The sequence below is a fragment of the Bradyrhizobium sp. genome (genome assembly GCF_036735945.1).
Taxonomy (GTDB): Bacteria; Pseudomonadota; Alphaproteobacteria; order Rhizobiales; family Xanthobacteraceae; genus Bradyrhizobium.
In genome coordinates this window covers 1-55645 of record NZ_DAINNI010000002.1, presented here as the reverse complement: position 1 = coordinate 55645, position 55645 = coordinate 1, and the positions used below count along the sequence as shown (strand labels likewise).

At 63.4% G+C, this 55645-nt stretch carries 55 protein-coding genes and 4 pseudogenes (1 of these 59 cut by a window edge); 26 read left to right on the top strand and 33 right to left on the bottom strand.

Annotated elements, in window-relative coordinates; translation table 11 throughout:
• The 3 genes from V7E26_RS01155 to V7E26_RS01145 form a co-directional block, all read right to left on the bottom strand.
• Positions 1–1870, bottom strand: partial view of a carbohydrate porin gene (locus V7E26_RS01155; RefSeq protein ID WP_324412578.1) — the 5' portion only. Its footprint begins 212 nt before the window's first position; only the first 1870 of its 2082 coding nucleotides appear in the window; the start codon lies at positions 1868–1870; the stop codon falls past the left edge of the window.
• 407 nt (positions 1871–2277) lie between these two features.
• A complete protein-coding gene (locus tag V7E26_RS01150) occupies positions 2278–2544 on the bottom strand; it encodes a hypothetical protein (protein WP_324412576.1) in 267 nt (88 codons plus the stop codon).
• A 136-nt stretch (positions 2545–2680) separates the two neighbouring features.
• The gene (locus V7E26_RS01145) at positions 2681–3496 is read right to left on the bottom strand and encodes a creatininase family protein (RefSeq protein WP_324412574.1); all 816 of its coding nucleotides are present in this window, start codon (positions 3494–3496) and stop codon (positions 2681–2683) included.
• Between the two features lie 145 nt (positions 3497–3641).
• On the opposite strand from V7E26_RS01145, the gene V7E26_RS01140 reads away from it, so the two are divergent.
• The 6 genes from V7E26_RS01140 to V7E26_RS01115 all read left to right on the top strand — a co-directional run bounded on the left by V7E26_RS01140 (position 3642) and on the right by V7E26_RS01115 (position 8564).
• Positions 3642–4661 (top strand): ABC transporter substrate-binding protein, encoded by a 1020-nt coding sequence (locus tag V7E26_RS01140; protein ID WP_324412572.1) that lies wholly within the window; start codon positions 3642–3644, stop codon positions 4659–4661.
• A 6-nt stretch (positions 4662–4667) separates the two neighbouring features.
• A complete protein-coding gene (locus V7E26_RS01135) occupies positions 4668–5477 on the top strand; it encodes an ABC transporter ATP-binding protein (protein ID WP_324412570.1) in 810 nt (269 codons plus the stop codon).
• A gap of 23 nt (positions 5478–5500) precedes the next feature.
• Positions 5501–6262, top strand: coding sequence for an ABC transporter permease (locus V7E26_RS01130; RefSeq protein WP_324412790.1), 762 nt, complete (start codon positions 5501–5503; stop codon positions 6260–6262).
• Positions 6262–7251, top strand: coding sequence for a 2-hydroxyacid dehydrogenase (locus V7E26_RS01125; protein WP_324412568.1), 990 nt, complete (start codon positions 6262–6264; stop codon positions 7249–7251). The genes V7E26_RS01130 and V7E26_RS01125 overlap by 1 nt, the downstream gene beginning before the upstream one ends.
• Entirely contained in the window at positions 7251–7949 is a 699-nt protein-coding gene (locus V7E26_RS01120) for a protease inhibitor Inh/omp19 family protein (protein WP_324412566.1), read from the top strand. The genes V7E26_RS01125 and V7E26_RS01120 overlap by 1 nt, the downstream gene beginning before the upstream one ends.
• Before the next feature lie 207 nt (positions 7950–8156).
• Positions 8157–8564, top strand: a complete 408-nt coding sequence (locus V7E26_RS01115; protein ID WP_324412564.1) for a hypothetical protein — start codon at positions 8157–8159, stop codon at positions 8562–8564.
• Between the two features lie 150 nt (positions 8565–8714).
• Here the strand turns inward: V7E26_RS01115 and V7E26_RS01110 are convergent, their stop codons facing one another.
• Positions 8715–9227 (bottom strand): GDSL-type esterase/lipase family protein, encoded by a 513-nt coding sequence (locus V7E26_RS01110; protein ID WP_324412562.1) that lies wholly within the window; start codon positions 9225–9227, stop codon positions 8715–8717.
• 203 nt (positions 9228–9430) lie between these two features.
• Here V7E26_RS01110 and V7E26_RS01105 point away from each other — a divergent pair, with 203 nt between their 5' ends.
• The 5 genes from V7E26_RS01105 to V7E26_RS01085 all read left to right on the top strand — a co-directional run bounded on the left by V7E26_RS01105 (position 9431) and on the right by V7E26_RS01085 (position 14475).
• A complete protein-coding gene (locus tag V7E26_RS01105) occupies positions 9431–9829 on the top strand; it encodes a YciI family protein (protein WP_324412560.1) in 399 nt (132 codons plus the stop codon).
• Positions 9830–9860: 31 nt separating this feature from the next.
• Positions 9861–11144: an RNA polymerase sigma factor gene (locus tag V7E26_RS01100; protein ID WP_324412558.1), complete on the top strand. Its 1284-nt coding sequence runs from the start codon at positions 9861–9863 to the stop codon at positions 11142–11144.
• A gap of 206 nt (positions 11145–11350) precedes the next feature.
• Entirely contained in the window at positions 11351–12436 is a 1086-nt protein-coding gene (locus tag V7E26_RS01095) for a cytochrome-c peroxidase (protein ID WP_324412556.1), read from the top strand.
• Positions 12437–12462: 26 nt separating this feature from the next.
• Positions 12463–12783: a cupredoxin domain-containing protein gene (locus tag V7E26_RS01090; RefSeq protein WP_324412554.1), complete on the top strand. Its 321-nt coding sequence runs from the start codon at positions 12463–12465 to the stop codon at positions 12781–12783.
• Positions 12784–12816: 33 nt separating this feature from the next.
• On the top strand, positions 12817–14475 hold the full coding sequence (locus V7E26_RS01085; RefSeq protein ID WP_324412552.1) for a methyl-accepting chemotaxis protein: 1659 nt from the start codon (positions 12817–12819) through the stop codon (positions 14473–14475).
• A 34-nt stretch (positions 14476–14509) separates the two neighbouring features.
• Here the strand turns inward: V7E26_RS01085 and V7E26_RS01080 are convergent, their stop codons facing one another.
• The 10 genes and pseudogenes from V7E26_RS01080 to V7E26_RS01035 all read right to left on the bottom strand — a co-directional run bounded on the left by V7E26_RS01080 (position 14510) and on the right by V7E26_RS01035 (position 20159).
• Positions 14510–14821 (bottom strand): putative quinol monooxygenase, encoded by a 312-nt coding sequence (locus V7E26_RS01080; RefSeq protein WP_324412550.1) that lies wholly within the window; start codon positions 14819–14821, stop codon positions 14510–14512.
• A 145-nt stretch (positions 14822–14966) separates the two neighbouring features.
• Positions 14967–15185 carry a hypothetical protein gene (locus V7E26_RS01075; protein WP_324412548.1) on the bottom strand — a complete coding sequence of 73 codons (219 nt, stop codon included), beginning with the start codon at positions 15183–15185 and terminating at the stop codon, positions 14967–14969.
• Positions 15186–15240: 55 nt separating this feature from the next.
• The gene (locus tag V7E26_RS01070) at positions 15241–15816 is read right to left on the bottom strand and encodes an HdeD family acid-resistance protein (protein ID WP_324412546.1); all 576 of its coding nucleotides are present in this window, start codon (positions 15814–15816) and stop codon (positions 15241–15243) included.
• Between the two features lie 169 nt (positions 15817–15985).
• Positions 15986–16156, bottom strand: coding sequence for a hypothetical protein (locus V7E26_RS01065; protein ID WP_324412544.1), 171 nt, complete (start codon positions 16154–16156; stop codon positions 15986–15988).
• 79 nt (positions 16157–16235) lie between these two features.
• Positions 16236–16457, bottom strand: a pseudogene (locus V7E26_RS01060) (JAB domain-containing protein); the annotation flags it as partial.
• Complete coding sequence (locus tag V7E26_RS01055; RefSeq protein WP_324412542.1) at positions 16445–16669, bottom strand: DUF4926 domain-containing protein; 225 nt, start codon at positions 16667–16669, stop codon at positions 16445–16447. The gene V7E26_RS01055 and the pseudogene V7E26_RS01060, both read right to left, overlap by 13 nt.
• The gene (locus tag V7E26_RS01050) at positions 16666–17016 is read right to left on the bottom strand and encodes a DUF6883 domain-containing protein (protein WP_324412540.1); all 351 of its coding nucleotides are present in this window, start codon (positions 17014–17016) and stop codon (positions 16666–16668) included. Before V7E26_RS01050 ends, V7E26_RS01055 begins: the two co-directional genes overlap by 4 nt.
• 80 nt (positions 17017–17096) lie before the next feature.
• Positions 17097–17810 carry a RadC family protein gene (gene radC, locus V7E26_RS01045; protein ID WP_324412539.1) on the bottom strand — a complete coding sequence of 238 codons (714 nt, stop codon included), beginning with the start codon at positions 17808–17810 and terminating at the stop codon, positions 17097–17099.
• A 91-nt stretch (positions 17811–17901) separates the two neighbouring features.
• Positions 17902–18726: a type I methionyl aminopeptidase gene (gene map / locus V7E26_RS01040; RefSeq protein WP_324412537.1), complete on the bottom strand. Its 825-nt coding sequence runs from the start codon at positions 18724–18726 to the stop codon at positions 17902–17904.
• A 116-nt stretch (positions 18727–18842) separates the two neighbouring features.
• A complete protein-coding gene (locus V7E26_RS01035; protein ID WP_324412535.1) occupies positions 18843–20159 on the bottom strand; it encodes a mechanosensitive ion channel family protein in 1317 nt (438 codons plus the stop codon).
• Positions 20160–20375: 216 nt separating this feature from the next.
• Between V7E26_RS01035 and V7E26_RS01030 the strand changes: the two genes are divergently transcribed.
• The 3 genes and pseudogenes from V7E26_RS01030 (at position 20376) to V7E26_RS01020 (ending at position 22934) form a co-directional block, all read left to right on the top strand.
• The gene (locus tag V7E26_RS01030) at positions 20376–22169 is read left to right on the top strand and encodes a potassium/proton antiporter (RefSeq protein WP_324412532.1); all 1794 of its coding nucleotides are present in this window, start codon (positions 20376–20378) and stop codon (positions 22167–22169) included.
• A 128-nt stretch (positions 22170–22297) separates the two neighbouring features.
• Positions 22298–22608 (top strand): annotated as a pseudogene (locus V7E26_RS01025) (type II toxin-antitoxin system RelE/ParE family toxin).
• The gene (locus V7E26_RS01020) at positions 22605–22934 is read left to right on the top strand and encodes a helix-turn-helix domain-containing protein (protein WP_324412530.1); all 330 of its coding nucleotides are present in this window, start codon (positions 22605–22607) and stop codon (positions 22932–22934) included. The pseudogene V7E26_RS01025 and the gene V7E26_RS01020 overlap by 4 nt, the downstream one beginning before the upstream one ends.
• 229 nt (positions 22935–23163) lie before the next feature.
• Here V7E26_RS01020 and V7E26_RS01015 read toward each other — a convergent pair whose 3' ends face one another.
• Positions 23164–23388, bottom strand: a complete 225-nt coding sequence (locus V7E26_RS01015) for a dodecin (protein ID WP_442893336.1) — start codon at positions 23386–23388, stop codon at positions 23164–23166.
• A 233-nt stretch (positions 23389–23621) separates the two neighbouring features.
• On the opposite strand from V7E26_RS01015, the gene V7E26_RS01010 reads away from it, so the two are divergent.
• From V7E26_RS01010 to ilvD, 3 genes are all read left to right on the top strand, one after another.
• Positions 23622–24551 (top strand): glycine reductase, encoded by a 930-nt coding sequence (locus V7E26_RS01010; RefSeq protein ID WP_324412528.1) that lies wholly within the window; start codon positions 23622–23624, stop codon positions 24549–24551.
• A 186-nt stretch (positions 24552–24737) separates the two neighbouring features.
• Entirely contained in the window at positions 24738–25931 is a 1194-nt protein-coding gene (locus V7E26_RS01005) for a CaiB/BaiF CoA transferase family protein (RefSeq protein ID WP_324412526.1), read from the top strand.
• Positions 25932–26066: 135 nt separating this feature from the next.
• The gene (gene ilvD, locus V7E26_RS01000) at positions 26067–27911 is read left to right on the top strand and encodes a dihydroxy-acid dehydratase (protein WP_324412524.1); all 1845 of its coding nucleotides are present in this window, start codon (positions 26067–26069) and stop codon (positions 27909–27911) included.
• A 111-nt stretch (positions 27912–28022) separates the two neighbouring features.
• Here the strand turns inward: ilvD and modC are convergent, their stop codons facing one another.
• From modC to mepA, 6 genes and pseudogenes are all read right to left on the bottom strand, one after another.
• Positions 28023–28682 (bottom strand): molybdenum ABC transporter ATP-binding protein, encoded by a 660-nt coding sequence (modC, locus tag V7E26_RS00995; RefSeq protein WP_324412522.1) that lies wholly within the window; start codon positions 28680–28682, stop codon positions 28023–28025.
• A 2-nt stretch (positions 28683–28684) separates the two neighbouring features.
• Complete coding sequence (gene modB / locus V7E26_RS00990) at positions 28685–29380, bottom strand: molybdate ABC transporter permease subunit (protein ID WP_324412520.1); 696 nt, start codon at positions 29378–29380, stop codon at positions 28685–28687.
• Entirely contained in the window at positions 29380–30165 is a 786-nt protein-coding gene (gene modA, locus V7E26_RS00985; protein ID WP_324412518.1) for a molybdate ABC transporter substrate-binding protein, read from the bottom strand. Before modA ends, modB begins: the two co-directional genes overlap by 1 nt.
• 198 nt (positions 30166–30363) lie before the next feature.
• On the bottom strand, positions 30364–30870 hold the full coding sequence (locus V7E26_RS00980; protein WP_324412516.1) for a hypothetical protein: 507 nt from the start codon (positions 30868–30870) through the stop codon (positions 30364–30366).
• Position 30871: 1 nt separating this feature from the next.
• A pseudogene (locus V7E26_RS00975) lies at positions 30872–31079 on the bottom strand (TOBE domain-containing protein).
• Positions 31080–31246: 167 nt separating this feature from the next.
• Positions 31247–32188 carry a penicillin-insensitive murein endopeptidase gene (gene mepA, locus V7E26_RS00970; protein WP_324412514.1) on the bottom strand — a complete coding sequence of 314 codons (942 nt, stop codon included), beginning with the start codon at positions 32186–32188 and terminating at the stop codon, positions 31247–31249.
• Between the two features lie 494 nt (positions 32189–32682).
• Here mepA and V7E26_RS00965 point away from each other — a divergent pair, with 494 nt between their 5' ends.
• A complete protein-coding gene (locus tag V7E26_RS00965; RefSeq protein ID WP_324412513.1) occupies positions 32683–34470 on the top strand; it encodes a putative bifunctional diguanylate cyclase/phosphodiesterase in 1788 nt (595 codons plus the stop codon).
• 101 nt (positions 34471–34571) lie between these two features.
• Here the strand turns inward: V7E26_RS00965 and V7E26_RS00960 are convergent, their stop codons facing one another.
• The 4 genes from V7E26_RS00960 to V7E26_RS00945 all read right to left on the bottom strand — a co-directional run bounded on the left by V7E26_RS00960 (position 34572) and on the right by V7E26_RS00945 (position 39759).
• The gene (locus V7E26_RS00960) at positions 34572–35042 is read right to left on the bottom strand and encodes a DUF1801 domain-containing protein (protein ID WP_324412511.1); all 471 of its coding nucleotides are present in this window, start codon (positions 35040–35042) and stop codon (positions 34572–34574) included.
• A 153-nt stretch (positions 35043–35195) separates the two neighbouring features.
• Positions 35196–37163 (bottom strand): methyl-accepting chemotaxis protein, encoded by a 1968-nt coding sequence (locus tag V7E26_RS00955; RefSeq protein ID WP_324412508.1) that lies wholly within the window; start codon positions 37161–37163, stop codon positions 35196–35198.
• A 97-nt stretch (positions 37164–37260) separates the two neighbouring features.
• A complete protein-coding gene (locus V7E26_RS00950) occupies positions 37261–38433 on the bottom strand; it encodes an acyl-CoA dehydrogenase family protein (protein ID WP_324412506.1) in 1173 nt (390 codons plus the stop codon).
• Positions 38434–38523: 90 nt separating this feature from the next.
• Positions 38524–39759 (bottom strand): MFS transporter, encoded by a 1236-nt coding sequence (locus V7E26_RS00945; protein ID WP_324412504.1) that lies wholly within the window; start codon positions 39757–39759, stop codon positions 38524–38526.
• A 374-nt stretch (positions 39760–40133) separates the two neighbouring features.
• Here V7E26_RS00945 and V7E26_RS00940 point away from each other — a divergent pair, with 374 nt between their 5' ends.
• Entirely contained in the window at positions 40134–40940 is an 807-nt protein-coding gene (locus V7E26_RS00940; protein ID WP_324412503.1) for a TIR domain-containing protein, read from the top strand.
• Positions 40941–40957: 17 nt separating this feature from the next.
• On the opposite strand, the pseudogene V7E26_RS00935 reads toward V7E26_RS00940, so the two are convergent.
• Both V7E26_RS00935 and V7E26_RS00930 read right to left on the bottom strand, forming a co-directional pair.
• Positions 40958–41080 (bottom strand): annotated as a pseudogene (locus V7E26_RS00935) (hypothetical protein); the annotation flags it as partial.
• Between the two features lie 34 nt (positions 41081–41114).
• On the bottom strand, positions 41115–42545 hold the full coding sequence (locus V7E26_RS00930) for a hypothetical protein (RefSeq protein WP_324412502.1): 1431 nt from the start codon (positions 42543–42545) through the stop codon (positions 41115–41117).
• A gap of 155 nt (positions 42546–42700) precedes the next feature.
• Here V7E26_RS00930 and V7E26_RS00925 point away from each other — a divergent pair, with 155 nt between their 5' ends.
• Both V7E26_RS00925 and V7E26_RS00920 read left to right on the top strand, forming a co-directional pair.
• Positions 42701–43186: a Panacea domain-containing protein gene (locus V7E26_RS00925; protein WP_324412500.1), complete on the top strand. Its 486-nt coding sequence runs from the start codon at positions 42701–42703 to the stop codon at positions 43184–43186.
• A gap of 228 nt (positions 43187–43414) precedes the next feature.
• Entirely contained in the window at positions 43415–43999 is a 585-nt protein-coding gene (locus tag V7E26_RS00920; protein ID WP_324412498.1) for a hypothetical protein, read from the top strand.
• 210 nt (positions 44000–44209) lie between these two features.
• Here the strand turns inward: V7E26_RS00920 and lepA are convergent, their stop codons facing one another.
• Positions 44210–46021 (bottom strand): translation elongation factor 4, encoded by a 1812-nt coding sequence (gene lepA, locus V7E26_RS00915; RefSeq protein WP_324412496.1) that lies wholly within the window; start codon positions 46019–46021, stop codon positions 44210–44212.
• Positions 46022–46136: 115 nt separating this feature from the next.
• On the opposite strand from lepA, the gene V7E26_RS00910 reads away from it, so the two are divergent.
• Together V7E26_RS00910 and V7E26_RS00905 are read left to right on the top strand one after the other, a co-directional pair.
• A complete protein-coding gene (locus tag V7E26_RS00910; RefSeq protein ID WP_324412494.1) occupies positions 46137–47747 on the top strand; it encodes a glycosyltransferase family 39 protein in 1611 nt (536 codons plus the stop codon).
• A 30-nt stretch (positions 47748–47777) separates the two neighbouring features.
• Complete coding sequence (locus V7E26_RS00905; protein ID WP_324412492.1) at positions 47778–48575, top strand: SDR family NAD(P)-dependent oxidoreductase; 798 nt, start codon at positions 47778–47780, stop codon at positions 48573–48575.
• 145 nt (positions 48576–48720) lie between these two features.
• On the opposite strand, the gene V7E26_RS00900 is transcribed toward V7E26_RS00905, so the two are convergent.
• From V7E26_RS00900 to V7E26_RS00880, 5 genes are all read right to left on the bottom strand, one after another.
• Positions 48721–49047, bottom strand: coding sequence for an HPr family phosphocarrier protein (locus tag V7E26_RS00900; RefSeq protein WP_324412490.1), 327 nt, complete (start codon positions 49045–49047; stop codon positions 48721–48723).
• The gene (locus V7E26_RS00895) at positions 49044–49445 is read right to left on the bottom strand and encodes a PTS sugar transporter subunit IIA (protein WP_024339151.1); all 402 of its coding nucleotides are present in this window, start codon (positions 49443–49445) and stop codon (positions 49044–49046) included. The genes V7E26_RS00900 and V7E26_RS00895 overlap by 4 nt, the downstream gene beginning before the upstream one ends.
• Before the next feature lie 184 nt (positions 49446–49629).
• Entirely contained in the window at positions 49630–50100 is a 471-nt protein-coding gene (locus tag V7E26_RS00890) for an HPr kinase/phosphorylase (protein WP_324412488.1), read from the bottom strand.
• A complete protein-coding gene (locus V7E26_RS00885) occupies positions 50097–51914 on the bottom strand; it encodes a sensor histidine kinase (protein ID WP_324412486.1) in 1818 nt (605 codons plus the stop codon). The genes V7E26_RS00890 and V7E26_RS00885 overlap by 4 nt, the downstream gene beginning before the upstream one ends.
• A gap of 98 nt (positions 51915–52012) precedes the next feature.
• Positions 52013–52714 carry a response regulator transcription factor gene (locus V7E26_RS00880; protein ID WP_027541437.1) on the bottom strand — a complete coding sequence of 234 codons (702 nt, stop codon included), beginning with the start codon at positions 52712–52714 and terminating at the stop codon, positions 52013–52015.
• A gap of 219 nt (positions 52715–52933) precedes the next feature.
• Here V7E26_RS00880 and V7E26_RS00875 point away from each other — a divergent pair, with 219 nt between their 5' ends.
• The 3 genes from V7E26_RS00875 to V7E26_RS00865 form a co-directional block, all read left to right on the top strand.
• Positions 52934–53668: a HugZ family pyridoxamine 5'-phosphate oxidase gene (locus V7E26_RS00875; protein WP_324412475.1), complete on the top strand. Its 735-nt coding sequence runs from the start codon at positions 52934–52936 to the stop codon at positions 53666–53668.
• 79 nt (positions 53669–53747) lie between these two features.
• Positions 53748–53981 carry a hypothetical protein gene (locus V7E26_RS00870; protein WP_324412473.1) on the top strand — a complete coding sequence of 78 codons (234 nt, stop codon included), beginning with the start codon at positions 53748–53750 and terminating at the stop codon, positions 53979–53981.
• Between the two features lie 155 nt (positions 53982–54136).
• Positions 54137–55645: phosphoenolpyruvate carboxykinase (locus tag V7E26_RS00865; protein WP_324412471.1), on the top strand; the 1509-nt coding region annotated here is incomplete at its 3' end.

Here is a 55645-nt window from a genome sequence, read left to right as displayed (position 1 = left end):
GGTGGTCGCGCGAGATCGAGTTGAGCGCGCCGGCAATGCCGATGGTGTCGTCGGGCCTGCCCCATGCGGCGCCCTTGATCGAGGTGCCGAGCGAGAGCGAGGCGTCGATGTCGGTGAACGCCATGATCTCGGTCTTGCCGTTGTTCCAACTCCAGCGGCCGAACAGGCCGATATCATCGGTGATCGACTGTTCGACGTTGAACACGTATCCGTACTTGGCGCGGCCGGTGCGGGTCAGCGCGATGTCCATGTTGAGCGAGGGATCGTTCAGCGTCTCGCGATAGCTGCCGGAATAGGCGCTGCTCACCCAGCCGATGGTGCGCAACTTGCCTGGACGGGAAAAGATCTGATAGCGCGTCTCCAGTTCGGCGACATACTGGCCGCGGCGGAACACCTGGGTATCGAAATTGTTCGAATTGGAAACCGCGCCCACCAGGAAATAGCCGGCGCGCAACGCCCATTGCTTCTGGTTCAGTTCGGCGGTGAAGCCATAGGTCAGCCCGAGCTTGTCGGCGGCGTAGTCGAAGGCGCCGGGCGCCCAGATCGACCAGTTCATGAAGTCGCGCCGTCCATCCTTGGCGTAGGAATTGCCGTCAAAGACGTCGCCGACGGAAAACTTGCCGGCCTGCAGCGTCAAGCGGTTGACGTCGACCTTGCCCGCCAGCTGCTGCTGCGCGCTGGCCAACTCCTCCTGTTCGCCGCCAAATCCGAAGGTCTGGCGCACATAGAGGCGCGAGGTGTTGTAGTGCGGGTAGGGGAAGTTCGATTTCTGCGCCTCGCCATTGGGAAATCCGGCGACGCCAACGGTGTCGCTGAGACCGAAACCCTGCAGCAGTTCGGGGTTGTAGTAGACCTCGCCGCCTTCCCACAGCCTTGCGTTCAAATAGAGGCTGTTGCTCCAGGTGGCCTGCGCCTGTCGCGCCGGCGTCAGGCTGTTGGTGCCGGTATAGGGCGCGCGGAAGGCCGGGTAGCCCTGTCCCACGTAGGTTGACTGCCCGTGGATTTCCCACCGATCGGATTCCGGGTCGGTCAGGTCGGCCTTCGGAGACCAGTCCTTCGATCCCGGCCAGTCGACCTTGCGGTTGAGGCCAATACGGATCTGCTGGAAATCGAGCGTTGAATTGTAGTGCGCGCCCGACGGAAAGCGGACGTCGGCCTTGGCGAACTGGGCATAGAGATATTCGAGACGCACGCTCCAGTGCGGTGCAAATGCGTATTCCAATCCAGCGCCCGCGGCCCAGCCCGGACGGACGCCGATGTGCTTTTCTTCGACCTCGATACCGGCCGGCGTATTGAGGAAGCGTCCGCCGGAATAGGCGAAGCCGCCGGTGGCGTAGGCCAGCCACGGACCGTTGGTGTAGCCGATGCGGCCGCGCACGGTGCCAAAATAGTCCCAGCGCTCCTCGAGATCGGAGGCGCCCGTCTGGAACTTGGCGACGACATGATTGGACGGCAGATAATTCGGAAAGGTCAGATCGGCTTCGACGCCGAACAAGAGGTCGGAGGAGAGCCGATGATTATATCCGCCCTGCACGCCGCCGATCAGGCCGCTGACGACGCTGTTGGTCGTGGCGATAGCCGGGTCGGCCAGCGTCGCGAACGACGAGCCGCGGCCATAACCGGTATGGCCGCCGATGTAGAAACCGCTCCAGTCGAACGCTGGCCGCAGGTAAGGCGCCTTTAGCGGCAGGTCGGCCGCGACGGCCGGACTGCCGAGCGCCAGCGCACCGAACGCGACGCCGGCCAGCGCATGTTCCAGGGATCGGCGGTTGCGGCTCACAGGGCTGGTCTTCCCGTCGCGACGCATGCCGTCGCCAGCCGCCATCACCGCTGATTCGAACGCCCGCCGCCACCCAACAAATACAGTCATCAACCCGCGCCCCCGAATTCCCGCGTCCTTCCCCGGCCAGCGCCAGGCCGGGAACCGCCCTTTACCTCTCGATCCTTATTGCAAGTAATTCGCAATAGCAAGAAGGAGCAGGCCGCTTCGATTCGTTGGCACCTTTACGTGACGGGACTGCAACAACAGCCCACAGGGCTCCGTTCGGACAGATCGCCGACAGGCGTTCGGGGACACGGTGGACCGGGCCGCAGATGCGAGGGCCGATCGGTGCAAAAAGGTTGACCCGCCCGGGGGGACTAGCGGGCGGGTCGCGTCGGCACGGGGGTGGATGAGGCGCCCGTGCTGGACGCAGATCCACGAGAAGCGCTTTCACGTCTGAAGTGGTTCGCTCGGAGAAAGACGCTTCTCAAACGCAACCAAGTCAGCCGCAGAAATCAGTAACCGCAGGTACGAACGCGGCCGATGTAATTGCCGTAGGCGTCGAACTGGCGGACCCAACCGCAGCGGCGATAGCCGTCATAGTAGTAACCGTCATTGCCGGCGGCGATGGCGCTGCCGACGATCGCGGCGCCGACGAGGCCGGCGCCAACGCCCCAGCCCCAACCGATGGGCTTGGCCTGCGCCTGGGTGGCGGAAGCGACCGTGCCGGTGACGGCAAGGGTAGCGAGAGCGAGAGCGGCGAACTTGGTCTTGAAGGACATTTCAATCTCCATCCTGTGGTGAGCGGCCATTGTGGTCCGCATGCCCAGTTGGACGGAGCGCCATGAAAAACGGTTCGAAACGATACCTGGAAATACGGTTTCGCCGATTATTTCCTAGCAATTACATATAGTTATATCATCGCTTCGGCGCGCGATGAAACATTTCGACGTCGAATGTGTCGACGTCCTCGAGCAATTCGCAGAACGCGCGCGCGCCGTGATCGATTAACCATTCGCCCTTCTCCGCGGTGGCCTGTGTGGCGTCTCCCACCGCGCCGCTTTCGTGGAGGTCCTGCGTCTGCCACGCGAACGGGACCGGCCGGTGCGACGAGAGCCAGCGGAATTTCTGCTCCATCGCAATGCTGGCGGGACGAAAATCGGCGATCGCTTCCTTGCGCACGGTGTGCGGATAGCGCGCCAGCATGATCGATGTCTCGATCGCGCCGCCGTGAATGCCGTGACGCAATTCTTCCGCGGAGAACAATCCATCAGGCGCGCCGAAGCGCGACCAGTTCGTGGTGACGACGAGCAGCTTGCGATGCGCGCGGAGATCCTGCGCGACCAGCGACATCGCCGCGCTGTTGCCGCCATGGCTCGTCACGATCACGAGCTTGCGGATTCCCGCATCCGCGACGCTCTCGCCGATCGCCATCCATTCCTTCAACGCGATTTCGGTCGGCAGCGTCCTGGTGCCGGGATAATCGATATGCTCGGTGGAGATGCCGACCGGTTGCAGCGGCAGAAAGGTGACGGGCAGTGTAGCGGGCAACAGCTCGCGCACCCGCGCCAGATAGGCCTCGCCGATCAGGACGTCGGTTTCCAGCGGCAGATGCGGGCCATGCTGCTCGGTCGCGGCGAGCGGCAGCACCGCGATCCAGCGCGCGGCATCGGCCTTGGCGATATCGGGCCAGTTTATGTCGGTCCAGTCGCGGGGCGGAACGGTTGAAGCCATCGAGCGAAACGTTTCTTTGGATGATTTTGCAGGCTAGTTTGTTAGATAGTCCGGGGATTGGTCCGCCCCCTGGGGCGAACCGCAGGGGACGCAGTCACAGTCCGCACCTCCCATCATGGGCCAGAACGATCGACGGAGTCCAATTATGAACCCGGCCTTTTTGCCGCGAGCGTTAACCGCAGGCCTTCTGGCGCTGGCTGCCGCGCTGGTGCCGGCCCGCGCCGAAACCCTCGACAAGGTATCGTTCGGAACCAACTGGGTCGCGGAGGCCGAGCATGGCGGTTTCTTCCAGGCGGTCGCCGACGGCACCTACAACAAATACGGCCTCGACGTCACCATCGTTCCCGGCGGTCCCAATACCAACAACCGCATCCTGCTGACCGCCGGCAAGCTCGATTTCTTCATGAGCGCGAATACGCTGCAATCGTTCGATGCCGTCGCCAACAACGTGCCGCTGGTCGCGGTATCCGCGATCTTCCAGAAGGACCCGCAGGTCTTGCTGACCCATCCCGAAAGCAAGATCGCCAGGCTCGAGGATCTCAAGCCGCTGACGCTGTTCGTCTCCAAGGAAGGCGTCGCGAGCTATTTCCAGTGGTTGAAATCCGAATACGGATTCAGCGAGAGCAAGGTGAAGCCCTACACCTTCAATCCGCAGCCCTTCATCGTCAACAAGCAGAGCGCCATGCAGGGCTACGTCACCTCCGAGCCCTACGCCGTCGAGAAGGCGGCGGGCTTCAAGCCCGGCGTGATCCTGCTCGCCGATCACGGCTTCAATGCCTATTCGACGCTGATCGAGACGCGCCGCGAGATCGTCGACAAGAAGCCGGACCTCGTGCAGCGCTTCGTCGATGCCTCCGCGATCGGCTGGTACAATTATATCTACGGCGACAATTCGGCCGGCAATGCCTTGATCAAGAAGATGAACCCGGAGATGACCGACGAACTGCTCGGCTATTCCGTCGCCAAGATGAAGGAATACGGCATCGTCGATTCCGGCGACACAATCCGCGACGGCATCGGCGCGATGACCGACGCGCGCGTGGCGAGCTTCTTCGACAAGATGGTGCGGGCCGGCGTGGTTCGCCGCGATATCGATTATCGCCAGGCCTATACGCTGCGCTTCGTCAACAAGGGCGTCGGTCTCGATCTGCGGCCGAAGAACTGACCTGGAATGGCCGAGCCGGCTTTGTCCGAAACGGATATCGACGCAACTGATCTCGCGGTGCGCCTGCGCGCCGTCACCAAGGTCTATGATACCGGCATCACCGCGCTCGGCCCGCTCGATCTCGACGTCGCCAAGGGCGAATTCGTCTCGCTGCTCGGACCATCGGGATGCGGAAAATCGACCGCGCTGCGGCTGATCGCGGGGTTGGCCGCGCCGAGCGGGGGCAGGGTGGAAGTTTCCCACCGCGCCAGCAAGGCGGATGGGCGCCATCCCATCGGCTTCGTGTTTCAGGAACCCACCCTGATGCCGTGGGCAAGCGTGCGCGAAAACGTCCGCCTCCCGCTCAAGCTGGCGCATGTGACTGATGATGACGCCGGCCGGCGGATCGACCAGGCGCTGGCGCAGGTGGGACTGGCCGAATTCGCCGGAGCATATCCCCGGGAACTCTCCGGCGGCATGAAGATGCGGGTCTCGCTGGCGCGCGCGCTCGTCACCGATCCGGATATCCTGCTGCTGGACGAGCCGTTCGCGGCGCTCGACGAGATCACGCGCTTTCGCCTCAACAACGACCTGCTGGATCTCTGGCGCGCGCTGCACAAGACCATCATCTTCGTCACCCATTCGGTGTTCGAGTCGGTCTATCTGTCGCAGCGGGTGATCGTGATGACGGCGCGGCCGGGCCGCATCTTCAGCGAATTCGGCATCATGACATCGGAGCCGCGCGGCGAGGAGTTTCGCACCTCGGCGGAGTACGCCGCCCACTGCCGCGAGGTCTCCGCCGCGCTCGCGCCGTCCTATTCCGGGCAGCGCACGTGAGTTCGTTCCGCAACATCGGCCGCATGCTGCTGCCCATCGCGGTGGCGGCGGCAGGGCTCGCGCTGTGGGAACTCGTGGTGCACGTCAACGACATCCAGCCCTACGTGCTGCCGAGCCCGCATCTCGTGCTGCAGACGCTGGTTGCCGACTGGACCGTGCTGTCGGAATCGCTCGGCGTCACCCTGCTGACCACGCTGGAGGGTTTCATCGCGGCGGCGATCGGCGGCATCGCGCTGGCGCTGTTGTTCAACCAGTCGAAATGGCTGGAATATTCGCTGTTTCCCTATGCCGTGATCCTGCAGGTCACGCCGGTCATCGCGATTGCGCCGCTGTTGCTGATCTATCTGCCGCAGCAGACCGCGGTGATCGTCTGCGCCTGGATCGTCGCCTTCTTTCCGGTGCTCGCCAACACCACGCTTGGGCTGAATTCGGTCGACCGCAATCTGGCCGGGCTGTTTCAGCTCTACGGCGCGTCACGGCTGCAGACGCTGCGGTACCTGAAATTACCGGCGGCGCTGCCCTATATTCTCGGCGGCCTGCGGATCGCGGGCGGGCTGTCGCTGATCGGCGCAGTGGTGGCCGAAATCGCGGCGGGCACGGCGGGCGCCGGCTCCGGCCTTGCCTTCCGGATCGCCGAATCAGGCTATCGCCTCAACATTCCCCGGATGTTCGCCGCCTTATTGTTGCTGTCGGTGGCCGGGATTGTCATTTATGGGCTGCTGGCGCTAGTTTCGCACCTTGTGCTACGGCGCTGGCACGAAAGCGCGCTCGGAAAGGAAAGTTGATGGCTGCCGCAAACACTTCGTCGGAGAAGATCGATCTCCTGGTCTACGGCCCCATCCGGCCGATCCTCGAAAACGGCTTTTCGGATCAGTACGTCCTGCACAGGGCGGAGAGCCGCGCCGACCTCGAGCGGCTGACGCCCGATACCACCGCGAAGATCCGCGGCATCGCGGTGACCTATCACACGGTGCCGGCGGACGCCAAGGCGCTGTCGCAATTCCCGAAGCTCGAAATGGTCGCCAGCTTCGGCGTCGGCTACGACCATGTCGATTCCGCCTACGCGCGCGAGCACAACATCGTCGTCACCAACACGCCCGACGTGCTGACGGAAGAAGTCGCAGATGTCGCGATGGGGCTCTTGATCTCGACCTTGCGCGAATTCGTCAGGGCCGACCGCTATCTGCGCTCCGGCCAATGGCAGACGCAGAACTATCCCCTGAGCGTCGGTTCGCTGCGCGACCGCAAGGTCGGCATCGTCGGCATGGGCCGCATCGGGCAGGCGATCGGACGCCGGCTGGAGGCCTCGCTGGTGCCGGTCTGCTACCACTCGCGCAACAAGTCTTCGGCCGTATCCTACAAGCACTATCCCGACCTGATGGAGATGGCGAAGGACGTCGACACGCTGGTCGTGATCGTGCCGGGCGGCGCCTCCACCGCCAGGATGATCAATGCCGATGTGCTCAAGGCGCTCGGTCCGCGCGGCGTCCTGATCAACGTCGCGCGCGGCTCTGTCGTCGACGAGCCGGCGCTGGTCGCGGCGCTGAAATCCGGCACCATCCTGGCGGCGGGGCTGGACGTCTTCGCCAGCGAGCCGAACGTTCCGGACGAACTGAAGACCATGCAAAATGTCGTGCTACTGCCACATATCGGCTCGGCTTCGGTGGTAACGCGCAACGCCATGGATCAGCTTGTCGTCGACAATCTGAAGAACTGGTTTGCCGGCAAGCCGCCGTTGACGCCGGTGCCGGAAACTCCCGTGAAGGGACGCTGATGTCGCTGGCGCGTTCGGGTATCGCAGTGGCGGCGCTGACGGCGCTGCTCTCTGCGCCGCCATTGGCGGCGCAGGATGCTTCGAACCTGAAGAAGGACATGATCGGGCAGTGGGAGCTTGCCACCACCGAGCGCAGCAAGACCTGTGTCGTCACGTTGAAGAGCGACGCGACGCCGCAAGGGCTCAAGCTGGAGCTTGAGCCCGCCTGCCCGAAGGCGCTGCCGTTCACCAAGGACATCGCGGCCTGGAATATCAAGGGGCTGGATATCGTCCGGCTGCAGGATGCGGCCGGACAGCCGGTGATCGACTTCACCGAGGTCGAAAGCGGCATCTTTGAGGGCCTGCGGACCGGGGAGGGCGTCTACATCCTGCAGAACCTCGCCGCCGCGCGTTCGCTCGCCAAGTCGATGGACCAGATGATCGGCGACTGGTCGATGGTCCGCGGCAACGGCCGGCCGATCTGCGGCCTGACGCTGACCAACACCGAAGCGTCAGGCGATAATTTCCAGGTGTTCCTGAAGCCGAAATGCGATCCCGCGGTCGCGGCCTTCGCGCCGACGGAATGGCGGCTCGATCGCGGGCAAATGGTCCTGACGTCGAAATCCGGCGAGAGCTGGCAATTCGAGGCCGACGACAATGCACAGTGGCGCAAAGTGCCCGATACCGCCGATCCGCTGATCATGCTGCGGGGGCAGTAGGGTTCGATTGTCCGTGAATCGGGCCGCTCTCATAAAGGCGATGTCGGCTTCTGGCGGCCAAGCGGAAAGCTCCTGATCGGTTACGGCATTACTGCTCGTGATCCAAAGCACCATTCTGCGAACGCACATGGTTTCGTAATCGCTCGGTAACTTTCGAGCCGTATTGGTTCTCGCCGCTTGGTATGACGATCCAATCGCGCCCGCAAAATGAGAACGCATCTCGAATTCGTCTCTATATCGTTTCCGCCTGACCCTGGCGAAGATGAGCAGGTCAATCCCGGGCTGCATGGGAAACGACTGGCACAGTTCTTGTGGGAGGAACTGCCACGCCACGGCTTCGTGGTTTCGCGCGTGGGTCCGGAGGATTGGGGGTGGCGGATCGACTTCGAAAATCCTGCTTTTCCCCTCTGGCTCGGATGCGGCAATTACCAGGAGTACGAGAACGGCTTCCTGTGTTTCATCGAACCGTCGCGTCCTTTCGTTCGACAGCTATTGAAGAAGATCCCAACAACCGACACGGTCGAACGTCTTGCCGCAGCTCTGCAGATGATTTTGGAGCAGAGCGGCAAGGCGCAGCAGATGCGTTGGTGGAGCGAAGGCGAGATACCTCGCTGACCGAAACGCCAGTCGAAGCCATCGCAGCCGGCAGTCCAGAGGTCTGCTCTTAGGCCCAACTCGGACCTCTGGTGAGGTCTGCTACCGCACCGCTGTCAGGGTACAGCAGACATCCGCGCCCCAATTTTCCGCGGGGCTATGAGTACGCCTCTACCGCCCGATCGCACCCGCCACCTGCGACGCAACCTGTTCGGCGAGCATGTGGTAGCCCTCCGGGGTGAGATGCTGGCCGTCGGGCTGGTGCGGCAATCCCCTGAAGCTGCTGTTTGGAATCATGATCACCGGGATGCCGCGGGCGCTCAACTGGCTCCGGATTTCCGACGTCCGGTCGGGGGAGCCCTTGCGCCGGTCGTTGCCGCCCGGCTGGAGAATGACGGCGCTGGTGCCTTTCGGCACGGCCTGACCCAGGCGCCGCAGCATGCCGTCCGTGGTGTCGCCGTTGATGCCGGCGTTGACGACACGGATGTTGGTTCCCTTGGCGCGCAATATCGCCTCGAGCTGTGCGGGGTAGGCCTGACCGCGCGCGACCCCTTTGCCATAGGTGTTGCTGGCGCCCAGCGCCACGACGGTGGCGGCGGCGGCCGGCGCGGCCGCAAAAATGAGGATGGCCGCAAGGATGGACAGGAAACCCGGGATGCCAGGTCGGAATGGGCGCGATTTCATGCTTGCTCCTCCTCGCATCGGTGCAGGAACCCTACAGGGCCGATATCGCCGGGCGCAACCCGATAGGGGCGGCGGGTCCGCCGGAAGCCTCGCAAAATTAATCCAGCGACCTGTCGATCCAGCCCCCTCCCGTTCGTCGTATTCCATAGCGAGACAGTTTCGTGGCGATTGCCGCCACGGCTCGCCTCAACGGGAGTTTTTCGATGCGCTTCATGTATATCGTTACCTCGCCGCAGCCCGACCGAGGCCCGACGCCAGCCCTGATGGAAGCAATGGGCAAGCTTGCCGAGCGCGAGATCAAGGCCGGCCGCATGCTCGATACCGGCGGGCTGCTGCCGATTGCCATGTCTGGCGCGCAGGTCCGGATCACGGACGGCAAGCTCGGCGTGACCGACGGCCCGTTCGTCGAGAGCAAGGAACTGATCGGCGGCTACGCGATCTTCGAGCTCCGCGACATGGATGAGGCGGTGGCGGCCGCGAGGGAGTTCATGCAGTTGCACCTCGAGCACATGCCGGGCTGGGAAGGCACCTGCGAGGTTCGCGTGATGGCGACCCCCGGCGTCGACGGCGCCTGCGAGGCCGGCATCCGCGCCCACGCCTGATGTCGATGTTCGTCCGGCGCAATCGGCGGCGATGACGGCCGCCGGCATCCACCGCACCATCCTGGCGGTCTGGCGCATCGAGCAGCCGCGCCTGCTCACCGGCCTGTCCAGGATGGTGCGCGACGTGCCGCTGGCCGAAGACCTGACGCAGGAAGCGCTGCTGGCGGCGTTGGAGCATTGGCCTGGCAGCGGCGTGCCTGACAGGCCCGGCGCCTGGCTGATGGCGACCGCCAAGCGCCGGGCGCTCGACGAGCTGCGCCGGCGCGGCATGCTCGCGCGCAAGCACGAGATGCTGATACGCGACCTCGAGCAGGAACAGCAGGCGATGCCTGACCAGGACACGGCGCTCGACGACGACATCGGCGACGAGCTGCTGCGGCTGATCTTTACCGCCTGCCATCCAGCATTGTCGCGCGAGGCCCGCGCGGCGCTGGCGCTGAAGATGATCTGCGGCCTGACCACGGAAGAGATCGCCCGCGCCTTCCTGCAGCCGGAGCCGACCATTGCCCAGCGCATCGTGCGGGCGAAGCGGACGCTGTCGGCATCCGGGCTTGCCTACGAGACCCCGCATAGGGCGGAGCTTTCGGAACGGCTCGCCTCGGTGCTGGAGGTCGTCTACCTCATCTTCAACGAGGGCTACACGGCGGCCCGTGGCGACGAATGGCTGCGGCCGCAGCTCTGCAACGATGCGCTGCGCATGGGCCGGGTGCTGACGCTGGTCGCGCCGCGGGAAGCCGAAGCGCACGGTCTGCTCGCGCTGATGGAATTGAACGCCTCCCGGACTGCCGCGCGCACCGATGCCGCTGGCGATCCGATCCTGTTGATGGACCAGAACCGCGCGCGCTGGGATCAGCTTCAGATCCGCCGTGGTGTTGCCGCGCTGGCGCGGGCGCGCGAACTTGGCGGCGGGCGCGGCTTCTACACGCTGCAGGCGGCGATCGTCGCCTGTCACGCCAGGGCGGCCACGCCCGATGAGACGGAGTGGCCGCGCATCGCGTCGCTCTATGCCGAACTGGCCGCGCTGGTGCCGTCACCGATCATCGAGCTCAATCGCGCGGTCGCCGTCGGCATGGCCGAAGGGCCGGCCGTTGCGTTTGCGATCGTAGACCGACTGGCAAGCGAGCCGGCGCTCAGGAATTACCACCTCCTGCAAAGCGTTCGCGGCGATCTGCTTTGCAAGCTCGGCCGCCATGCCGAAGCGCGTGCCGCGTTCGAGATCGCAGCGGCACTTGCAGGAAACAGACGCGAGCAGGAGTTGTTGAAGCGGCGCATCGCCGAAGCGGCCGAACCGCAAGCGGCGCCGATTTCCGAATGAGTGACATGTCTCGCGCACCTCAGGATTGCTGAAGCCGCTGCAATGGCGGCGGCTTTGCGATTCGTAGAACTACGGAAGCCGGAGCTTCCGTTCCGAACGTTGTGATAACCATTGACGATTATCGTGACACCGACTCGTACGGAATTCCCATTTGTCCGTCGTGCAGGTCGTGGGCGGCTCAACGGCGCAATCTTCGAGAACGTGGAATGTCACGATTACTTGCTCGCCGATCTTTCCTGTGCACGGCAATCGTTGCTGCCGTCAGTGTCGGCGCCATCGGCTTTGCCGGTATCAGCTTCGGTGCGGCCGTTGTCGGCGAGACGCGCCGCGTCGATCTCGCCCCGAAAGCGGCCACCGGAATGGATGCGATGAAGGCGCTGTACAAGCGGCCGACAACGATCCCGTTCCCGAAGGAAAATCCCTACACGCCCGAAAAGGCGGCGCTCGGCAAGAAGCTCTATTTCGACACACGGCTCTCGGTCTCCATGGCGCAGTCCTGCGCGAGCTGCCACAGCCCCGGCTTTGGCTGGGGAGATGGTCTGGCGGTCGGCGTTGGCCATGGCATGGCCAAGCTCGGCCGGCACTCGCCGACCATCGTCAACGCCGCGTGGGGTGAAATCTTCATGTGGGACGGCCGGCTGGCCACGCTCGAGGAGCAGGCGCTCGGTCCGATCCAGGCCGCCGGCGAAATGAACATGCCGCTCGAGAAATTGATGGCGCGGCTGACATCCATCGCGGAATACAAACCGCTGTTCGCTGCTGCGTTTCCGGGCGACGGCATGAACGTCAAAACGCTGGCCAAGGCCATCGCAACCTACGAGCGGACCGTGGTGTCCGAACGGGCTCCCTTCGATGCGTGGATCGAGGGCGACGAAAAGGCGATCTCGGAGGACGCCAAGCGCGGCTTCGCGGTCTTCAACGGCAAGGCCATGTGCTCCGCCTGCCACGAAGGCTGGAATTTCACCAATGACGGCTTCCAGGATATCGGGCTGCCGAGCACGGATATCGGCCGCGGCGAGTTCGTGCCGGGCGTGGTCAAGATGCGGCACGCGTTCAAGACCCCGGGTCTGCGCGAGATCGCGCGCCGAAGCCCGTATATGCACGACGGCTCGCTCGACACGCTGGAAGCGGTGATCGAACATTACGATCACGGCGGCGTCGACCGTCCCAGCCGTTCGGACCTGATGAAGCCGCTCGGCCTCACCGCCCAGGAGAAATCCGATCTGGTCGCCTTCATGAAGACGCTGACCAGCAATCTCAGTCCGACCGCCGTACCGGTCCTCCCCCGCTGATCTCATCCGCACCGACAAGGAATCCGATGCACAAGACCATCATGTTTTCTCTCGCCATCCTCTCCGGCCTGTCGGTTGGCGCGCTCGCCGCCAACCAGGTGATTCACCAGCAGGGACGCGTGTTCTCTTCCGAGAACGTCACCATCAAGAAGGGCGACGCGCTGACCTTCGTCAACGACGACAGCATTCCCCACAACATCATGTCGGCGACCAAGGGCAGCGAATTCAATCTCGGCTCGCAGGCGCCCGGGATGTCGACCGACGTGACCTTCAAGGAAGCGGGCAACGTTCAGGTGATCTGCGCCATCCATCCGCGGATGAAGATGATGGTGAACGTCACGGACTAATCGCGCGCCAGACGGCCCTGCCGGAGATTTGTGATGTCGATCCGCTACAAGATTTTCGGCGCCTTCAGCGTTGTCGTCCTGCTTGCCTGCGGGCTCGCATTCTATGGCATCAGAGGCATCTCCACCTCCGGCGATCTGGTGGTGCGGCTCTATGACGGCCCGCTGATGGGGATCAACCACGCGCGTTCGGCGCATGCGGCGTTGAACGAGGCGCGTCTCGTGATGCAGCGCAGCCTGACCGACGGCGCGACAAGCGAAGCCGTTACCCGGTTTGAGAAGCTGGTTCGCAACATTTCCGAAGATCTCAACGTGGTCAGGGACAGGGTCCAGAGCGCGGCCGTCAAGACCGCCCGGGAGAAGGCTGAGGCAAGTCTTCGTGGCTGGTCCGACGCCGGACTGAAGATTCTCAAGCCGGCGCCGGGCGGGCTGACCGGCATCCCCACGACCTTCTCGCTGACGCGGCAGGGCGATGAGGCCATCGCAGCGCTCGACGACCTGGTGGAACTGGTAGCTGCCTACGGGTTCGACTACCGGACCGAGGCGGAAGCGTCAGTCGCCGAAGCCCGCACCGCCCTGCTCGGGATCGCCATTGGCACCGCGATCATCGGCTTCATGATCGCAATCGGTTTCGCCTATTCGCTCAGCAAGCCGATCTCCGCTGCGGTACGTGTTGCAGAACGCGTTGCGGCCGGAAATTTCGCCGACGATATCGCGGTCCGGCGGCGTGACGAACTGGGCCGACTCCTGAAGTCGCTCGCCGTCATGCAGGCGAGCCTGAAGGCCCGCGCCGATCAGGATCTCGCTCTGATGTCCTCGAAGGACGTGACCCATGCGCAACAGGTCACCCGGCGGCAGCGCATCGAGGCCGAGATCGAAGCCTTCCGTTCCACCTTCACCGCCGCTCTCGCCAACACAGACCGGATGACGGGCGAGTTGACCAACACCGCGCAAACCCTTTCCTCGATTGCGCACGCTGCCGGCAAGCAATCTGTCGAGACCGCATCCACCGCCGGACAAACCTCGGCCAACGTTCAGACGGTAGCCACCGCAGCGAGCCAGCTTGGCGATTCCGTGCAGGCGATCAAGACGCAGGTCAATGACGCCACGACGATCGTGCAGCGCGCATCAGGCATGGCTGGCGCGGCCAATGACACGATCCGGGCCCTTGCCAGTTCCACGCAGCATATCGATGAGGTCGTGGGCTTTATTCGCAACATTGCCGGTCAGACCAACCTGCTGGCGCTCAACGCCACGATCGAAGCCGCGCGCGCCGGCGAAGCCGGTCGGGGATTTGCCGTGGTCGCGTCGGAAGTCAAGGCGCTCGCCACGCAGACCGCCAAGGCCACCGAGGATATTTCCTCCCAGATCGCCGAGGTGCAATCGGCGACCAGGCAGGCGGTCGACAATGTCGGCGCGATCGCTTCGATCATGGACGAGATCGATCGCTTTACCGCGGCGATTGCCGACGCCGTCGGTCAGCAGAACGCCGCGGCAAGCGAGATATCGAGGAGCATCGGCCACGCCGCCGCCGGAACGGAAAGCGTCGCCCGCAGCATTGCGGGAACGGCCACCGCGACCGAGAACACCAATCGTTCGGCCGACCTCGTCCTGTCCACCGCCCGCAACCTGTCGGATCAGGCGGCCGACCTGCGCGCGTCGGTCGACCGCTTCCTCTCGAACGTGGCAGCGTAACGCCCGGTGCCACCGGTCCGGCGTCCGACCTTGATCAGATGAAGCGAAACTGCGACCGCTCCCGTTTGGCGAGTTTCGGGATCGCCTGGCCGAGGATGATGTTCTTGAAGTGATCGGTCTGCTGGTGCTCGGCAAACGCCGTTTCGCCCTTGAACACTTCGTAGAAAAAGAACTCGCTCGGCTTCGCCATGTTCTGGTGGATCTGGAATTCCTTCACGCCGGGTTCGCGCTGGGCCTGCGGAAGGAAGTCCTTCAGAAGCGTCGCGACTGCGCCTTCCTCTCCGGAATTGACTTCCCAGAACGCGGTGACGATCAGGTGCTGGTTTGCATTGTCGGTGGTTGGCATGATGCTCTCCTCATCAAGAGCCGGACCGGTGCTATTCTCCGGCCGGCGAGTGAGATCATGATGCGTGATTTGATCACATCAATGCTTCGATGTATGTCGAATTGTCGTATTCGTGATGCCGCAAGCCCGCATCTGCTCCTGAGCCCTAGCCTGCTTTTGACCCTTCGTAGGATCGACGCAGCAGGGCGAACAGGCTGCCGCCCGTCGCCGCGCCCAACAGGTAGGCCACGGCGACCAGCAGCGCGAGCGGCACACGGGCATTCGAGCCGAGGAACGACATGGTGACGGCTTCGAGGTTTTGCAGCACGAAGATGATGGTCGCCGCGGCGAACAGAATGATGATGGCGAGGTAGACCCAGCGCATGCGCGTCTCCTTCTCGTCAATAGCGACTACGTCTTTCGCAGTCCACCAACGTCTCTCAGCGAGCGCGGCGCAAGCCGAGGCCCAGTCCGATCCAGCCTGCGCCGGCCAGGATGAGATCGATGCCGAGGAACAGGCCAAGGATATACAGGCTCGACACTGGCCAGCGCAGCAGGATCAATATGCCGAGCAAAAGCGTGATCGCGCCTGACAGCGCCACCCAGATCCAGGGGGTTTCCCGCTTCATGCTGAAGGCCAGGAAGATACGCATGATGCCCGAGGCGACCAGCGATGCGCCGAGAACGAGGGTCAGCAGCACGGCGGCAAGCAGGGGATTTTCGAACGTGACGAAGCCGGCGATGATGTAGAGCACGCCGAGCAGGGCCCAGAGCAGGAATTTGCCCCAGCTCTTGATCTGGAAGGCGCTGATCACCTCGGCGACGCCGGCGATGATCATCATCACGCCGACGATCAGGACGCTGACGACGGTCGCCATCGCGACGCTGCCAAGCGCGATAAAGCCGGCGATCAGATAGATGACGCCGAGCGCGACGATCCAACCCCATTTGGCGCGCAGCGGCGCCGTATCCGAACCCGCCCGAGGGCTATTCACGGTGTCTGAAGTGCTGGTCATGACGGTCCTCCGGTGCGAAAACCTATCCGACGTTTGTCTGACGGCCCCTCGGTGCGACAGCGCGCGGCCCGGGATGCCCCGACTCGTGTATAATAACGCAACCGCGCGTTGCGATCACCTGATTTCAGCAGCGCCGGCTCGACCATGCCATCGCGCCTTGGTCGCCGGATCAATCGAATAGCACCTTGGTTCGCGCCTCGTTGCGGGCCAGACTGTTGATTTCAGCAAGCGCCATCGCGCCCCTTAGTTCATCGAGCCAGTCCAGAAATTTGTCGATCAGGTGCTCCGGGCTCATCGAAAGGACCGCGCCCCTCATCCGCTCTGGCAACTGGTTCATCACCGATCCCCCCTCATTCGAAAATGAGCTAATCCCCGATGGATCACTCTCTCACGCGTTCGCCAAAGCGCGAAGCGGAGAGTTAATAGATGGTAAATGCAGACGATAACCAGATGAGCTTCACCCCCCAACTCGCGTACCCGTTCCTGCCGGCGATGATGTGGTCGTGCACGGAAATGCCGAGCGGCCTCGCGATCTCGACGACCGCCTTGGTCATCTGGATATCGGCCTGCGAGGGCGTCGGATCGCCCGAGGGGTGGTTGTGCACCAGAAGACGATGTCGCGCGTCGGTCAACTCACCGCGCGAGCGTGAACGATCTCTCGCTCCTCGATCGGACGAACGTCGGACGCATCAAGGGTCACAACGGCCACGGTGTCGCCCGATAGCGTCGTAAACTCGACCTCGTAGCCCATGCCTTGCCGATGTATAAGAACAACGGTGCCAACGTCACCGACGGCAAGCCGCGCGTCGGGCAAATCGCGTTTTAGAACGACTAAATCGAGTTCGCCGATCATGAGATAACGATCCTTCTCGGCACCAATGTCACCAGGCGAGGGGCATCTTCCTGCGACTCCACAAACCATACCACGCGTACAATTGGAGCGCGACCGTCAGGAGCCCGCAAAGGTCCATCTATCTCATATCTGGTCCCGAAGCGGGTTTGGTGCAACGCAGTAATGTCGTTTGCTGCTGCGTGAGCAAGGATGGCATCGCGCAAAATCCGCCAATCCTGGGGACGAAAGCTGAAGTTCTCGAGGAAACGGGCCTTCGCGCGCCCACCGGTATGGCGTGCGTTCAACAGGTAATTCACGATCTTGGCTTCGGGGACAACTGCACGATCCAGGTTGGGCAGTCGCGACATGTATTTTGCCAGGGTTGTCCGGTGTGTCCGCGGCTCTTTCAGTTCTTAACGACGGCGCGCGTCGAGTACAAGTCCGCGACCTAGATTAGCTTCATCCCCTTCAAGCTCGCGTGCCCGTTCTTGCCGACGATGATGTGGTCATGCACGGAAATACCGAGCGGCCTGGCGATCTCGACGATCGCCTTGGTCATCTGGATGTCGGCCTGCGAGGGCGTCGGATCGCCGGAGGGGTGGTTGTGCACCAGGATCAGCGCGGTGGCGGACAGCTCGAGCGCGCGCTTGATCACCTCGCGCGGATAGACCGGGGTGTGGTCGACGGTGCCGGTCTGCTGGATCTCGTCCGCGATCAGCTGGTTGCGCTTGTCGAGGAACAGCAGGCGAAACTGCTCCTTGTCGGCAAACGCCATGCCGCTCCGGCAATAATCGATCACGTCGTTCCAGGACGACAGCGCGACCTTGCGCCTGATCTCGCCCTTGGCGACGCGGTGGGCGGCGGCCGCCAGCAGCTTGATCTGGTTGATCGACGCTTCGCCGATGCCGTCGATCTCGCGCAGCCGCGCGACCGGCGCGTGGATGACCTCGGCGAACGAGCCGAACGTCTTCAGCAGGGCCTTCGCCAGCGGCTTGGTGTCGCGGCGGGGCAGGGCCGGGAATAGCGCCATCTCCAGCAGCTCGTAATCACTCAGCGCCTCCGGCCCGGCCGCATGGAAGCGTTCGCGCAGGCGTTCGCGGTGGCCGTGATAATGCGGCGTCTCGGCGGCTTGATCCGGGGGATTGCTGGTCCTGGCGGGCATCGGCCGTAACCATGCCGTGCCGGAAAGCTTTTGCAACTCTAAAGTGCGGGGTGTCAGCGGAAAAGGCGCCGTGCAGGTACGGCCTGCCCAATCAGGTCGTCACAGACGGCTTCTCGCCGTTGCGCGCCGACAGCGTGAAGATCTCGACGCCATCCGCGGTCACGCCGACCGAGTGCTCGAACTGCGCCGACAGCGAGCGGTCACGCGTCACCGCGGTCCAGCCGTCGGACAGGATTTTTACATGCGGCTTGCCGAGATTGATCATCGGCTCGATGGTGAAGAACATGCCGGGCTTCAGCATGACGCCTTCGCCGGGCCGGCCGACATGGATGATGTTCGGCTCGTCGTGGAACATGCGCCCGAGGCCATGGCCGCAGAAATCGCGCACCACGCTCATGCCCTGCGGCTCGACGAAGCTCTGGATGGCGTGGCCGATGTCGCCGGTGGTGGCGCCGGGCTTTACCGCGGCGATACCGCGCATCATCGCTTCATAGGTGACTTCGATCAGCCGCTCGGCCTTGCGCGGAATCGGGCCGATCACATACATGCGGCTGGAATCGCCGTACCAGCCGTCGACGATGAAGGTGACGTCGATATTGACGACGTCGCCTTCCTTCAGCGGACGGTCGCCGGGCATGCCGTGGCAGACCACGTGATTGATCGAGGTGCAGGTCGAATAGCGGTAGCCGCGATACATCAGCGTCGCCGGATAGGCGCCATGGCTGAAGGCGAAGTCGCGGACGAACTCGTCGATCCGCGAGGTCGGGATGCCCGCCGCGACGATGTCGGTGAGCTCATCGAGGCACCTGGCGACCAGCGCGCCCGCCTTGCGCATGCCGGCAAATCCGCTCGGGCCGTGCAGCTTGATCTGGCCGGTCTTTCGCAACGAGGTTTCGGACGCTTCAATATAGCTCATGGGCGGTCATGTTTCGGTAGGAGCGGCAATGGGTTGATTTGAAGGCCTAATTTAATGATTGGAACGGTCAGTGCAAGCCGGCCCCGGGCCGCGGGCTGGGCATAATTGGCTTGAATCTAGCCGGAAACTTCCACCACCTGCTCCACCGGGAGCGCGCCGCCGCGGACGCGGATTTCGCGGACCGGATAGGGAACACGGATGCCCTCGCGCTTGAAGGCGTCCCACAGCGCCAGCATCACCTCGCTCTTCACGTTGTCCATGCCGTCGGGATCGGCGATCCAGAAGGTCAGCGAGAACTTCATGCCGGCCTCGGCGAACTCGGTGATGATGCAGTTCGGCGGCTTGTTCCTGATGGCGCGCGGGGCGGCCGCCGCGACCTCGACCGCCAGCTTGCAGACGAGGCGGGGATCGGCGTCGTAGTTGGTGCTGAACAGCACCTTCACCAGCGTATTCTTGTCGGTATAGGTCCAGTTCACGACCTTCTGCGTCACGAGATCCTCGTTCGGGATCAGGAACTCGCGCCCGTCGCCGGCGGCCACCGAGATATAGCGCGTCTTCATGGCGCTGATCCGTCCCGAACTGTCGCCGATGGTGACGAGGTCGCCGGGTTTCACGGATTTGTCCGCCAGCAGGATGATGCCCGAAATGAAGTTGGCGACGATCTTCTGCAGGCCGAGACCGATGCCGACGCCGGCCGCGCCGGTAAAGACCGCCAGCGCCGACAGGTTGATGCCGACGGCGCCCAGCGCGATGGCGACCGCCACCACCATCAGGCCGATGCGGATGATCTTGACCAGCAGAACCTGGACCGATGGCGTCAGGTCGCTGGCGCGGGTAATCCGGCCTTCGATGAAGTTGGCGGCGATGTTGGTCAGCCACAGCGCGGCGAGCAAGAGCGCGCCGGCCTTGATCAGCAGCAATGGCGTCAGCCGCAGGCCGCCGATCTCGATCGCAAACGAATCCAGCGTTTCGGCGGCCGGTTCGAGCTGGCCGAGGATGCTCAGCGCCGCGACGAACCATGCCGCTATCGATACCAGCTTGACGATGAAGGCGTTGCGGATCACCGATGTGATGAGGCGGATCACCAGCCAGGCCAGCGCCAGCTTGGCGGCGACCATCAGCAAATAGCTGCGGCTCGGCCACGTCAGGTGGTACATCGTGATGCGCGCGGCGATCACCAGGACCGCGAACACCGCGGTCGACGCGCTGCCGACCAGCACGCGGACGAAATGGCGGAGCGGCAGCGGCCAGCGCATCGCCAGCGAGGTCATGTCGACCCGCGCGCGGATCGCCGCGTCAGCCGCATAGGCGATGCCGGCGGCGGTCAGGATCAGCCCGAACTGCAGATAGAACCACGGCGAGGCGACCTCGGCGCCGACGGATCGCGCGGTCGCTTGCAGGAACTCGATGACTTCCTTCGGGGCCATATCCATCGGCAAATCTCGTCAGGCAGAGCGCAGGCAGTTTGATTCGAACGGCGGGCAGATTTCCACAAACCGGGCGGGCGGACCATCGATACATGGACCGGCAAAGTCAGTTCAGGCCCTTAAAAACAGGGCACGTTGCCGCGACCGCAGAAATGGGTTGGCGATCAACTGTGGCAACGATATGGATGCATTTGCAAGTATTTGACATGATTTCGGAGGTTCATGGCTTCTCTCGACTCGGTCAGCATAGCGATCTTCCTGGGCGCCGTTCTGGTGATGGCGGGCATCCTGTCGAGCCTGCTCGCGCTGCGCTTCGGGGCTCCGCTGCTGCTGGTGTTCCTCGCCATCGGCATGCTGGCAGGCGATGCGGGGCCCGGCCGGCTCAGCTTCGATGACGTCCGCACCACCTATCTCGTGGGGTCGGTGGCGCTGGCGCTGATCCTGTTCGACGGCGGCCTGCGGACCAAGTTTCAAAGCATCCGCACGGTGCTGGCGCCCTCGATGGTGCTGGCGACGATCGGCGTCCTGCTCACCGCGGTGGTCACCGCGCCGGCCGCCAGATATGTCCTCGATCTGAACTGGACCGAGTCACTGCTGGTCGGGGCTGTCGTGGCGTCGACCGATGCCGCGGCGGTGTTTCTGCTGGTGCATACGCAGGGCCTGCGTCTGCGGCCCCGGGTCGGGGCAACGCTGGAGGCGGAATCCGGCACCAACGACCCATTCGCGATCTTCCTCACGCTGATGCTGGTCGAATTCATTTCGATCGGCGAAAGCTCGGCCGGACACGTCCTGCTGGAGCTCGCCCGCGAGGGCGTGCTTGGCGCCTTCGTCGGCGTGGTCGGCGGCCGCCTGGTGGTGCTGGCGTTGAACCGCATGGCGCTGCCGCAGGGCCTGCACGCGCCCTTTGTCACGACCGCTGCGCTGGTGATTTTCGGCGTCGCGCAGATCGCGCATGCCTCGGGCTTCCTCGCCGTCTATCTCGCCGGCATCATCATCGGCAACCGCCCGACCCGCGCGCATAATTCGGTGGTCACCTTTCTCGACGCCGCGACCTGGCTGGCGCAGATCGTGATGTTCGTGCTGCTCGGGCTGCTGGTATCGCCGCAGCGGCTCCTGGGCAGCGTGGGGCCGGCGGTGATCGTGGCGCTGGTGCTGATGCTGGCGGCCCGGCCGCTCGCGGTGATCCTGTGCCTGATGCCGTTCCGATTCAACTGGCGGGAAAAGATCTTCATCGCCTGGACCGGCCTGCGCGGCGCGGTCGCAATCTTCCTCGCCTCGATCCCGATGCTGATCGGATTGCCGAAGGCCTATCTCTATTTCGACGTCGCCTTTGTCGTCGTCATCATCTCGCTGCTGCTGCAGGGCTGGACGCTGGCACCGGCGGCGCGCTGGCTGCATGTGGCGCTGCCGCGGGTTGACCGCGGCCCACGGCGCGTCGAGCTCGATCTGCCCGGCCAGCTCGAACAGCAACTGGTCGGCTATCCGGTGCGGCCGAAGAGCCTCTTCTTCCGCCGCGGCCTGCTGCCGTCCTGGTCGAAGCCGACGCTGGTGATCCGCGACGAGCGGATTCTGACGCCCACCGAGGCCGATCCGGTCGCCGCCGGCGACTATCTCTACCTGCTTGCGCCGCCGGAAAAGGCCGAATCGCTGGACCGATTCTTCGTCGACATGGCGCCGAGCTCGGCACCCGATCCGCATCTGCTCGGCGATTTCATGGTGTCGGGCGAGCACACGCTGGGCGAACTCGCCGAAATCTACGGCGTCTCCGTCGCGGAAGAGCAGGCCAAGCTGACGCTGGCGGATTATTTCGACATCCACCTCGACCATGCGCCGAAGGAAGGCGCCGAGTTGGTGCTGGATCCGATCGTCCTGGTGGCGCGCAGCATCGGCGGCGGACGGGTCAATGTGGTCGGCCTGCGGCTGCCGGAAGAAGAGGACGTGGTGGTGCCGCTGACGCGCATGCAGCGGGCACGACGCAAGCTGGCGGATGTCTGGGCGTCGGTAGCCGGGGTGTAGATTAACTGGCGTAATCCGCCGTTTGCGGCTCCAATCGACCTACGAGTTGCAAATTGACATCGATCTAAATATAGTAAATACTCTATATGCATCGAAGCGATGAACAAAACTGACACGCCGCTGAATTTCTGGCCACCTCACGGGAGGACCTCAGCGAATTCCCCGATGAGGTCAAATATTGCATTGGGTTCGCGCTTCGAACCGCTCAGAAGGGCGGCAAACATCCCGACGCCAAACCGTTAAAAGGTTTCAAGGGAGCCGGCGTTCTGGAGATCGTGTCTGATTTCGACGGCAACACCTTTCGAGAATCAAAGGCGTCATCTACGTGCTTCATGCCTTTCAGAAAAAATCCAAAAAGGGCATTTCGACGCCGAAAACCGAAATCGACAAAATCAAGCGCAGACTGAAAGAAGCCGAGAATCTGGCGGGGACAGAATGAGAAAAAAAGTCAGAGTCACAAAAAGCAGCGGCAACGTGTTCGCGGACATCGGTCTTCCCAATGCTGCCGCACATTCCATCAAGGCGGATATTGTTCTACGCATTGCCGCCCGGATCAAATCAAAGGGCCTGACCCAAGCCAAGGCCGCGTCGCTGCTTGGTCTTGCTCAACCGGATGTGTCAAAGCTTTTGCGCGGGCATTTTGCCGGTTACAGCTACGATCGGCTGTTTGGTTATCTCAATGCTCTCGGTGAGAAGGTCTGTATCGAAATATCGGAAGCCAAAACCAAGAAAGAGGCCCGGCTTGAGCTGGAGATGGCGGACTGAGAGTTGCGCCCGTCAATGACGCAATGTGAAGGGGCGAACCCGCCGAAATCTACGGCGTCTCCGTCGCGGAAGAGCAGGCCAAGCTGACGCTGGCGGACCGCTGACGCGCATGCAGCGGGCACGACGCAAGCTGGCGGACGTCTGGGCGTCGGTAGCAGGCGTTTGACGGGCATGGGAGCGCACCCGGTGACCTGCGCCCCCGCAACGGAATTCGAAGCCTGCGCGAGCATTACCCTTCGAGGGTAAATCCAACCCGCAAGGTGACCTGGTAGTGGCGCACCGTGCCGTTTTCGATATGGCCCCGGGTCTGCACGATCTCGAACCATTTCATTTCGCGAATGGTTTTCGAGGCGCGGGTAATGGCGTTCTGAACCGCATCCTCGATGCTCTTTTCGGACGATCCGACGAGGTCCAGAATCTTGTACACGTGGTCCTTCATTCCGGTATCAGCCATGGCTAACCTCCGTTGCGGCCTTCGGTGCTTCAGTTTGAACGAGTAATCGACCTCTCCGGTTCCACGGCCTTCGGCCGTTCTGTGTCATCAGGTGATCCCTGCACGACCGGCATGCGTTCCGCGGGGCCGTCAGGCGCATTTTCCGCTGTTGAGGAACGGGTGAAGTATCATAAGCTTAACACAAAGGTCAGTCGCTGACCGCATGGTGGAAACGCCAGGGAGAAACACAAACGATGTCCGACCCCTCTGACGATCAGCTCGGCTTCGCCCCCGACTACGATTCCGCCGTGCCCTATATGCAGCGGACCCGCGATTATTACACGGCGATCGGCTACACCACGCCCTACCGCTGGGCGCATTATGTCGATGCGCCGTTTCAGCCGCTGAAGAAGAAGCTTTCGCAATCGCGCGTCACCATCATCACGACAGCCGCCCGGTATGACCCGACCAAGGGCGATCAGGGGCCGGGCGCGGCCTATAATGGCAGCGCCAAATTCTACCAGGTCTATGACGGCGACACCGCGAAGCAGCACGATTTGCGGATCTCGCACATCGGCTACGACCGCAAGCACACCACCGCGACCGACAACGGCACCTGGTTTCCATTGCCGCAGCTTCTGAAAGCCGCCGCGGCAGGGCGGATCGGCGATGTGGCGCCGCGCTTCTTCGGCGCGCCGACCAACCGCAGCCATCGCGTCACCATCGATGTCGACGCGCCCGACATTCTCGCCCGCTGCCTTGCCGACAGGGTAGACGCCGCCGTGATCGTGCCGAACTGCCCGGTCTGCCACCAGACCTCGGCGCTGGTGGCGCGTCATCTCGAAGCCAACGGCATCCCCACCGTCGTCATGGGTTGCGCCAAGGACATCGTCGAATACGCCGCGGCGCCGCGCTTTCTGTTTTCGGACTTCCCGCTCGGCAATTCCGCCGGCAAGCCGCACGATGTGGAATCGCAGGCGCAGACGCTGGAGCTGGCGCTGCGGCTGCTTGAATCCGCTGCCGGCGCGCGCACCACGATGCAGTCGCCGCTGCGCTGGAGCGAGGACGCCTCCTGGAAGCTCGACTACAACAACATCGCGCAGATGAGCCCGGAAGAACTGGCGCGCCGCCGCGCCGAGTTCGACAAGCAGAAAGAGATCGCGCGAGGCAACCGGGCAGCCTGATCCCTTCCTTCTCCCCTTGTGGGAGAAGGTGGCGCGCAAAGCGCGCCGGATGAGGGGTTCTCCCCGTCGAGGACTGCCTTCGCGGAGACAACCCCTCACCCGTCCCGAACGAGCTTGCGCTCATTCGATCCACCCTCTCCCACAAGGGGAGAGGGAAGAAAGAAGAAAAACCAGGAGGATGTCCCTTTGACCCGACCGTTCGAAGGCGTGAAGGTTCTCGACTTCACGCAGGTGCTGGCTGGCCCCTATGCGAGCTACCAGCTCGCGCTGCTCGGGGCTGATGTCATCAAGGTGGAACGGCGCGAGGGCGAGGACATGCGCCGCACGCCGCTGAGCCGCGAATGGGCCGAGCGCGGCCTCGCGCCCGGCTGGCAGGCGATCAACGGCAACAAGCGCAGCCTGACCCTCGACCTCTCGAAGCCGGAGGCGATCACCATCGTCAAGCAGCTCGCCGGGCAGGCCGACGTGGTGATGGAGAATTTTCGCCCCGGCGTGATGGACAAGCTCGGCATCGGCTATGCGGCGCTGTCGGCGATCAATCCGCGGCTGATCTATTGCGCCATTTCCGGCTTCGGCCAGACCGGCCCCGGCCGATCCGGCGCCGGCTATGACGGCAAGATCCAGGCACTGTCCGGCATCATGTCGATCACCGGTCATCCCGAGACCGGGCCGACGCGGGCGGGATTTGCGGTCTGCGACGTATTGTCAGGCGCGACCGCGGCCTTCGGCGTGTCGAGCGCGCTGTTCCAGCGCACCCATACCGGCAAGGGGCAACTGGTCGATGTCTCCATGCTGGAGGCGACGCTGGCGTTCCTGTCGGGACAGGTGGCGGACTATTCGGTCGCCGGCCACCGCCAGCAGCTTTCCGGCAACCAGGCCGTCAGCCGCCGGCCCACCGCCAACCTGTTCAAGGCCGGCGAGGGCTACCTGCTGCTTGCCGTCAACAGCGAGAAGCAATACCAGGCGCTGATGACGGCGCTCGGCCGGGCCGATGCGCTGGAGGACCCGCGCTTCGTCGACTGGTTCGCCCGGCAGGAGAACGAGGAGGCTTTGCGGGCCGTCATCGAGGAGGCTTTGGCGAAGAAGGACCCGCGCGAGTGGGAGACGATCCTGGAGGCCGCGGGCGCGCCCTGCGCCAGCATCTGGAAGGTCGAGGAGGTGCTCGACCATCCGCAGATAGCAGCGCGTGGCGCCATCCAGGAGCTCGATACGCCCTATGGACGCCTGCGCTTCGCCGGCAGCGGCTTTCAACTCGCCCATGGCGGCGGGCGGCTCGACCGCATGGCGCCGGCGCTCAGCGCCCATACCGAGGAAGTGCTGGCTTCGCTCGGCTACGACACCAAGGCGATCGCGGAACTGCGGGCCCGCGAGGTGGTGTAGCGGTAGCCCGGGCAGGGCATCCGGTTCCTGTCCCGTTTTGGGCATGCTCGCGCATGGCGACCTTGCGCCAAGCCGCTTTGAGCCGCACGGCTTACCGTTTAAAAGACGCCTTTCCCGACCCAAGAAGGACAGATCATGCCCGCCTACCGCTCCCGCACGACGACCCACGGCCGCAACATGGCGGGCGCCCGCGGCCTCTGGCGCGCCACTGGCATGAAGAACGAGGATTTCGGCAAGCCGATCATTGCCGTGGTCAATTCCTTCACCCAGTTCGTGCCCGGCCACGTGCATCTGAAGGATCTCGGCCAGCTCGTCGCGCGCGAGATCGAGAAGGCGGGCGGCGTCGCCAAGGAGTTCAACACGATCGCGGTCGATGACGGCATCGCGATGGGCCATGACGGCATGCTCTACAGCCTGCCGTCGCGCGAAATCATCGCCGACAGCGTCGAGTACATGGTCAATGCGCATTGCGCCGACGCCATGGTCTGCATCTCCAACTGCGACAAGATCACGCCCGGCATGCTGATGGCCACGCTGCGCCTCAACATCCCGACCGTGTTCGTGTCGGGTGGCCCGATGGAGTCAGGCAAGATCAACCTCAAGGGCAAGATCCGCGCGGTCGACCTGATCGACGCCATGGTCGCGGCCGCCGACAGCAATGTCAGCGACGCCGACGTCGAAGTGATCGAACGTTCCGCCTGCCCGACCTGCGGCTCGTGCTCGGGCATGTTCACCGCCAATTCGATGAACTGCCTCACCGAGGCGCTGGGGCTGGCGCTGCCGGGCAACGGTTCGGTGCTGGCAACGCATGCCGATCGCAAGGGACTGTTCGTCGAGGCCGGCCACCTGATCGTCGATCTGGCGCGGCGCTACTACGAACAGGACGATGAAACCGCGCTGCCGCGAAACATCGCGAACTTCAAGGCGTTCGAGAACGCGATGACGCTCGATATCGCCATGGGCGGATCGACCAACACGGTGCTGCATCTGCTCGCCGCCGCCTATGAGGGCCAGGTGCCGTTCACGATGCAGGACATCGACCGCCTGTCGCGGCGGGTGCCCGTGCTGTGCAAGGTGGCGCCGTCGGTGGCCGACGTGCATCTGGAGGACGTTCATCGCGCCGGCGGCGTGATGGCGATCCTCGGCGAACTCGACCGCGCCGGCCTGCTCAACCGCGGCCTGCCGATGGTTCACAGCAAGACGCTGGAGGATGCGCTCGCCCGTTGGGATATCAAGCAGAGCAAGAGCGAGAGCGTCCGCAAATTCTTCATGGCCGCGCCGGGCAATGTGCCGACGCAGGTCGCGTTCAGCCAGGAGCGCCGGTTCGAGGAACTCGATACCGACCGCGCGGCCGGCTGCATCCGCGATGCCGAGCACGCTTTTTCAAAGGACGGCGGCCTGGCCGTGCTGTCAGGTAACATCGCGCTCGATGGCTGCATCGTGAAGACCGCCGGCGTCGATGAGAGCATCTTGAGGTTCGAGGGGCCGGCACGGGTGTTCGAAAGCCAGGACGCCGCGGTCGAAGGCATCCTCGGCAACAAGATCAAGCCGGGCGACGTCGTCGTGGTCCGCTATGAAGGCCCGCGCGGTGGTCCCGGCATGCAGGAGATGCTCTATCCGACCAGCTACCTGAAATCGAAGGGCCTCGGCAAGGTCTGCGCGCTGGTCACCGATGGCCGCTTCTCCGGCGGCTCGTCGGGCCTGTCGATCGGGCATCTTTCGCCGGAAGCCGCCGAAGGCGGTCTGATCGGCCTGGTGGAAGAGGGCGACCTCATCAAGATCGACATCCCCTCGCGCTCGATCAGCCTCGCGGTCGACGACGCCACGCTGGCCAGGCGCCGCGAAGCCATGCTGGCGCGCGGCGCGGAGGCCTGGAAGCCGGCCCAGAAGCGCAAGCGCAACGTGACGATGGCGCTGAAGGCTTACGCCGCGCTCACCACCAGCGCTGCCCGCGGCGCAGTGCGCATCGTTCCGGAGTGATCGTCAGCCTCGTAGCCCGGATGGAGCGAAAGCGAAATCCGGGGCCGCATGTTCCACGATTGAGACCGTCCCGGATTGCGCTTCGCGCCATCCGGGCTACAGACTGATCGCCTACGTCAGCACCTTCACCCCGCCAAGCGCGGTCACCCGGCCGCGCTTGAGCATCACGATCTGCGTCGCAAGCTGGCGCAGTTCAGCGGCGTCGTGGCTGACATAGACCATCGGAATGCCCTCGTCGCGCAGCCGCACCAGGTAGGGCAGGATTTCCTCCTTGCGGCCCTCGTCGAGCGAGCCCAGCGGCTCGTCCATCAGCAGCAGGCGGGGTTTCGACAACAGCGCGCGGCCGAGCGCGACGCGCTGGCGCTCGCCGCCGGAAAGCTGGCCGGGGCGGCGGTCGAGCAGATGGCCGATATCGAGCAATTCCGTGATGCGGGTGAACTGCGCAGGGTCCGCTGCCAGGCGATTCATTCGTCGGCCGTAGTCGAGGTTCTGCCGCACGTCGAGATGCGGAAACAGCCGCGCGTCCTGGAACACGTAGCCGATCCGCCGCCGGTGCGGCGGCACGTGGACAGCCTTGGCCGTGTCATCCAGCGTCTCGTCGTCGAGCGAGATGATGCCGCGGTCGGGCCGCAGCAGGCCTGCGATCATGTTGATCAGCGAGGTCTTGCCGGAACCCGACGCGCCGAACAGGCCGGTAACGCGGCCCTGGCTTTCGAACTTGGCTTCGAGCGAGAATTCGCCAAGCTGCCTGGTGACGTCGACGCGCAGCATGGTCAGTTTCCGTGCAGGCGCTTGGTCGCGCGCCGCGCGAACCATTCGGAGGCGATCAGCGCGCCCATCGCGATCACGATCGAAATCAGCACCAGCCGCGCTGCCGCGGTGTCGCCGTCGGGAGTCTGGATCAGCGAATAGATCGCCGAGGAAATCGTCTGGGTCTCGCCGGGGATGTTGGAGACGAAGGTGATGGTGGCGCCGAACTCGCCGATCGCCTTGGCGAAACCGAGCACCATGCCGGCGAGCACGCCCGGCAGCGCCAGCGGCAAGGTCACGGTCGCAAACACCTGCCATGGCGCGGCGCCAAGCGTGCTCGATGCCTGCTCGAGCCGGCGGTCGACCGCCTCGATCGACAGCCGGATCGGCCGCACCAACAGCGGAAACGACATCACGCCGCAGGCCAGCGCCGCGCCGGTCCAGCGAAACGCGAACACGATGCCGAGATGGTCGGCGAGCCACGCGCCGACCAGGCCGCGGCGGCCGAAGGTCAGCAACAGCAGATATCCGGTGACGACCGGCGGCAGCACCAGCGGCAGGTGCACCAGCGCATCGAGGATCGACTTGCCCCAGAAATCGTATCGCGCCAGCAGCCAAGCCAGCGCGATACCGAACGGTGTCGCCACCAGCGTCGCAATGATGGCGACGCGCAGCGACAGCAGGATGGCCGTCCATTCGGCCGGCGTAATCTCGAGCATCAGGTCGATGGGCTGACGAGGAACTTGAAGCCGTATTTCTCCAGGATGTTCTTGGCCGCGGTCGAGCGCAGGAAGGCGAGATAGTCGCTCGTTTCCGGCTTCGCCGTCGTGGTCGCCGCCACCGGATAGATGATCGCCGGGTGGGAGTCGGCCGGGAAGGTGCCGACGATCTTGACGCCGGGCTCGACCTTGGCGTCGGTGGAGTAGACGATGCCGAGCGCGGCTTCGCCGCGCGCCACCAGCGTCAGCGCGGCGCGCACGCTCTCGGCCATCGCGAATTTCGGCTCGGCCGCCTGCCAGGCGCCGAGTTTTTCAAGCGCAGCCTTGGCGTATTTCCCGACCGGCACGGCCTTGACGTCGCCGGTCGCGATCTTGCCGTCGCCGGCGAGTTTTGAAAGGTCGAAGCCGGCTGCGATGCTGACATTGTCGATCTTCGAATCCTTCGGCGCGATCAGCACGATGCTGTTGCCGAGCAGGTTGACCCGGCTTGCCTCGTTGATGTTCTTCTTGCCGATCGCGTAATCCATCCAGTCGGTATCGGCCGAGATGAACACGTCGGCCGGCGCGCCCTGTTCGATCTGCTTTGCCAATGCCGAACTGGCGGCGTAGCTGGCGACGATCTTGGTGCCGGTCTTGGCGGTGTAGGCGGCGTCGACCTCGTCGAGCGCATTCTTCATCGAGGCGGCGGCGAACACGGTGATGGTCTTGTCCTGCGCGGTGGCAGGTGAATGCGCCGCTCCGAGCAGGATGACGAAGGCCGCGAAAATTCCGGTAAGACGATACATGATAGCGCTCCGAGCGTGCTCGCAGGCGCGCGGGTTGCGCGCCGCGATCAGGCGTGGGTTGAGTAAAGGGAGCGACAGACGGAAGCGCTGTTCCGGAAATCCCGATGGCTTACGGCCGACCGGAATGTCGCAGCGCAAACAATAGCAGGCTGACAGTCCGGGTAAAGTGACCGTTCGTCTCAGACCTTGGGCGAAGGCCTATTCGGTCGGCAGGATCGCAATCGAGATCTGGTCCTCTTTTGTCCCGCTGACCTGCAGCACAAAGGGGCTCGCCGACAGCTCATATTTCATGGTCTTGCGGATGCCGTTGCAGTCGGTGGCGCCGCTGAAGGCCTTGGGCTTGAGGAAATGGCCATCCTGGACCACGTCGACCCAGCCGCCTGCCGACAGGCTGATGCTGTAGAGGCCCGCCTTGGGGGCGGTCTTGACGCGGGCAAAGCCGGCAAAGGTGCCGTCCCTGGGCGCGCGCTCCGGCGGCGTCGGCAGCCTGGCGTCGGCCGGCGCGACCAGCGCAAGCGTCACGCCTGACGACGGCAGGGCCGCGAGTTCACTGCCCGTCGCCAATCTGGCGCGATCGGGCGCGGTCAGCGCGGCGCGCTCACGCTCGATCGGCCATTTGAACTTGTCGCAGCCGCTCGGTTCTTCGGCCGCCCATGCAGGCACAGCCCCGAGCAACAGCAACGCGACGAGCAGTGAAATTCGCATGTCAGTCCACCGCGATCATGACGTCGGAGGCTTTCACGACCACCATGGCCTTGCCGCCGGCCTTGAGGCTGAGGTCATCGACCGCCTCGTTGGTGATCGCGGAGGTGATGATCTGGCCGTTGCCGATATCGACGCGCACATGCGAGGTGGTCGCCCTTCTTGACTTCGACGACGGTGCCCTTGATCTGGTTACGTGCACTGATGCGCATGACGAATCCTTCAAAATAATACCATCCGCGCGCAATCGACGGCTCAGACCGGCAGAAACGGGGATGGGGCAGGATCAGCAGCCCTGATCCGTGGCGTGGTCGCGCTTACGGCGCGAGCCGGCATGATATAGCCCATCCGGCATCCGAATGGAAATACCGTTCTGCGGCTACGGTTTCATGTCAGCCGCGTTCAGCACCGCCTTGCAGGCCGGCGGCAGCGACGCCATGGTCATCGGCGGCTTCGGCTTTGGCGGAATTTTCGGCGGCTTGGGGTGCAGCACCGCATCGCTGAACCAGTAGGCGAGGTCGCCCGCACTGCAGCCTTCGCCTTCATTCGGCTCGGGCTGGCTGTCGCATTCGCCGGCGCCGGGCGGACATTTGATGCGGATGTGGAAGTGATAGTCGTGGCCGTACATCGGCCGCACCTTGTGCAGCCAGGATCGGTCGCCCTTCGCCTCGCGGCATAACGCTTTCTTGATCGCGGCATTGACGAAGATGCGCTGCACGCTCGGCTCCTGCGCGGCGGCGCGGATCACTGCAAGATGCGTCGGCGTCCAGGCGTGCGGATCGATATCGAGCCGGTCGCTGCGCACCATCATCACCGCCGACATCTCCTCGCGCTCGTTGCGCGACAGTTGCCGGTTCGGCATCGGCGTCAGCCAGATGTCGGCGTCCAGTCCAACCTGATGGCTGGCATGCCCGGTGAACATCGGGCCGCCGCGCGGCTGCGACATGTCGCCGACGAGGATGCCCGGCCAGCCGGCATCCCTGCGCGCCTTGCCCGCGAGCCGCTTGACCAGCGCGATCAGATCGGGATGGCCCCAATAGCGGTTGCGCGACAGCCGCATCACCTGCCAATTGTCGCCGTTGAGCGGCAGTCCTTCCGCGCCTGCAATGCAGCCATGGGCATAGAACCCGAATACGCGGGTCGGCATCGCCGCCGGCAGCACCTTGCGGCCGAACAGTTCCTTGGCGGCGACGTGGGGGTCGTGCGAATTGGCGAGCGGCGGCAGCGGCTTCGGATGCAGCGTGCCCTTGTCCTGCGCCCGCGCGCCGGTGGCTGCGATCATCAAGGCAATGAGCGGGATCAGAATCAGGCGAGGGTTCATCGGATCACTCGAGTTCGCGCAAAACGTAGCATGAAATCGGCGAGAGGGAATAAGCGGCGCACAGGCGAATCGCCCCTCGCCCAAATGATGGCAGAGGCCCGCCGAGGTCGCCAGGATTCGTGGCACCAGGCCATGCAGCGGCGCTGTCCAGCGCCATACGCGCGTCGGGATCAACCGGGACAGGACTGTGTTCGCGATTGCCTTAACGCTGCGATAACCGTGCCGATCATCGAAAGGCGTTTGACGCGAGTGCGCGACGTTTCGCGCATTCCTTGTGCGGCCAGGGCGACAGCCGGCCGCCCCCTATATCGGTCCGGCGATTCCGCCCGTGAATCGCGATCTGCGCCGACGGCGTTGCACGCAAAACGTGTAGTTGTATCCCGGAGAGACGGCACGCCAACGCGCCGATAGGCCAGTTTCATCGACAAGAGACACTATTTTTTCAGAGACTTATCCGAAAACTTTGCGCGCAAAGTGCGAGTAGAGTGGAAGCAATGCCGAAGAAGCCAAGAACAAGCAGAACGCCGAAACAGGCCGTTGTCCGCTTCCCCGGCCGCCCGGCAAAGCCCGCGCTGAAACCGCCAATCAAACGGCGGCACGAACAACAGCGCGAAGCGTCGTTCCGCCTGCTGTTTGACAGCAATCCGGTTCCGATGATCGTCTGTGCGCTGGACGACGAACATATCCTCGCCGTCAACGACGCCGCGGTCGGGCATTACGGTTACAGCCGCAACGAATTCGAGAAGCTCACGATCCGCAATCTGCAGGCCTTCGACGGCGATCCGCCATGGGCCTTCGAGCGCGCCGGCGAAGAACTGAAGGCGCGCACCTGGAAGCATGTCAGGGCCGACGGCGCGCTGATCGATCTTGCGATCTATTCGCGCCAGCTCGTTTACGGCGACCGTGCGGCGGCCCTGCTGGCGCTGCTGGACACCACCGAACGCAAGCGCGCCGAGGCGCGGCTGACCTTCATGGCCCAGCATGACGCGCTCACCGGGCTGCCGAACCGCAACCTGCTGCGGCAGCAGATGGACGACGTCCTGCTGCGCTCTCGCCGCAGCGCGGAGAAGGTGGCGGTGCTGATGCTTGGCCTCGACAATTTCAAGGCGGTCAACGATACGCTCGGTCACGGCGTCGGCGACAAGCTGCTGCGCGGCGTCGGCAAGCGATTGCAATCGATGCTGCGTGAAGACGACACGCTGGCCCGGCTCAACTCCGACGAATTCGCCGTCGTCCAGAGCGGCGTGACCCGGCCGGAGGATGCCGTGTTCCTGGCGCGGCGACTGCTGGATGCGGTCGGCGATCCGCATCTCATCGACGGACATTCCGTCGTGATCGGCGCCAGCATCGGCATTGCGATGTCGCCCGGCGATGGTGATGATTCCGAGAAGCTCCTGAAGAACGCCGATCTCGCCCTGTCGCGTGCGAAAAACGATTCCCGCGGTACGTTCTCGTTCTTCGAAGCCGGCATGGACGCGCGGGCCCAGACGCGGCGCAAGATCGAGACCGAACTGCGCGAAGCCATCGGGACCGACGCGCTGCGGCCTCACTACCAGCCGCTCGTCGACCTATCGAGTGGGCGCATCACCGGCTTCGAGGCGCTGGTGCGCTGGCCGCATCCCGAGCGCGGCATGATCTCGCCGGCCGAATTCATTCCCGTCGCCGAGGAGACCGGGCTGATCAACGCCATCGGCGGGCTGATGCTGCGGCGCGCCTGCGCCGACGCGGCGCAATGGCCCGACGACGTCCGCGTCGCGGTCAATCTGTCGCCGCTGCAGTTCCGGGTCGGCAATCTGCTGGCGCTGGTGATGGAAACGCTCAAGCAAACCGGCCTGCCGGCGAAGCGGCTGGAACTCGAGATCACCGAGACGCTGCTGCTGGAAAAGAGCAGCGAGGTGCTGGCGACGCTGCATGCGCTGCGTGCGCTCGGCGTGCGCATCTCGATGGACGATTTCGGCACCGGCTATTCCAGCCTGAGCTATCTGCGCAGCTTTCCGTTCGACAAGATCAAGATCGACCAGTCGTTTGTGCGCGACCTCGCCGCCAATCCCGACGCGCAGGCGATCGTCCGTTCGATCATCAGCCTTGGCAAGGGGCTGGGCGTCGTCATCACGGCGGAAGGCGTCGAGACCGAGGCCGAGGTCGATTGCCTGCGCAACGAGGGCTGCCACGAGGGGCAGGGTTTTCTGTTCAGCCGCGCGCGGCCCAATGCGGAGATCGCGAGCCTCTTGAAGACGCAGGGCAACTGGAGCATGCCGGCGGGTGACGCGCTGGTGGCCTAGTCGCAGCCGTAGCCCGGATGGAGCGGATGCGCAATCCGGGACCGGCTGGTCCGCCGCACGATGCCCCCGGATTTCGCTGCGCTGCATCCGGGCTACGCGCGCTACTTGCCCCGTTCCCGCTTCCGCGCGTGATAGGTCAGCGCCAGCCCGATGCAGTGGCGCAGCGGCTTCTCCGGCAGCTTCTCGCCCGCGTCGAGCAGGATGCTGCGGTTGCCGCCGTAGCGCAGTTCCGGATAGAGCTCGCGAAAGGTCGCGACCAGATCGGTCTGGCAGTGGAAATAGATCGCGTAGCGGCCGGCTTCCGCCTTCACCTGGTCGATCCGGATCGTGCTGCCGCTCCCGCTCTCGCTCGTCAGATAGCTCGGCTGCCCCCATTTCAGCGCCTCTTCGAGCGCGCCGACGCCATCGGTCGTATCGGCGGTATCGAAGATCAGCCGGCGCAGCGCCAGCAGCCTTGATTTGACCGGATTGGGGTAACCGGCGAGGACGGCCTCCACTTGGGCATTCGCCTTTGCCGCGTGCCGCTTCCCGGCGATGCGCTTTGCGGCTTTCTTCTTCGCCGGAGTTTTCATCGAAGTGCGCGCATCCTGCCGGGATCGTCGCATACAATCTAGGGCAGGATGCAGGCCGGCGGAAGCGCAAACGAGGTCGCTGCCATGTTGCGTCTCCCTCGTTGTCGCGGATAACGAGGGAGCAACGCTGGCTCGGAGAGCGAGGCCGTTTGGCTAGGCCGCGTCGCGCAGCCCCGCCAGGAACGTATCGACACTCCTGTGCAGCGCGTCGGCCTGACGGCTGAGCTGGCCGGTCGCTGCCGCGACGTTCTCGGCGAGCGCGCGCGACTGGTCGGCGGACTGACTGGCGCCGGTCACGTTTGTCGAAACTTCGTTGGTGCCGGTGGCCGCCTGCTGGACGCTGCGGGCGATCTCCCGCGTTGCCGAATCCTGCTCTTCGACGGCGGCGGCGATGGTGGTGGCGATGCCGCTGATCTCGCGAATGGTGGCGCCGATGCCGCCGATCGCTGTCACGCAGTCGCCGGTGGCCGATTGAATCGCCGCGACCTGGCCGGCGATTTCCTCGGTCGCCTTCGCGGTCTGGCTGGCGAGCTCCTTGACCTCGGCTGCGACCACAGCGAAGCCGCGGCCGGCCTCGCCGGCGCGCGCGGCCTCGATGGTCGCGTTCAGCGCCAGCAGGTTGGTTTGGCTGGCAATCGCGCCGATCAGGCGAAGCACGTCGCCGATCTTTTCGGCTGCCGACGCCAGGCTGCCGACCATCTCGGTGGTCTGCTCGGCCTTGACGACGGCGTTGTCGGCGACCCGGCTGGAATGGGTGACCTGGCGGCCGATCTCGGTCACCGAGGACGCCAGTTCCTTGGTCGCGGCGGCGACGGCATTGACGCTGGCGGAGGCCTCGTCGGTGGCCGCAGCCGCAGCGGCGGCGCGCTGCGAGGTGCCGTTCACGCTGCTCGCGATCTCGCCGGCCACGCGCTGCATGTCCGACGTCGCCTGGGCGACCGCGGCAACGACGCTCTTGACGTCGGTCTCGAAACGGTCGGCCATCTGACGCTGCAAGGCTTTCTTCTCGTGTTCCGTCTGCTGCTTGGTAGCCTCCTGCGCCTCGCGCATGCTGCGCGCCTCGATCATGCTGCGGCGGAACACGTCGACGGCGCTCGCCATGGTCCCGAGTTCGTCGCGGCGCTCGCTGCCGGGAATCGTGACGTCGACCTCGCCGCCGGACAGGCGGTTCATCACCGCGGTGATCGCAGCCAGCGGGCGCGACAGGCCACGGCCGAGCAGGAATGCGAGCACGATCGCGCCGAACAGGATGGCGACCGTGCCGAGGATCAGGTTGCGCTGCGAACTCGCCGCCGCCGCTTCGTACTCGGTGGTGTCCTTGATGATCTCGAGAATGCCGACCGGCTGGCCGGCGTAATTCCTGATCTGCCCGAGATAGAGCGCGGCGGGGTGGCCGTTGATCGTGGCGTCACGGCGCAACGGCTGGCCGTCGAACACGCCCTTGAGTTCGTCCGCGGTCGCGACCACCTCGTCGCCGTAGGTCGCGGACAGCTTCTTGAAGGCCTTGCCGTCGTTCGAATAGACCGCAAGGTCGATGCCGAAGCGCTTCTTGGCGCGGTCGACGAATTCCTTGCCGAAGGCGGCGCCGACGTCGACATTGGCCAGCGTCTTGCCGTCGCGCATGATCGGCGTCATGCCGAAGATCGCGAGCGCCTCGCGGCCGGGCTCGACGCCGACGATGGTCTTGCCGGTCTTGATCGCTTCCACCACGGTGGAACGCCGCGCCGAAGCGTCGTCGTCGAACACCTTCGGCGCATGGACCCGGTAGAACGAGATCGCAGGCGCCCGCCAGAACGAAATCAACGGGATGCCCTGCGCCTTCAGCGGTCCCAGCGCATCGCCGAGCAGCTTGCCCAATCCGTCGCGGTCGCTCTTTGCGATGGCATCCGCGACCGGCGGCAGGCCGGCAATCACGGTCGAGACCGCGAGCGCCGCGCGGCCTTCATAGTCGATCGCGGCGATCACGCTGTCATATTGCAGCTTGAGCTGCTGATCGAGCGCGAGATGTGTCAGCGCGCGTTGCTGGACGATCGAGAAGGTCCCAAGGATCGCACAGGCGACGGCAACCGTCAGCGAAATGGCGAGGATCAGACGGGCGGCGATCGAGCGTATTTTGAACATGGGACCTGCGGAAGCTCCAGAAGAGAGGCTTCCCAACCCATTTCATGAATTGTTTAACAACAGCGGACGCCCGCCGGTCCGTAGAAATACGGACCGATCACCGTGCCGTCGGCGACGCGTCGAGATCGCCTGACAGGATCACCTTGCCGACGTCTTCGTAGTGCGAATCGCGGCCCTGGATCTGCTGCGCGATGGCATGCATGTCGCGAAAGCGGCGCTCGAACTTGTTGGCGCTGAACACGGCGGTGGCGCCGGCCATGTGATAGGCGGTGTCGACCACGGCGGCCGATTGATGGATGGTCCAGGTCGCGGCGATGCGCAGCGCGATGCGGTGGGCTTCGGTCAGCGCCATGCCCTGCGAAAGATCGCGCCAGACCTCCGCCGCGGTGGAGTAGAGATAGGCGCGGGTGGCGCGCAGTTGCGCCTCGGCGCGGCCGATCACGCCCTGCACGGCATTGTTTTCGCGCATCGTCTTTTGCGCCTGCGGGGTCTTGGCGCGTGCAAGGTCGATGGCGGCGTCTAGTGTCGCGCGGGCGACGCCGACCGACGTTGCCGCAAAGCCCATGCTGAACACCATGTTGGTGGAGAGCTTGTACAGCGGTCCGTCCTCGCGCCGCGCCTCGGGTTCGTCGCGCAGCGCGGCGAATTTGTCGGGGATGAAAAGATTGTCGACCGAATAGGAATCGGTGCCGGTGCCGCGCAGGCCGATCACGTCCCAGACGTCATGGAGCGCGGCGCTGCCGATCGGGAACAGGATGGTGCGGATCTCCGGCGAGCCATCCGCCTTGCGCCGCGGCGCGCCGTCGGCCTCGACGACGCCGACATGGGCGCCGAGCCAGCTTGCCTGCCGCATGCCGGAGGCGAAGTCCCAGCGCGCGTTCGCCTTGTAGCCGCCCGGAACCGCCTGCACCTCGTGCTTGATCGCGCCCCAGGCGAGAATGCCCGGCGCGACGTTGAAGATCTCGTTGGCCGCATCTGGATCGAGATAGGCTGCGGTCATGGCGCAGACGCTGCACTGGCCGAGGCACCATGCCGTCGAGGCGTCGGCCTTGGCGATTTCCTCCTGCATCTGCATGAAGGTTTCCAGCGCCGCCTCGGCGCCGCCAAAACGCTTCGGCAGCAGCGCGCGATAAAGCCCGTTCTCGATCAGCGCCGACGTCACCGCCGGCGTCAGCCGCCGCGTCCGCTCGATCTCGTCGGCCTCGCGCACGATCAGGGGCGCAAGCGCGCGGGCGCGCTCCACGAGATCGACGCCCGGATGCCTGTTCATACGCTTTCCCGCATTCCCTGTTGTTGTCGTTTGGCCGTGATGGTGACCCATCCGCCGCCGTCGATCAAGACGGCGGGAATTGCCGGCCGGTCAAGCGGTGGCGCGCCCGAGATCGAGCGAGGGTTGCTGCGGCCTTTTGGCCGACGGGAAGGCCAGCGCAACCGCAACGGCCGCCATGCCGATCGCGAAGGAGCCAACATAGAGCCAGTTGTAGGTGCGGAAGGTGTCGAACACCCAGCCGCCGGCCAGCGGCCCCAGCGCCATGCCGAGGCTGGCGAAAGCGGAGACGGCGCCGAACATGCTGCCCATGATGCGGACGCCGAAATATTCGCGCACCAGCACGGCGTAGAGCGGCATCACGCCGCCATAGGCCAGACCGAACATCACCGACAGCGCATAGAACTCGCCGAGCTGGCCGACCGCGAGATAGGTCGCGATCGACATCGCCTGCACGAACAGGCCGCCGACCAGAACATGCTTGGCGCCGAAGCGATCGGCCAATACGCCGAGCAGCAGCCGGCCGCCGAGGCCGGAGAACCCGGCGAGGCTGTAGACGGTAACGGCGGTGAGCGGAGCGATGCCACAGATCATGGCGTAGCTCACCATGTGGAAGATCGGCCCGGAATGCGCGGCGCAGCAGGCAAAATGCGCCAGCGCCAGCGTGATGAATTGCGGCGTCCTCAGCGCCTGCGCGACGGTCCATTCCCTGACCGGCGCATCGATTCCATGTGCCGCCACGGATGGCGAGGGCTCCGGCGGCCGCCGCACCAGCAGGGAGGCTGGAATCAACAGCGCCAGGGCGGCAATGCCGATGACGAACATCGCGGTACGCCAGTCATAGTTCGTGATCAGCCAGCTTGCGAACGGGGCGACCGTCAATGGCGAGACGCCCATGCCGGCCGAGACCAGCGCGACCGCGAGGCTGCGCCGATGTTCGATCCAGGCGCTGGCCGCCGCAACCATCGGCGCGTAGAAGGCGCCGGCCGCGATCCCGATCAGGACGCCGAAGGAAAGCTGGAACTGCCACAGGCTGGTGGCCTGGCTCGCCCCGATCAGGCCGGCGCCGAGCAGAAACGAGCCCGAGAGCACGACGATGCGGGTGCCGAAGCGGTCGGACAGGGTGCCCCAGAAGAAGGCCGCGAGCCCCATCGCGAGAAAGTCGATCGTCGCCGCCGCCGAGACGCCGCTGCGCGACCAGCCCATCGCTTCCGAAATCGGCTGCAGGAACACCGCCAGCGACAGCATCGAGCCGAACGCCACGCAGGTCATCAGCGCGCCCGCGGCGACTACGACCCAGCCGTAGGAAGATCCGGAGGACTCCCGCATGCGCTTCCCCTGCTCTCTTTCTATTTATGATCGGGCGGGGGAGATGGTGGCTTATCTATCGCCCCCGAGCAATATGACGGACGGCATGCCCCTCATTCGCGGATCGGCTGATCGTGGGTACTTTGGGAGACGCGCCGAGGACGGAGGCTGTTGTTCCAACGGTTCCCGTTGATACGCTTTCGCCCATTGATCTGCGAACGCAAACGCGATGTACACTGCGTGTATTGGTGGCGTGGGCTCATGGTTTTAAGTCCCAACCAGCGAAGATCGCCTACTTGCAAACAGCATTTAGGGTGTATCGTCATGGTTGCAATGCTTTGAGTATTCGACGTCTCGATTTAAATGGCGATTGGCGATTCTGTTGGGGTTGCTTGATGAAGGTATTCATTTCGTATTGCCATGCTGACGAGTCCCTGAGGGAGGTCCTCGAAAAGCACCTCTCCCTTCTCAAGAACCAAGGGGTAATCGACGTTTGGCACGATCGAAAGATCGTCGCCGGTAATGAGTTCGCGACGGCAATAGATGCAAACCTATCGGATGCTCAAATCGTTCTCCTGCTGGTGTCCGCTGATTTTCTCGCGTCCCAATATTGCTGGGGTGTCGAAATGAAGTTGGCGATGGAGCGCCACGAGAGCGGAGAGGCACATGTTGTCCCGGTGATCTTGCGCGCTTGTGATTGGCACACTGCTCCGTTTGGAAAACTCTCAGCCGTACCCAAAGATGGACGGCCGATAAAATCTTGGCTCGACATCGACGAAGCGCTGTATGATGTGGCCCGGCAGATTCGGTCCACGGTGCTGGCCATTGCCAACAAAGTCGGCAGCGCCTCGAATTCGGCGGCCTCCCCAGCAGCTCAACCTATCGAGTTCGATTCCACACAGGCTCCTTCCAAGATCGCAAACGTTTGCTGTTCTCGGTGCGGTGCACGCGCCGGCGTCCAGAGCGTCTGCACGGGGCACCATACGTACCACGACTTTACGAGGCTCGGACCTTTTGGAAGTTATTGTGCACGGTGTGGGGTGATGGCCGGCATACAATCAACTTGCACTGGCCACCATACATATCATGACTTCGTCAATGCTGAGCGCGCTCCGGCATTTTGTACCCGCTGCGGAATGCTGGCGGGAAAGCAGTCCATCTGCACAGGAAGCAATACTTATCATGACTTCAAGGCAGTCTAGCTCACAATTCTAGGACGTTAGCTATCCACCTTCAACGCCGCGATGAAGGCGTCCTGCGGGATGGCGACCTTGCCGAACTGCCGCATCTTCTTCTTCTGCTTCTCCAGAAGCTTGCGTTTGCGCGTGATGTCGCCGCCGTAGCGCCCACACGGCTCTGAAAGATGCGGAGGATGCTTACTCCCTGCGGAAAGGGGGCTCTCGATTGTAATAATTCCAGAATGTTTCTCGGAGGAGCGAATTATTTGACTGCACCCGAACGGTCGAGCCTGTCATTTGCTCTTGCAGCAAGAAGTAACCGTCCTTCTTCTTTGTCAATGCAAATTCCATATCGTTCTCGAAAATGCGTCTGATCATTTCCGGAACCTCGCGTCGATCGTCCATTACGATCGATCCGACAGCGACGCCGTTGTGAAAATTGATGAGGCGAGCTAGCGGATGAATGTCTCTGAATAGCTTCTGCTTGGTTTCTGTGTCACAGAAGAAGATGACGGGCTTCCCGAGGCTTAGCGCCATCGCGGCTTCTGCATCCTTTCCGTAACTATCGGATTTCCCCGCATTGTAGATCAACATCTTCGAACATTTGACCATCAAACATTCGATGAGGCCTTTGTCCTCGTGATTCTCAGCAGCGCTCATGGTGGGGTCAAAGTATCGCAATTTTAGGCGGGCAATTCGAGAATCTCTAAACACATCCTCGCAAAAGTCAGCCATGGACCGGAAATCGTCCCGATTGCGCATGCTGGTCGCAACATAGATGTCTAAATCAGAAACCATGGAGAGGTACAGATCAGTGTTCTTAAGCGCATTTGAGCGGGCCCTCTCGAATTTGGTCAAGAGCGGCCCAATCATTCTCTCAAGATCGCCGACGCTCGAAACTTCACTGTCAATGGCTTCATCAAGAGAGAAGGAAAGCTGATACTCGTCGTAGGCCTCCCCTTGTATTCTACCGCCTGCGATTAGCTCTTTTACCGTGAGACGCTTGCGTCCTGTGCTTGCCAACTGTTCGTAGCGTTTTTTTATATATTCCAACAATGTAGGAACCGACTCATCCGCCGGTGCATAGGTCTTGCACGCGACTTCCGCGATTAAGTATCTCTCATCCTTTGCTATGTCGTTCAAAAGCAAGTAGTCGCTGCGGCTCCGAAGTTCCTCAGCATCATAGATTCTCTGCTTGAAGAAGTCCTCCAACTGGACTTTGGAAAGCCCGCGCAATGTTCGATAGCATTCGCGGATGTTTCCGAAATAGAGAAGTCCATCCGTATACAATCGGCGAAGTCCCCATCGAAGATGACCCAAGCTAACAATCGCCGTTGCCGTCAGATATCTCTGATCGAACTCAGGGAGCTTTTTGGGGTCATACCAAGACAGGCCGCACGAATGAGGGTCCCTTAGAAAATAGTATTCGAAAAAAGCGAAGGACATCCCCGCTTCATGAGACAAGATTAACAGCTGGTTCAAAATCTCAAACGGGATATTCCGCTTATCGCAGTCGGTCAGGCTATCCACCACGACGTCAGGCATTGCTTCCGAAAACCAAGCTTCAATGCCTCCTCCATTCCCGCGGAAGAGCTCAAACTCACTGAGAAGAATTGATTTTTTAGACATAAAGTCCCCCAAGCTAACCAAGGGTTGATCATCATGGAATACTCACTGATTCGGTGTGCTTGATGCCAAGTCAAGGGACAATGGAAAGTATAGTTTTTGGGGGATAGGCATGGGACTGCGTTGCGAACAAAACATGAATATCGTACAAGCCTCTGATGCATGATGTTCGCGCGATCGCCAACTTTGTTTTGGACATTGCCGACGCAAAGCGTCGGCAAGTCTCCAATTTGAGCATCAACAAGATCGTCTTTTTCTTGCATGCGTATTTTCTGGCACGCTTCGGAAGGCCTTTAGTCTCTGCGAAGATTGAGGCTTGGGATTACGGTCCTGTATTTCGAGAACTTTATCGCGAATTCAAATCTTTTGGCGACAAACCGATTATGGGGCGGGCTTACCGTCTCAACGCTGAGACCGGCGACCGTCAACTTTGCGAAGCAATTTTTTCCGAGGAGGAGCGAACGTTTCTGCAGGAGGTTGGTGGTAGGTTCGTTGCGATCTCCGCGAGTTCGCTGGTTTCAATGTCGCATGAACCAGGTGGCCCTTGGGATCAGGTGTGGAATCATGGTTCAAAGGTGAATGCTTCGATGCAGATCTCGAACGATCTGATCATGAATTGGTATGCCAACGCAGCGAGGCACTAATGGTCGACTACAATGCTGAGATCGTGAAGCGGTTTAAAGATTCTGCGGAAGCTAGATTTTCCTCCCGCAGGGCCGAACTGGGTTCGTTTCATTTTTGAGGATGTAGCGCGTACCGCGAAGGCGGTTCTTAGTTTTGCTAAGGGCCAGCCGAGCTTTGGTTACCAACCGGGTTATCGCGCGATAAAAGATCGGATTGAGCTTGGCATTGATCTCGATGCGGCGATCAAGGTGGCAACTAGCAAAGGGGCTCCAGCAGGATGGACTCAAAACCGGCATCTAGTCGAAGCATTTTTTGACTACGATGCAACGCGAAAGTTTGGCGCTTCCAACCCAATCGAGTTTGAGAGGGAATTCTTTCGCGTTTCTCGTGAAGTGCTCGTGCCGGTAGCGCCAGTTTCCATCATTCGAGAAAGAGGTAAGTTTGTTCCGATTTTCGTTTGTGGGTGGACAACGAACCCGCTGTCGTTACTGCAGAGACGGCTCCTGATGACCGTATATGAGGACGCGTTCTTCTCCTTGACGGACTTCAGGGATTCTCCCGGTGAGGTGCTGTTTTTCCCGAAGAACGAGGCTCGCGAGCGCTCACCTGAGGAGAAAAATCTTCGAGCGCCAGAGATTTGGCAACGTAGTGACTACGATTTGCTTTCGCTAACAGAACTCAATGAGTGTGTAGAAATATTTGTGCTCGCGCGTGACATGGCAAGGCAAGTTCTGCAGAATGAGATCAGGGATCTCCAGGATAAGATGAAAGCCGACATTGTGGACCCGGGCGAAGTCAAGTCCAGTGTTGATGATCTCTTCACAAAAAAATAGCCCTCATTCGCCGCCAGGAGCAAGATGATGAGCAGCATCCTGCTCGTGCCGTGATCAGTGGGGTTGCGCCTGAGGCAGTCAACGCGCCCGACACCTAACGGGCGTCGGCTACTTTGCATGGGGTTGTTTTCGATATTTTTGTTGTGCGGTCGGGGGGGGACTCTAGGCCGGACCTGATCCCATCCTGCTCCGGCGGTTCGAGCCTTCGCCTCAGCTATCCACCTTCAGCGCCGCGATGAAGGCTTCCTGCGGGATGTCGACCTTGCCGAACTGCCGCATCTTCTTCTTGCCTTCCTTCTGCTTCTCCAGAAGCTTGCGCTTGCGCGTGATGTCGCCGCCGTAGCATTTCGCGGTGACGTCCTTGCGCAGCGCGCGCACGGTCTCGCGCGCGATCACCTTGCCGCCGATCGCCGCCTGGATCGGAATCTGGAACATGTGCGGCGGGATCAATTCCTTCATCTTCTCGACCATGGCGCGGCCGCGGCCCTCGGCGCGGGTCCGGTGCACCAGCATCGACAGCGCGTCGACCGGCTCGGCGTTGACGAGGATCTGCATCTTCACGAGGTCCGCCGGCTTGTAGTCGGTCAGGTGATAGTCGAACGAGGCGTAGCCCTTGGAGACCGACTTCAGGCGGTCATAGAAATCGAACACGACCTCGTTGAGCGGCAGATCGTATTTCACCATCGCGCGGGAGCCGACGTAGGTGAGCTCCTTCTGCGCGCCGCGCCGGTCCTGACAGAGCTTCAGGACGCTGCCGAGATATTCGTCGGGCGTGAGGATCGTCGCCTCGATCCACGGCTCTTCGATGTCGGCGATCTTGACGACATCGGGCATGTCGACGGGATTGTGGATCTCGATCTCCTGGCCGTCGGTCAGGTGCATCTTGTAGATCACGCTCGGCGCGGTCGCGATCAGGTTGAGATCGAACTCGCGCGACAGCCGCTCCTGGATGATTTCGAGATGCAATAGCCCGAGGAAGCCGCAGCGGAAGCCGAAGCCCAGCGCAGCCGAGGTCTCCATCTCGAACGAGAAGCTCGCGTCGTTCAGCCTCAGTTTGCCCATCGCCGCGCGCAGCGTCTCGAAGTCGTCGGCATCGACCGGAAACAGGCCGCAGAACACGACCGGGATAGCCGGCTTGAAGCCCGGCAGCATCTCGGTGACCGGCTTCTTGTCGTCGGTGATGGTGTCGCCGACGCGCGTATCGGCGACTTCCTTGATCGCGGCGGTGATGAAGCCGATCTCGCCGGGGCCGAGTTCGTCGACCTGCGTCATCTTCGGCGTGAAGAAGCCGACCCGCTCGACGTCATAGGCAGCACCGGTGCCCATCATGCGGATCCGGCCACCCTTCCTCATCGTGCCGTCAACGACGCGGATCAGAACGACCACGCCGAGATAGACGTCGTACCAGCTGTCGACCAAGAGCGCCTTCAGCGTCGCGTCGCGGTCGCCCTTCGGTGGCGGCAGGCGGGTGACGATGGCTTCCAGCACGTCGGGAACGCCGAGGCCGGTCTTGGCCGAGATCATCACGGCTTCGGAAGCGTCGATGCCGATCACGTCCTCGATCTGCTGCTTGACCTTCTCGGGCTCGGCCGCGGGCAGGTCGACCTTGTTGAGAACGGGGACGATCTCATGGCCCGCATCGAGCGCGTGGTAGACGTTGGCGAGCGTCTGCGCTTCGACGCCCTGGCTGGCGTCGACCACGAGCAGCGAGCCCTCGCAGGCCGCCAGCGACCGCGAGACTTCGTAGGCGAAGTCGACATGGCCGGGCGTGTCCATCAGGTTGAAGATGTAGTCCTTGCCGTCCCTGGCGCGGTAGTTCAGCCGGACCGTCTGCGCCTTGATGGTGATGCCGCGCTCGCGCTCGATATCCATGGAATCGAGCACCTGCTCCTTGCCCGCCATTTCGCGGTCCGACAGCCCGCCCGTCATCTGGATCAGGCGGTCGGCCAGCGTCGATTTGCCATGGTCGATATGGGCGACGATGGAGAAGTTGCGGATGTTGGAAATGGGCGTCGTTGTCATGGGGCGCGCAATAGCATCCGCGTCCCGGTGCGGCAACCATCTTGCTGTATTTCAAGGGGGTTTCTTCACGGCAAGCTGATTCCATCGGGCCTGAAAACACGCTACGGAATGGGCCATGTCGACTGCATCCATTTTACCTGCCGCCGCGCGCCGCAAGCGTTTCCTCTCGATCCGGCGGCCGGCGGCGTGGCTGGCCGGACTGGCCAGCGGCCCCAAAGCGGCGCCGATTCCCGGCCTGTGGCTGGTGACCGGCTTTGCCGTGGTCCACGCCGTGCTGTGGACGCTGATCCTGGTCAACCTGAAGACCGGGCAGGACGTTCACATGGACGTCGCAGAGGCCTACGCCTGGGGGCAGAAGTTCCTGCTCGGCTACGGCAAGCACCCGCCGCTGTCAGGGTGGGTCGCCGGTGTCTGGTTCATGCTGTTTCCGGTCACGGACTGGGCGAGCTATGCGCTGGCGATGGCGACGCTCGGCTGCGGCCTCGTGATCTGCTGGCTCGTGGCGCTGCGCGTCGTCGATCATCGCCGCGCGTTCTTTGTCGTGGTGATGCTCGCGCTCTATCCGATCTTCAACTTCAAGGGCTTCAAATACAATCCGGACCTGCTGCAACTCGTCACGCTGCCGCTGATGGTGCTGGCCTATCTCGACGCCTTCGAGAAGCGCAGCGTCAGATCCGGCATCTGGCTTGGCCTTGCCGGCGCGCTGGCGCTGATGACCAAATACTGGGCCGTCACGATGATCGGCGCGATCGGTCTTGCCGCGCTGATCCACCCCGAGCGTCTCAGATTCCTGCGCTCGCCGGCGCCATGGGTGGCGATCGCAGTGCTCGTGGCCGCGATGCTGCCGCACCTGATGTGGCTGAAGCAGGTGGATTTCGTCCCCTTCACCTATGCGGGCGATACCTATTCGCTGACCGACCGCGTGATGATCGAGGATCTTGTGCTGGGTTACGTCGGGCATAATCTTGCGCTGCTGGCGGCGCCGGTGATCCTCGGTGCCATCGCGCTGCTCTGGCGGCCGTTCCGCCTGGCGCCGTTTCCGGCGCTGGCGCGCGGCGCCAATCCGGGCGTGAACCTCTCGCAGGCGGTCAATGTCTGGATCATCCAGGCGGTGGTCGCCGTCGGGCCGCCGCTCGGCGCCCTGCTGTTTCATTTCTACATCAAGACCGACTGGGGCATCCCGCTGTTCTTCATGGCGCCGCTCGCGCTGATCGCTGTAACTGCCGTGCGGGTTCGCAAGGTCGCGCTGGCGAACCTGACGGTCGCCTGGCTCGCGATTACGCTGGCCGCGCTGGCGGCTTCGCCGAAGATCGTCGCCTACGAGCTCAGCGAAAAGCGCACTGCCGGCGCGACCTATCGGGCGCGCTCCGAACTCGCGCGCGGACTGACCGAAGCCTGGCGTCTACGCTTCAATTCACGCTGGCCGGTGGTTGCGGCCTATACCGATACCGGCCAGCCCGTCACCTTCTACAGCCCCGACCATCCGGCGCCGCTGACGCCCGACGAGCCATGGTCGTCGGGGCTGACCTCGCTCGAGGAAGCCAAGCGATCGGGCTTCATCGGCATCTGCGAGAACGGCGACTGGAAGCTGGAAAAATGCCAGGCGTGGATGAAGGCCCATGCTGCGAACGCCGAGCACATGGTGATGACCACGCGTCGGTTCTTTTTGGGGATGCCGGGCCCGTCGACGGCCTGGAATATCTACATCGTGCCGCCGGCCAACTAGAAGCAGCCAATAAATCCAGGGGGAAATGCAATGGATCTCGACCTCACCGGCAAGACGGCGCTCGTCACCGGCTCGACGCGCGGTATCGGGCTCGCGACCGCGATCGGGCTTGCGCAAATGGGCGCCGAGGTGATCGTCAACGGGCGCGAGCAGGCGGCGGTCGGCGAGGCCGTGGCGAAAGTTCGCGAGGCTGCGCCCGCCGCCAAGGCGAATTCGGCGGCGTTCGACCTCGGCAGCGCGGCGGGCTGCGCCGCGCTGATCGCGCAATTCCCCGATGTCGACATCCTCGTCAACAATCTCGGCATCTATGAGCCGAAGGGCTTTTTCGACATCGAGGATTCCGACTGGTCGAAGATGTTCGAAGTCAACGTCATGAGCGGCGTGCGACTGACGCGGCATTATCTGAAGCGGATGCTCGACAACAAGGACTGGGGCCGCGTCGTGTTCGTCTCCAGCGAATCCGGCGTCTTCATTCCGAAGGAGATGGTGCATTACGGCTTTTCGAAATCCGCGCAGCTCGTGATCGCGCGCGGCGCAGCGGAAACCACCAAGGGCACCAACGTGACCGTCAATTCGGTGATGCCGGGGCCTACCTGGGTCGAGATGGCGCCGGTGCGTATGGCCGCTCGCGCAAAGGCGATGGGCACGACCGTCGACGATCTGGTGTCGCGCACCTTCAGCGAACGCCGCCCGGCCTCGCTGCTGCAGCGCTACGCCAGGCCGGAAGAGGTCGCCAATCTGATCTGCTACGTCTGCTCAAAGGCCTCCAGCGCCACCAACGGCGCCGCGCTCCGCGCCGACGGCGGCATCGTGACGAATCCGTTTTGAAATCTCAGACCTCATCCTGAGGAGGCGCGAAGCGCCGTTTCGAAGGATGAATGGCACCGGCCGGGGCACATGGTTCGAGACGCCGCTGCGCGGCTCCTCACCATGAGGGTCTAACGGTTACGACGCCCCCGCGAAGGAGAGCGTCTCAAACGCCTTCTTCGTTGAACTTGTCGGCGACCAGCGCGGCGATCGCGTCGATCGCCTGTTGCGCCTCGGGGCCGGTGGCGGAGACCGTGACCGTGGTTCCAGGGCCCGCCGCCAGCATCATCAGTCCCATAATCGAGGTCCCGCCGACGGTCTCGCTGCCGCGGGTCACCCAGACCTCGGCGCTGAACTTTTCGACCATCTGCACGAACTTCGCCGAGGCCCGCGCATGCAGGCCGCGCTTGTTGATGATCAGAAGTTCCCGCGAAATGGCGCCAGCCGGCACGCTCGGCCCGAGTTCCTTTTCGGGCGCGGGCTCGTCGCTCATTTGCCGGCGAGCACGCGACTGGCGATGGTGACGTATTTGCGACCGGCCTCCTGCGCCATCGCGATGGCATCGGGAAGCGAGCGCTCTTCGCGCACCTTGGCCAGCTTGACCAGCATCGGAAGATTTATACCTGCGAGCACCTCCACCTTGGGACGGCTCATGCAGGAAATTGCGAGGTTGGAAGGTGTGCCGCCGAACATGTCGGTCAGGATGGCGACACCATCGCCGCTGTCAACGCGATTCACCGCTTCGATGATATCGCTTCGACACAGATCGGAGTCGTCTTCCGCTCCAATCGTGATCGCTTCAATTTGTTTTTGCGGACCCATGACATGTTCGAGCGCTGCCTTGAACTCGTCGGCAAGGCGCCCATGGGTCACAAGCACTAGACCAATCATCGGAAACTCCTCGCGGGTGCTTTTTGGTGCACCGCACGAACGCGCCACTTTGACCATCCAGAGGCCCCGCGCAAGAGGGCATCTTGGCTATTGTTCCGGAATTTGCCGGTAAGAAGTGAGGCCCGCGCCGGTTTAATCGGTGGCGATATTGGGGCTTATATGGTTACCAAATCCCTTCGAGCAATCATCCAAAGGTTGGACTGAGTCCTGAACCGGCGGTTGTTGTTAGCTCGGCCGCAATCAGGGGCAGCGGGTCATAACCCGTTCCAATAGGAATTCGCGGTAATATAACGCCGTTAAGGCGAATGGCCAGCGCTTCCGGCGGCGGCAGCCGTTCGGCATCGTGCGCCGCCAGATCGACCACAAGGCCTATTGGCGCCTCATTCACGAACTCGCAGCGGCGGATGCCGAGGCCCCGGACCTCGATCAGGCCGGCCAATTCCGGCGCCGGGCGCACCTGCAATTGTCCGCCCACTGTGTCGAGATGGACACGGTCATCGCCGACCAGAATGGCCGGCGGAAGCTGTCCGGCGCGGCCCGCGAGGATCAGGTTGAAAGCCAGCCGCGATTTGCCGGCGCCCGACGGTCCGCGGATCAGCACGGCGCGCTCGCCCACGCGCACGGCGGAGGCGTGCACGCTCCGACTTGCGGTCATGGCGCAGGCAGCCGGACCACGAAGCGCGCGCCGGCCACGCTCGGCTTGCCCTCGGCGTCGGCCGGGCCATGGCGGTTTTCCGCCCAGATCCGCCCGTTATGCGCTTCGATGATCTGCTTGGAGATCGAGAGCCCGAGGCCCGAGTTCTGGCCGAAGCCCTGGTGCGGACGATCAGTGTAGAAGCGCTCGAAGATGCGTTCCAGCGCGTCCTCGCCGATGCCCGGGCCGTCGTCGTCGACGATGATTTCGATCTCCGATCGCGCGCGGCGGCAGCTCACGCGGACCTTGCCGCCGGAGGTGGAGAAGGACTGCGCGTTGGACAGCAGGTTGGAGATCACCTGTCCGAGCCTGGAATCATGGCCCGGCACCGAGAACGTGTCGGCGGAGCCGCGACCGTCGAAACGGCATTCGACTGCGACGTCATGCCCCAGCCGGGTTTCGTTGGCGACCGAGGTCAGCGTGGTCAGGAGGCGGCGCAGGTCGACCGGCGCCATGTCCTGGCGCTGCAGTTCGGCGTCGAGGCGGCTGGCGTCCGAGATGTCCGAGATCAGGCGGTCGAGCCGCTTGACGTCGTGCTCGATCACCTCGAGCAGGCGTGCGCGGCTGGTGTCGTTGCGCGCCAGCGGCAGCGTCTCCACCGCCGACCGCAGCGAGGTCAGCGGATTCTTCAGCTCGTGGGCGACGTCGGCGGCGAACATCTCGATCGCCTCGATGCGGCTATAGAGCGCATTGGTCATGTCGCGCAGCGCGCCCGAGAGATGCCCGATCTCGTCGCGGCGGCGGGTGAAGTCGGGAATCTCGACGCGGGTCTGGATGCGGCGGCGGACGCGCTCGGCGCCGTCGGCCAGCCGCCGCACCGGACCCGCGATCGTGCTCGCCAGCAGCAGCGAGAGCACGATCATGACCACGGAGGCGACGCCGCCGACCTTCAGGATCGCGAGCCGCTCCGCCGTCACCATCTGGTCGATGTCGTCGCCCTGGGTCGAGAGCATCAGCGCGCCGTGCACGGCGCGGAATCGCTGCACCGGCACCGCGACCGAGACGATCACCTCGCCGCGGTCGTTGACACGCACGACGCTGCTCTTGACGCCGTCGAGCGCCTGCACGATTTCCTGATAGCCCTTGCCGTTCTCGGGGCCGAGTTCGCGGTAGAGCGGCAGGTCGCCGCGATTGAGCCAGGTGCGGATCGAGATGGTGGCGCGCTCGACGAAGCCCGGCTTCTCGGTCGAGGGCGGCGGCAGTTCGAAACGCATCACGTCGCCGCGGCCGTAGAGACTGCGGCTGTCGAGAATCATGCCGCCGTCGCCGCCATAGATTCGCGCGCGCGTCTTGGTCGGCGAAATCAGCCGCCGCAGCACCGGCGCGACGCGCTCCGGATTGATCGGAAAATCGAGGCCGGAGGATTCGTCCGGCGCGCCGTAGCTCTCGCCGGGCTTGAGATCGAGCAGGCGGTCCGGATCGATGGTGATGGTGTTGGTTTCGACGGTGGCGGAGGCCGCGATCGCGCCGGCGATGATTTCGGCCTGCACCAGAAGGCTCTGCGCGCGCGCATCGATCAGGCCGGCGCGGAATTGCGAGAGGTAGAGAATGCTCGCCACCAGCGCGACGAGGCCGGCCAGGTTGAGCGAGACGATGCGGCGCGTGAGGCTGGAGAACGAGAGCGCGAAGAAGAATTGCCCGGCGCGGCGCAGCCAGCCGAGCGGCCACCGCCAGCCCTTCTCGCCCGCATTGTCTTCGGCGACGCGATCCCGCTCAAGGAACTCGGAAGTGTCCTCGTTGTTCAGGCTGGGGTCGGACTGCGTTCGATCTAGCAATGGCTGAGCCGTCGGTTGTGATGCGCCGTTTCCAGTTCCACGCTTCTACGCCGATCGGGCGAATGTGTCAGTCGGCACGTCCGCCCGCAAAACGCAGATCAGGCTTCCTTGAAACGATAGCCGACGCCGTACAGCGTCTCGATCATCTCGAAATCGTCGTCGACCACCTTGAACTTCTTGCGCAGCCGCTTGATGTGGCTGTCGATGGTGCGGTCGTCGACATAGACCTGATCATCGTAGGCCGCGTCCATCAGCGCGTTGCGGCTCTTCACCACGCCGGGCCGGGTAGCCAGCGCCTGCAGGATCAGGAATTCCGTCACCGTCAGCGTCACCGGCTCGTTCTTCCAGGTGCAGGTGTGACGCTCGGGGTCCATCCGCAACAGGCCGCGGTCCAGCGCCCGCGCATCGGGCTCCTTCGGCACGGCGGTCGGATCCTTGGGCTGGCCGCGGCGGAGCACGGCCTTGACGCGCTCAACCAGGAGGCGCTGCGAGAACGGCTTGCGGATGAAGTCGTCGGCACCCATCTTGAGGCCGAACAGTTCGTCGATCTCTTCATCCTTGGAGGTCAGGAAGATCACCGGCAGATCGGACTTCTGCCGCAGCCGGCGCAGCGTTTCCATGCCGTCCATGCGCGGCATCTTGATGTCCAGGATCGCGAGATCGGGAGGTGAGGTGCGGAAGCCATCGAGCGCCGAGGCACCATCCGTGTAGGTCATGATGCGATAGCCTTCGGCTTCAAGCGCGATTGACACGGAAGTGAGAATGTTGCGGTCATCATCGACCAGGGCGATTGTGGGCATGAGCCTCTGCTTTCGAATAAGAGAGTGGCTTAAACGGCGGGCACTTCAGCCAGACGCCGCATAAATGGGCTTCGTACGCGGTCAACCGAGCAATGCAAGCTGGGCTGAACTATGACCGAGTTCCGCAAAACGCTCCCAAGGAGACGTGCCGCACCCCATATAGCACCCTCTCAGGCCGAGAAAAGGCCCTTTTTGCAATAAGATGGCCGGAAAAGAACCATGCAGCCGACCGCAGATTTTGATGCTTCCAAACTTGCCCGCTCGCTGTTGCGACGAAGCCGGCAGGGCGCGTTGGCCACGCTTATGCCTGAAAGCGGCGACCCCTATTGCTCGCTTGTGAACGTTGCGAGCCATGCCGATGCCTCGCCAATCCTGCTGATTTCGCGGCTCGCACTGCATACGAAGAACATCCTCGCCGACGGCAGGGTGTCGCTGATGCTCGACGAGCGCGCCGCCGGCGATCCCCTGGAAGGCGCGCGGATCATGCTGGCAGGACGGGCGGAGGAGGCCACGGACGAGAGCGTAAATATCCTGCGCCGGCGCTACCTCAACGCGCATCCATCGGCGGAGGCCTTCGTCGATTTCAAGGATTTTTCGTTCTTCCGGATCGCCCCGTCGGGCCTGCATCTGGTCGCCGGATTCGGCCGCATCATCGACCTCAAGCCCGAGCGATTTCTGACCGTGATCGGCGATGCCGCTGGTCTGCTGGAAGCCGAGCAGGGCGCGGTCGAGCATATGAACGAGGATCATCGCGAGGCGATGAATCTCTATGCGACGCGGTTGCTGGGTGCCGAGGCCGCCGACTGGCGCTGCACCGGCTGCGACCCCGACGGCATCGACATGCAGGCCGGCGGCACGACGCTGCGACTGGATTTCCCGGAGCGGGTCACCGATGCCGTGGGCCTGCGCAAGATGCTGGTGCGGCTCGCGGGCGAGGCGCGGGCAAAGGGCTGACAAGGGCTGAGGAGGGTTAGCGCTCCCGTCATCGGGTTACGGCTTTGAATGGGCGCGGAAGTTTCTGCGACCTGGCCGAATGATTTTTTCTGTCGGCCTGTCCACGCTATCGCAGCGACACGTCGAAAGCCTCGACAAGAAGTTCGGCCGGGCGCATCGCGAACGCCATGCGGTACGTGGAAATATTCGATTGTGCGACGCAGCATTCCTCCTCCAAACGACGCAGTGCGAATGGTCGCGCAACCAAGACGGCAAATCGGGGCAAAGCGCCGCAGCAAGCAATTTGATGCAGATCAAGCGCGCGCCTGAATAAACCAAATCGTCGGGATCGGCTTGGCAAGCACGGCGTTCATCAGTATTAGGTCGCCGGACCAAAGCCATAAGGCTATATTCACGGGGTCACCGCGACAGAGCGCGTCAAGCGACATGCGCGCGATTGAGTAACGCGGGTTCGAGGAGGATTTCTTCGTGCAAGAGACGGGTGTACGCAACGGTGCCTTCGGCGCCGACAAATTCGGCTTAAAGAATCTGAAGACGGTGCATTGGAATCTCGGTGCGCCGCAGCTCTATCAATATTCGCTCGCGGCGGGCGAGGCCGTGTTATCGGCCGACGGCGCGCTTTGCGCCGATACCGGCGAGTTCACGGGACGCAGCCCCAAGGACAAGTTCACGGTCCGCGATGCGACCACCGACAAGAACATGTGGTGGGCCGGCAACCAGTCGATCACCTCCGAGCAGTTCTCGGCGCTCTATGCCGACTTCCTCAAGCATGCCGAAGGCATGACGCTGTTCGCGCAGGACCTCTACGGCGGCGCCGATCCGAACTTCCAGATCAAGACCCGCGTGTTCACCGAGCTCGCCTGGCACTCGCTGTTCATCCGCACGCTCCTGATTCGTCCCGAGGCGTCGATGCTGCGGGATTTCGTGCCCGAGCTCACCATCATCGATCTGCCGAGCTTCCGCGCCGATCCGAAACGTCACGGCGTGCGCTCGGAGAACGTCGTCGCAATCGATTTCGCCCGCAAGATCGTCCTGATCGGCGGGTCTTATTATGCCGGCGAGATGAAGAAGTCGGTCTTCACCACGCTGAACTATTATCTGCCCGAGAAGGGCGTGATGCCGATGCACTGTTCGGCCAATGTCGGGCCCAAGGGCGACACCGCGATCTTCTTCGGCCTGTCCGGCACCGGCAAGACCACGCTGTCGGCCGATCCCAACCGCACGCTGATCGGCGACGACGAGCACGGCTGGGGCAATGACGGCGTCTTCAATTTCGAAGGCGGCTGCTACGCCAAATGCATCAAGCTCTCGAAGGAAGCCGAGCCGCAGATCTTCGCCGCCTCCAGCCGCTTCGGCGCCGTGCTGGAAAACGTCGTGCTCGACGAAGACACCCGTGTGCCTGATTTCGACGACGGCTCGAAGACCGAAAACACCCGCTCGGCCTATCCGCTCGATTTCATCCCGAACGCTTCGCGCACCGGCCGCGCCGGCCAGCCGAAGAACGTCGTGATGCTGGCGGCCGACGCCTTCGGCGTGCTGCCGCCGATTGCAAAACTCTCGCCGGCGCAGGCGATGTATCACTTCCTGTCCGGCTACACCGCCAAGGTCGCCGGCACCGAGCGTGGTCTCGGCAACGAGCCGCAGCCGGAATTCTCGACCTGCTTCGGATCGCCGTTCCTGCCGCTCGACCCGTCGGTCTACGGCAACATGCTGCGCGAGCTGATCGCCACGCACAACGTCGATTGCTGGCTGGTCAACACCGGCTGGACCGGCGGCAAGTATGGCGTCGGCAGCCGCATGCCGATCAAGGTGACCCGCGCGCTGCTCACCGCTGCGCTCGACGGCTCGCTCCGCAACGTCGAATTCCGCACCGACAAGTATTTCGGTTTCGCGGTGCCGACCGCGCTGCCGGGCGTGCCGAGCGAGATCCTCGATCCCGTCAACACCTGGAAGGACAAGGCCGAGTTCGACAAGACC

Coding starts and splice junctions, on each gene's coding strand:
- lepA (WP_324412496.1), bottom strand. CDS start 46,021: ATGACAACGACGCCCATTTCCAACATCCGCAACTTCTCCATCGTCGCC.
- V7E26_RS01075 (WP_324412548.1), bottom strand. CDS start 15,185: ATGCGCTGGGTCTACCTCGCCATCATCATTCTGTTCGCCGCGGCGACC.
- V7E26_RS01020 (WP_324412530.1), top strand. CDS start 22,605: ATGAGAAAAAAAGTCAGAGTCACAAAAAGCAGCGGCAACGTGTTCGCG.
- V7E26_RS01140 (WP_324412572.1), top strand. CDS start 3,642: ATGAACCCGGCCTTTTTGCCGCGAGCGTTAACCGCAGGCCTTCTGGCG.
- V7E26_RS00950 (WP_324412506.1), bottom strand. CDS start 38,433: ATGAACAGGCATCCGGGCGTCGATCTCGTGGAGCGCGCCCGCGCGCTT.
- V7E26_RS01110 (WP_324412562.1), bottom strand. CDS start 9,227: ATGAAATCGCGCCCATTCCGACCTGGCATCCCGGGTTTCCTGTCCATC.
- V7E26_RS01100 (WP_324412558.1), top strand. CDS start 9,861: ATGACGGCCGCCGGCATCCACCGCACCATCCTGGCGGTCTGGCGCATC.
- V7E26_RS01030 (WP_324412532.1), top strand. CDS start 20,376: ATGGCTTCTCTCGACTCGGTCAGCATAGCGATCTTCCTGGGCGCCGTT.
- V7E26_RS00890 (WP_324412488.1), bottom strand. CDS start 50,100: ATGACCGCAAGTCGGAGCGTGCACGCCTCCGCCGTGCGCGTGGGCGAG.
- radC (WP_324412539.1), bottom strand. CDS start 17,810: ATGCCCGCCAGGACCAGCAATCCCCCGGATCAAGCCGCCGAGACGCCG.
- mepA (WP_324412514.1), bottom strand. CDS start 32,188: ATGAACCCTCGCCTGATTCTGATCCCGCTCATTGCCTTGATGATCGCA.
- V7E26_RS01085 (WP_324412552.1), top strand. CDS start 12,817: ATGTCGATCCGCTACAAGATTTTCGGCGCCTTCAGCGTTGTCGTCCTG.
- V7E26_RS01145 (WP_324412574.1), bottom strand. CDS start 3,496: ATGGCTTCAACCGTTCCGCCCCGCGACTGGACCGACATAAACTGGCCC.
- V7E26_RS00905 (WP_324412492.1), top strand. CDS start 47,778: ATGGATCTCGACCTCACCGGCAAGACGGCGCTCGTCACCGGCTCGACG.
- modC (WP_324412522.1), bottom strand. CDS start 28,682: ATGCTGCGCGTCGACGTCACCAGGCAGCTTGGCGAATTCTCGCTCGAA.
- V7E26_RS01010 (WP_324412528.1), top strand. CDS start 23,622: ATGTCCGACCCCTCTGACGATCAGCTCGGCTTCGCCCCCGACTACGAT.
- V7E26_RS01150 (WP_324412576.1), bottom strand. CDS start 2,544: ATGTCCTTCAAGACCAAGTTCGCCGCTCTCGCTCTCGCTACCCTTGCC.
- modA (WP_324412518.1), bottom strand. CDS start 30,165: ATGTATCGTCTTACCGGAATTTTCGCGGCCTTCGTCATCCTGCTCGGA.
- V7E26_RS00955 (WP_324412508.1), bottom strand. CDS start 37,163: ATGTTCAAAATACGCTCGATCGCCGCCCGTCTGATCCTCGCCATTTCG.
- V7E26_RS01135 (WP_324412570.1), top strand. CDS start 4,668: ATGGCCGAGCCGGCTTTGTCCGAAACGGATATCGACGCAACTGATCTC.
- V7E26_RS00965 (WP_324412513.1), top strand. CDS start 32,683: ATGCCGAAGAAGCCAAGAACAAGCAGAACGCCGAAACAGGCCGTTGTC.
- V7E26_RS01125 (WP_324412568.1), top strand. CDS start 6,262: ATGGCTGCCGCAAACACTTCGTCGGAGAAGATCGATCTCCTGGTCTAC.
- V7E26_RS00895 (WP_024339151.1), bottom strand. CDS start 49,445: ATGATTGGTCTAGTGCTTGTGACCCATGGGCGCCTTGCCGACGAGTTC.
- V7E26_RS00940 (WP_324412503.1), top strand. CDS start 40,134: ATGAAGGTATTCATTTCGTATTGCCATGCTGACGAGTCCCTGAGGGAG.
- V7E26_RS01090 (WP_324412554.1), top strand. CDS start 12,463: ATGCACAAGACCATCATGTTTTCTCTCGCCATCCTCTCCGGCCTGTCG.
- map (WP_324412537.1), bottom strand. CDS start 18,726: ATGAGCTATATTGAAGCGTCCGAAACCTCGTTGCGAAAGACCGGCCAG.
- V7E26_RS00930 (WP_324412502.1), bottom strand. CDS start 42,545: ATGTCTAAAAAATCAATTCTTCTCAGTGAGTTTGAGCTCTTCCGCGGG.
- V7E26_RS01080 (WP_324412550.1), bottom strand. CDS start 14,821: ATGCCAACCACCGACAATGCAAACCAGCACCTGATCGTCACCGCGTTC.
- V7E26_RS00900 (WP_324412490.1), bottom strand. CDS start 49,047: ATGAGCGACGAGCCCGCGCCCGAAAAGGAACTCGGGCCGAGCGTGCCG.
- V7E26_RS01055 (WP_324412542.1), bottom strand. CDS start 16,669: ATGATCGGCGAACTCGATTTAGTCGTTCTAAAACGCGATTTGCCCGAC.
- V7E26_RS01035 (WP_324412535.1), bottom strand. CDS start 20,159: ATGGATATGGCCCCGAAGGAAGTCATCGAGTTCCTGCAAGCGACCGCG.
- V7E26_RS01120 (WP_324412566.1), top strand. CDS start 7,251: ATGTCGCTGGCGCGTTCGGGTATCGCAGTGGCGGCGCTGACGGCGCTG.
- V7E26_RS01050 (WP_324412540.1), bottom strand. CDS start 17,016: ATGTCGCGACTGCCCAACCTGGATCGTGCAGTTGTCCCCGAAGCCAAG.
- V7E26_RS00925 (WP_324412500.1), top strand. CDS start 42,701: ATGCATGATGTTCGCGCGATCGCCAACTTTGTTTTGGACATTGCCGAC.
- V7E26_RS01095 (WP_324412556.1), top strand. CDS start 11,351: ATGTCACGATTACTTGCTCGCCGATCTTTCCTGTGCACGGCAATCGTT.
- V7E26_RS00910 (WP_324412494.1), top strand. CDS start 46,137: ATGTCGACTGCATCCATTTTACCTGCCGCCGCGCGCCGCAAGCGTTTC.
- V7E26_RS00875 (WP_324412475.1), top strand. CDS start 52,934: ATGCAGCCGACCGCAGATTTTGATGCTTCCAAACTTGCCCGCTCGCTG.
- V7E26_RS00960 (WP_324412511.1), bottom strand. CDS start 35,042: ATGAAAACTCCGGCGAAGAAGAAAGCCGCAAAGCGCATCGCCGGGAAG.
- V7E26_RS00880 (WP_027541437.1), bottom strand. CDS start 52,714: ATGCCCACAATCGCCCTGGTCGATGATGACCGCAACATTCTCACTTCC.
- V7E26_RS01130 (WP_324412790.1), top strand. CDS start 5,501: ATGCTGCTGCCCATCGCGGTGGCGGCGGCAGGGCTCGCGCTGTGGGAA.
- V7E26_RS00870 (WP_324412473.1), top strand. CDS start 53,748: ATGATTTTTTCTGTCGGCCTGTCCACGCTATCGCAGCGACACGTCGAA.
- V7E26_RS01105 (WP_324412560.1), top strand. CDS start 9,431: ATGCGCTTCATGTATATCGTTACCTCGCCGCAGCCCGACCGAGGCCCG.
- V7E26_RS01115 (WP_324412564.1), top strand. CDS start 8,157: ATGAGAACGCATCTCGAATTCGTCTCTATATCGTTTCCGCCTGACCCT.
- V7E26_RS01070 (WP_324412546.1), bottom strand. CDS start 15,816: ATGACCAGCACTTCAGACACCGTGAATAGCCCTCGGGCGGGTTCGGAT.
- modB (WP_324412520.1), bottom strand. CDS start 29,380: ATGCTCGAGATTACGCCGGCCGAATGGACGGCCATCCTGCTGTCGCTG.
- V7E26_RS00945 (WP_324412504.1), bottom strand. CDS start 39,759: ATGCGGGAGTCCTCCGGATCTTCCTACGGCTGGGTCGTAGTCGCCGCG.
- ilvD (WP_324412524.1), top strand. CDS start 26,067: ATGCCCGCCTACCGCTCCCGCACGACGACCCACGGCCGCAACATGGCG.
- V7E26_RS01015 (WP_442893336.1), bottom strand. CDS start 23,388: ATGGCTGATACCGGAATGAAGGACCACGTGTACAAGATTCTGGACCTC.
- V7E26_RS00980 (WP_324412516.1), bottom strand. CDS start 30,870: ATGCGAATTTCACTGCTCGTCGCGTTGCTGTTGCTCGGGGCTGTGCCT.